The 53073-nt window shown below is 71.8% G+C and carries 74 protein-coding genes and 1 tRNA gene (1 of these 75 only partly in view); 54 read left to right on the top strand and 21 right to left on the bottom strand.

Translation table 11 applies throughout. The features are described 5' to 3' along the window. Positions 1–126, top strand: the final stretch of a protein-coding gene (locus HUT19_RS41590; protein WP_176188093.1) for a hypothetical protein. The gene continues 144 nt to the left of window position 1, outside the view; the window shows 126 of its 270 coding nt (coding positions 145–270); the start codon falls outside the window, past its left edge; its stop codon occupies positions 124–126. A gap of 56 nt (positions 127–182) precedes the next feature. Here the strand turns inward: HUT19_RS41590 and HUT19_RS41585 are convergent. The 4 genes from HUT19_RS41585 to HUT19_RS41570 all read right to left on the bottom strand — a co-directional run bounded on the left by HUT19_RS41585 (position 183) and on the right by HUT19_RS41570 (position 3587). Continuing rightward, a tRNA-Met gene (locus HUT19_RS41585) sits at positions 183–256 on the bottom strand. 253 nt (positions 257–509) lie between these two features. After that, positions 510–2018 carry a 3'-5' exonuclease gene (locus HUT19_RS41580; RefSeq protein WP_176188091.1) on the bottom strand — a complete coding sequence of 503 codons (1509 nt, stop codon included), beginning with the start codon at positions 2016–2018 and terminating at the stop codon, positions 510–512. Between the two features lie 88 nt (positions 2019–2106). After that, on the bottom strand, positions 2107–2565 hold the full coding sequence (locus tag HUT19_RS41575; protein ID WP_176188089.1) for a hypothetical protein: 459 nt from the start codon (positions 2563–2565) through the stop codon (positions 2107–2109). Beyond that, positions 2562–3587: a hypothetical protein gene (locus tag HUT19_RS41570; protein WP_176188087.1), complete on the bottom strand. Its 1026-nt coding sequence runs from the start codon at positions 3585–3587 to the stop codon at positions 2562–2564. Before HUT19_RS41570 ends, HUT19_RS41575 begins: the two co-directional genes overlap by 4 nt. Before the next feature lie 312 nt (positions 3588–3899). Here HUT19_RS41570 and HUT19_RS41565 point away from each other — a divergent pair, with 312 nt between their 5' ends. After that, positions 3900–4454 (top strand): DUF6207 family protein, encoded by a 555-nt coding sequence (locus HUT19_RS41565; protein ID WP_176188085.1) that lies wholly within the window; start codon positions 3900–3902, stop codon positions 4452–4454. 22 nt (positions 4455–4476) lie between these two features. Here the strand turns inward: HUT19_RS41565 and HUT19_RS41560 are convergent, their stop codons facing one another. Beyond that, positions 4477–5064, bottom strand: a complete 588-nt coding sequence (locus HUT19_RS41560; protein WP_176188083.1) for a hypothetical protein — start codon at positions 5062–5064, stop codon at positions 4477–4479. A 111-nt stretch (positions 5065–5175) separates the two neighbouring features. Between HUT19_RS41560 and HUT19_RS41555 the strand changes: the two genes are divergently transcribed. Then, the gene (locus tag HUT19_RS41555) at positions 5176–5430 is read left to right on the top strand and encodes a hypothetical protein (RefSeq protein WP_176188081.1); all 255 of its coding nucleotides are present in this window, start codon (positions 5176–5178) and stop codon (positions 5428–5430) included. Here the strand turns inward: HUT19_RS41555 and HUT19_RS41550 are convergent. The 13 genes from HUT19_RS41550 to HUT19_RS41490 form a co-directional block, all read right to left on the bottom strand. Beyond that, the gene (locus tag HUT19_RS41550; RefSeq protein ID WP_176188079.1) at positions 5405–6163 is read right to left on the bottom strand and encodes a hypothetical protein; all 759 of its coding nucleotides are present in this window, start codon (positions 6161–6163) and stop codon (positions 5405–5407) included. The two genes, HUT19_RS41555 and HUT19_RS41550, sit on opposite strands and share 26 nt — an antisense overlap. After that, positions 6160–6753 (bottom strand): hypothetical protein, encoded by a 594-nt coding sequence (locus tag HUT19_RS41545; RefSeq protein ID WP_176188077.1) that lies wholly within the window; start codon positions 6751–6753, stop codon positions 6160–6162. Before HUT19_RS41545 ends, HUT19_RS41550 begins: the two co-directional genes overlap by 4 nt. A 130-nt stretch (positions 6754–6883) precedes the next feature. Further along, entirely contained in the window at positions 6884–8152 is a 1269-nt protein-coding gene (locus tag HUT19_RS41540) for a hypothetical protein (RefSeq protein WP_176188075.1), read from the bottom strand. Between the two features lie 211 nt (positions 8153–8363). Continuing rightward, complete coding sequence (locus HUT19_RS41535; protein WP_176188073.1) at positions 8364–8570, bottom strand: DUF6011 domain-containing protein; 207 nt, start codon at positions 8568–8570, stop codon at positions 8364–8366. After that, a complete protein-coding gene (locus HUT19_RS41530) occupies positions 8567–9097 on the bottom strand; it encodes an AAA family ATPase (RefSeq protein ID WP_176188071.1) in 531 nt (176 codons plus the stop codon). Before HUT19_RS41530 ends, HUT19_RS41535 begins: the two co-directional genes overlap by 4 nt. Beyond that, positions 9094–9828, bottom strand: a complete 735-nt coding sequence (locus HUT19_RS41525) for a hypothetical protein (protein ID WP_176188069.1) — start codon at positions 9826–9828, stop codon at positions 9094–9096. The genes HUT19_RS41530 and HUT19_RS41525 overlap by 4 nt, the downstream gene beginning before the upstream one ends. A gap of 2 nt (positions 9829–9830) precedes the next feature. Further along, positions 9831–10646 (bottom strand): hypothetical protein, encoded by an 816-nt coding sequence (locus HUT19_RS41520; protein WP_176188067.1) that lies wholly within the window; start codon positions 10644–10646, stop codon positions 9831–9833. Between the two features lie 2 nt (positions 10647–10648). Next, positions 10649–11269 carry a hypothetical protein gene (locus HUT19_RS41515; RefSeq protein WP_176188065.1) on the bottom strand — a complete coding sequence of 207 codons (621 nt, stop codon included), beginning with the start codon at positions 11267–11269 and terminating at the stop codon, positions 10649–10651. Positions 11270–11340: 71 nt separating this feature from the next. Then, positions 11341–12132, bottom strand: coding sequence for a hypothetical protein (locus tag HUT19_RS41510; protein WP_176188063.1), 792 nt, complete (start codon positions 12130–12132; stop codon positions 11341–11343). Continuing rightward, positions 12129–12521: a hypothetical protein gene (locus tag HUT19_RS41505; RefSeq protein ID WP_176188061.1), complete on the bottom strand. Its 393-nt coding sequence runs from the start codon at positions 12519–12521 to the stop codon at positions 12129–12131. The genes HUT19_RS41510 and HUT19_RS41505 overlap by 4 nt, the downstream gene beginning before the upstream one ends. After that, entirely contained in the window at positions 12518–12985 is a 468-nt protein-coding gene (locus HUT19_RS41500) for a DUF4326 domain-containing protein (protein WP_176188058.1), read from the bottom strand. The genes HUT19_RS41505 and HUT19_RS41500 overlap by 4 nt, the downstream gene beginning before the upstream one ends. A gap of 122 nt (positions 12986–13107) precedes the next feature. After that, positions 13108–13356 (bottom strand): hypothetical protein, encoded by a 249-nt coding sequence (locus HUT19_RS41495; RefSeq protein ID WP_176188056.1) that lies wholly within the window; start codon positions 13354–13356, stop codon positions 13108–13110. Next, on the bottom strand, positions 13353–13724 hold the full coding sequence (locus HUT19_RS41490) for a hypothetical protein (RefSeq protein ID WP_176188054.1): 372 nt from the start codon (positions 13722–13724) through the stop codon (positions 13353–13355). The genes HUT19_RS41495 and HUT19_RS41490 overlap by 4 nt, the downstream gene beginning before the upstream one ends. A 189-nt stretch (positions 13725–13913) precedes the next feature. Between HUT19_RS41490 and HUT19_RS41485 the strand changes: the two genes are divergently transcribed. The 44 genes from HUT19_RS41485 (at position 13914) to HUT19_RS41270 (ending at position 46096) form a co-directional block, all read left to right on the top strand. Further along, the gene (locus HUT19_RS41485; protein ID WP_176188052.1) at positions 13914–14519 is read left to right on the top strand and encodes a hypothetical protein; all 606 of its coding nucleotides are present in this window, start codon (positions 13914–13916) and stop codon (positions 14517–14519) included. Between the two features lie 86 nt (positions 14520–14605). Continuing rightward, a complete protein-coding gene (locus HUT19_RS41480; RefSeq protein WP_176188050.1) occupies positions 14606–15553 on the top strand; it encodes a hypothetical protein in 948 nt (315 codons plus the stop codon). Beyond that, positions 15553–16386 carry a hypothetical protein gene (locus HUT19_RS41475; RefSeq protein ID WP_176188048.1) on the top strand — a complete coding sequence of 278 codons (834 nt, stop codon included), beginning with the start codon at positions 15553–15555 and terminating at the stop codon, positions 16384–16386. The genes HUT19_RS41480 and HUT19_RS41475 overlap by 1 nt, the downstream gene beginning before the upstream one ends. Then, positions 16386–17651, top strand: a complete 1266-nt coding sequence (locus HUT19_RS41470; RefSeq protein WP_176188046.1) for a DNA cytosine methyltransferase — start codon at positions 16386–16388, stop codon at positions 17649–17651. The genes HUT19_RS41475 and HUT19_RS41470 overlap by 1 nt, the downstream gene beginning before the upstream one ends. A 57-nt stretch (positions 17652–17708) precedes the next feature. Further along, positions 17709–17921 carry a hypothetical protein gene (locus HUT19_RS41465; RefSeq protein ID WP_176188044.1) on the top strand — a complete coding sequence of 71 codons (213 nt, stop codon included), beginning with the start codon at positions 17709–17711 and terminating at the stop codon, positions 17919–17921. A gap of 8 nt (positions 17922–17929) precedes the next feature. Beyond that, a complete protein-coding gene (locus HUT19_RS41460; protein WP_176188042.1) occupies positions 17930–18520 on the top strand; it encodes a WhiB family transcriptional regulator in 591 nt (196 codons plus the stop codon). After that, a complete protein-coding gene (locus tag HUT19_RS41455) occupies positions 18517–18966 on the top strand; it encodes a hypothetical protein (RefSeq protein ID WP_176188040.1) in 450 nt (149 codons plus the stop codon). Before HUT19_RS41460 ends, HUT19_RS41455 begins: the two co-directional genes overlap by 4 nt. 824 nt (positions 18967–19790) lie before the next feature. After that, positions 19791–21101, top strand: a complete 1311-nt coding sequence (locus HUT19_RS41450; RefSeq protein ID WP_176188038.1) for a hypothetical protein — start codon at positions 19791–19793, stop codon at positions 21099–21101. Between the two features lie 349 nt (positions 21102–21450). Next, on the top strand, positions 21451–22224 hold the full coding sequence (locus HUT19_RS41445; protein ID WP_176188036.1) for a DciA family protein: 774 nt from the start codon (positions 21451–21453) through the stop codon (positions 22222–22224). A 433-nt stretch (positions 22225–22657) separates the two neighbouring features. Beyond that, on the top strand, positions 22658–23920 hold the full coding sequence (locus tag HUT19_RS41440; protein WP_176188034.1) for a ParB/RepB/Spo0J family partition protein: 1263 nt from the start codon (positions 22658–22660) through the stop codon (positions 23918–23920). 337 nt (positions 23921–24257) lie between these two features. Further along, positions 24258–25109, top strand: coding sequence for a ParA family protein (locus HUT19_RS41435; RefSeq protein WP_176188032.1), 852 nt, complete (start codon positions 24258–24260; stop codon positions 25107–25109). Between the two features lie 622 nt (positions 25110–25731). Continuing rightward, on the top strand, positions 25732–26046 hold the full coding sequence (locus tag HUT19_RS41430) for a hypothetical protein (RefSeq protein WP_176188030.1): 315 nt from the start codon (positions 25732–25734) through the stop codon (positions 26044–26046). A gap of 188 nt (positions 26047–26234) precedes the next feature. Beyond that, entirely contained in the window at positions 26235–26807 is a 573-nt protein-coding gene (locus tag HUT19_RS41425; protein WP_176188028.1) for a hypothetical protein, read from the top strand. Between the two features lie 54 nt (positions 26808–26861). Next, positions 26862–27110 (top strand): hypothetical protein, encoded by a 249-nt coding sequence (locus tag HUT19_RS41420; RefSeq protein ID WP_176188026.1) that lies wholly within the window; start codon positions 26862–26864, stop codon positions 27108–27110. Positions 27111–27300: 190 nt separating this feature from the next. Then, positions 27301–27684, top strand: coding sequence for a hypothetical protein (locus HUT19_RS41415; RefSeq protein ID WP_176188024.1), 384 nt, complete (start codon positions 27301–27303; stop codon positions 27682–27684). 169 nt (positions 27685–27853) lie between these two features. After that, positions 27854–28270, top strand: a complete 417-nt coding sequence (locus HUT19_RS41410; protein WP_176188022.1) for a hypothetical protein — start codon at positions 27854–27856, stop codon at positions 28268–28270. Between the two features lie 64 nt (positions 28271–28334). Next, positions 28335–28601: a hypothetical protein gene (locus HUT19_RS41405; protein ID WP_176188020.1), complete on the top strand. Its 267-nt coding sequence runs from the start codon at positions 28335–28337 to the stop codon at positions 28599–28601. Positions 28602–28622: 21 nt separating this feature from the next. Beyond that, on the top strand, positions 28623–28865 hold the full coding sequence (locus HUT19_RS41400; RefSeq protein WP_176188018.1) for a hypothetical protein: 243 nt from the start codon (positions 28623–28625) through the stop codon (positions 28863–28865). A 22-nt stretch (positions 28866–28887) separates the two neighbouring features. Continuing rightward, a complete protein-coding gene (locus HUT19_RS41395; RefSeq protein ID WP_176188016.1) occupies positions 28888–29208 on the top strand; it encodes a hypothetical protein in 321 nt (106 codons plus the stop codon). Next, a complete protein-coding gene (locus tag HUT19_RS41390; RefSeq protein ID WP_176188014.1) occupies positions 29205–29768 on the top strand; it encodes a hypothetical protein in 564 nt (187 codons plus the stop codon). The genes HUT19_RS41395 and HUT19_RS41390 overlap by 4 nt, the downstream gene beginning before the upstream one ends. Further along, positions 29765–30568, top strand: a complete 804-nt coding sequence (locus HUT19_RS41385) for a hypothetical protein (RefSeq protein WP_176188012.1) — start codon at positions 29765–29767, stop codon at positions 30566–30568. Before HUT19_RS41390 ends, HUT19_RS41385 begins: the two co-directional genes overlap by 4 nt. After that, positions 30565–30825 carry a hypothetical protein gene (locus HUT19_RS41380; RefSeq protein ID WP_176188010.1) on the top strand — a complete coding sequence of 87 codons (261 nt, stop codon included), beginning with the start codon at positions 30565–30567 and terminating at the stop codon, positions 30823–30825. Before HUT19_RS41385 ends, HUT19_RS41380 begins: the two co-directional genes overlap by 4 nt. Beyond that, positions 30822–31367 (top strand): hypothetical protein, encoded by a 546-nt coding sequence (locus HUT19_RS41375; RefSeq protein WP_176188008.1) that lies wholly within the window; start codon positions 30822–30824, stop codon positions 31365–31367. The genes HUT19_RS41380 and HUT19_RS41375 overlap by 4 nt, the downstream gene beginning before the upstream one ends. Continuing rightward, on the top strand, positions 31360–31842 hold the full coding sequence (locus tag HUT19_RS41370) for a hypothetical protein (protein ID WP_176188006.1): 483 nt from the start codon (positions 31360–31362) through the stop codon (positions 31840–31842). Before HUT19_RS41375 ends, HUT19_RS41370 begins: the two co-directional genes overlap by 8 nt. Further along, the gene (locus HUT19_RS41365; RefSeq protein ID WP_176188004.1) at positions 31820–33028 is read left to right on the top strand and encodes a DUF5131 family protein; all 1209 of its coding nucleotides are present in this window, start codon (positions 31820–31822) and stop codon (positions 33026–33028) included. Before HUT19_RS41370 ends, HUT19_RS41365 begins: the two co-directional genes overlap by 23 nt. Then, positions 33025–33471, top strand: a complete 447-nt coding sequence (locus HUT19_RS41360) for a hypothetical protein (RefSeq protein WP_176188002.1) — start codon at positions 33025–33027, stop codon at positions 33469–33471. The genes HUT19_RS41365 and HUT19_RS41360 overlap by 4 nt, the downstream gene beginning before the upstream one ends. Then, complete coding sequence (locus HUT19_RS41355; RefSeq protein WP_176188000.1) at positions 33468–34106, top strand: WhiB family transcriptional regulator; 639 nt, start codon at positions 33468–33470, stop codon at positions 34104–34106. The genes HUT19_RS41360 and HUT19_RS41355 overlap by 4 nt, the downstream gene beginning before the upstream one ends. After that, positions 34103–35038: a hypothetical protein gene (locus tag HUT19_RS41350; RefSeq protein WP_176187998.1), complete on the top strand. Its 936-nt coding sequence runs from the start codon at positions 34103–34105 to the stop codon at positions 35036–35038. The genes HUT19_RS41355 and HUT19_RS41350 overlap by 4 nt, the downstream gene beginning before the upstream one ends. A 195-nt stretch (positions 35039–35233) precedes the next feature. After that, positions 35234–35494: a hypothetical protein gene (locus tag HUT19_RS41345; RefSeq protein ID WP_176187996.1), complete on the top strand. Its 261-nt coding sequence runs from the start codon at positions 35234–35236 to the stop codon at positions 35492–35494. 92 nt (positions 35495–35586) lie between these two features. Then, on the top strand, positions 35587–35955 hold the full coding sequence (locus HUT19_RS41340; protein ID WP_176187994.1) for a hypothetical protein: 369 nt from the start codon (positions 35587–35589) through the stop codon (positions 35953–35955). A 76-nt stretch (positions 35956–36031) separates the two neighbouring features. Continuing rightward, positions 36032–36823: a hypothetical protein gene (locus HUT19_RS41335; protein WP_176187992.1), complete on the top strand. Its 792-nt coding sequence runs from the start codon at positions 36032–36034 to the stop codon at positions 36821–36823. 87 nt (positions 36824–36910) lie between these two features. After that, complete coding sequence (locus HUT19_RS41330) at positions 36911–37357, top strand: hypothetical protein (protein ID WP_176187990.1); 447 nt, start codon at positions 36911–36913, stop codon at positions 37355–37357. Then, positions 37354–37833, top strand: coding sequence for a hypothetical protein (locus HUT19_RS41325; protein WP_176187988.1), 480 nt, complete (start codon positions 37354–37356; stop codon positions 37831–37833). The genes HUT19_RS41330 and HUT19_RS41325 overlap by 4 nt, the downstream gene beginning before the upstream one ends. 49 nt (positions 37834–37882) lie before the next feature. Continuing rightward, complete coding sequence (locus HUT19_RS41320; RefSeq protein WP_176187986.1) at positions 37883–38779, top strand: hypothetical protein; 897 nt, start codon at positions 37883–37885, stop codon at positions 38777–38779. Positions 38780–38992: 213 nt separating this feature from the next. Next, positions 38993–39331 (top strand): hypothetical protein, encoded by a 339-nt coding sequence (locus HUT19_RS41315; RefSeq protein WP_176187984.1) that lies wholly within the window; start codon positions 38993–38995, stop codon positions 39329–39331. A gap of 14 nt (positions 39332–39345) precedes the next feature. Beyond that, a complete protein-coding gene (locus HUT19_RS41310) occupies positions 39346–40230 on the top strand; it encodes a hypothetical protein (RefSeq protein ID WP_176187982.1) in 885 nt (294 codons plus the stop codon). 2 nt (positions 40231–40232) lie between these two features. Further along, entirely contained in the window at positions 40233–40454 is a 222-nt protein-coding gene (locus HUT19_RS41305) for a hypothetical protein (protein WP_176187980.1), read from the top strand. Positions 40455–40496: 42 nt separating this feature from the next. Next, the gene (locus HUT19_RS41300; RefSeq protein WP_176187978.1) at positions 40497–41261 is read left to right on the top strand and encodes a hypothetical protein; all 765 of its coding nucleotides are present in this window, start codon (positions 40497–40499) and stop codon (positions 41259–41261) included. Beyond that, a complete protein-coding gene (locus HUT19_RS41295) occupies positions 41249–41815 on the top strand; it encodes a DUF1643 domain-containing protein (RefSeq protein WP_176187976.1) in 567 nt (188 codons plus the stop codon). The genes HUT19_RS41300 and HUT19_RS41295 overlap by 13 nt, the downstream gene beginning before the upstream one ends. A 25-nt stretch (positions 41816–41840) precedes the next feature. Then, positions 41841–42647 carry a hypothetical protein gene (locus tag HUT19_RS41290; RefSeq protein WP_176187974.1) on the top strand — a complete coding sequence of 269 codons (807 nt, stop codon included), beginning with the start codon at positions 41841–41843 and terminating at the stop codon, positions 42645–42647. Continuing rightward, a complete protein-coding gene (locus HUT19_RS41285) occupies positions 42644–43315 on the top strand; it encodes a nuclease-related domain-containing protein (RefSeq protein ID WP_176187972.1) in 672 nt (223 codons plus the stop codon). Before HUT19_RS41290 ends, HUT19_RS41285 begins: the two co-directional genes overlap by 4 nt. Continuing rightward, positions 43312–44046 (top strand): hypothetical protein, encoded by a 735-nt coding sequence (locus HUT19_RS41280; RefSeq protein ID WP_176187970.1) that lies wholly within the window; start codon positions 43312–43314, stop codon positions 44044–44046. The genes HUT19_RS41285 and HUT19_RS41280 overlap by 4 nt, the downstream gene beginning before the upstream one ends. Positions 44047–44175: 129 nt before the next feature. After that, positions 44176–45024 carry a hypothetical protein gene (locus HUT19_RS41275; RefSeq protein WP_176187968.1) on the top strand — a complete coding sequence of 283 codons (849 nt, stop codon included), beginning with the start codon at positions 44176–44178 and terminating at the stop codon, positions 45022–45024. A 43-nt stretch (positions 45025–45067) separates the two neighbouring features. After that, complete coding sequence (locus tag HUT19_RS41270; RefSeq protein WP_176187966.1) at positions 45068–46096, top strand: hypothetical protein; 1029 nt, start codon at positions 45068–45070, stop codon at positions 46094–46096. Positions 46097–46160: 64 nt separating this feature from the next. On the opposite strand, the gene HUT19_RS41265 is transcribed toward HUT19_RS41270, so the two are convergent. Then, positions 46161–46409, bottom strand: coding sequence for a hypothetical protein (locus tag HUT19_RS41265; RefSeq protein WP_176187964.1), 249 nt, complete (start codon positions 46407–46409; stop codon positions 46161–46163). 159 nt (positions 46410–46568) lie between these two features. On the opposite strand from HUT19_RS41265, the gene HUT19_RS41260 reads away from it, so the two are divergent. Beyond that, positions 46569–47114 (top strand): HAD domain-containing protein, encoded by a 546-nt coding sequence (locus HUT19_RS41260; protein ID WP_254886305.1) that lies wholly within the window; start codon positions 46569–46571, stop codon positions 47112–47114. A gap of 235 nt (positions 47115–47349) precedes the next feature. Next, positions 47350–48354, top strand: coding sequence for a hypothetical protein (locus HUT19_RS41255; RefSeq protein ID WP_176187962.1), 1005 nt, complete (start codon positions 47350–47352; stop codon positions 48352–48354). Positions 48355–48603: 249 nt separating this feature from the next. Here HUT19_RS41255 and HUT19_RS41250 read toward each other — a convergent pair whose 3' ends face one another. Then, on the bottom strand, positions 48604–48801 hold the full coding sequence (locus tag HUT19_RS41250) for a hypothetical protein (RefSeq protein ID WP_176187960.1): 198 nt from the start codon (positions 48799–48801) through the stop codon (positions 48604–48606). A gap of 69 nt (positions 48802–48870) precedes the next feature. Further along, entirely contained in the window at positions 48871–49455 is a 585-nt protein-coding gene (locus tag HUT19_RS41245; protein WP_176187958.1) for a MarR family transcriptional regulator, read from the bottom strand. A 231-nt stretch (positions 49456–49686) separates the two neighbouring features. On the opposite strand from HUT19_RS41245, the gene HUT19_RS41240 reads away from it, so the two are divergent. From HUT19_RS41240 to HUT19_RS41220, 5 genes are all read left to right on the top strand, one after another. Next, positions 49687–49908 carry a hypothetical protein gene (locus HUT19_RS41240; protein ID WP_176187956.1) on the top strand — a complete coding sequence of 74 codons (222 nt, stop codon included), beginning with the start codon at positions 49687–49689 and terminating at the stop codon, positions 49906–49908. Further along, positions 49905–50273, top strand: coding sequence for a hypothetical protein (locus HUT19_RS41235; RefSeq protein WP_176187954.1), 369 nt, complete (start codon positions 49905–49907; stop codon positions 50271–50273). Before HUT19_RS41240 ends, HUT19_RS41235 begins: the two co-directional genes overlap by 4 nt. Next, a complete protein-coding gene (locus HUT19_RS41230; protein WP_176187952.1) occupies positions 50270–50491 on the top strand; it encodes a hypothetical protein in 222 nt (73 codons plus the stop codon). Before HUT19_RS41235 ends, HUT19_RS41230 begins: the two co-directional genes overlap by 4 nt. Next, a complete protein-coding gene (locus HUT19_RS41225; protein WP_176187950.1) occupies positions 50488–51570 on the top strand; it encodes a phosphoadenosine phosphosulfate reductase in 1083 nt (360 codons plus the stop codon). Before HUT19_RS41230 ends, HUT19_RS41225 begins: the two co-directional genes overlap by 4 nt. Positions 51571–51733: 163 nt before the next feature. Continuing rightward, a complete protein-coding gene (locus HUT19_RS41220; protein WP_176187948.1) occupies positions 51734–52795 on the top strand; it encodes a hypothetical protein in 1062 nt (353 codons plus the stop codon). Positions 52796–53073 lie beyond the last annotated feature (278 nt).

Raw genomic sequence — 53073 nt, 5'->3', positions numbered from 1 at the left:
GTTGGTTCGGCGTGGGAGGACGGCGAGCCGGGGCTGTTGATCCTGCCGGGCGAAGTCGTGGAGTACGACGGCAGTGGGATGCGCATCGCGACCTCTGCATCCGCGACGGCCACGGTCAGCGCGTAGGAATCGCCACCTGACAACTCCGACCCCCCAACATGATGTTGGGGGGCCGGATCTCGTAGCGCGGGCCGGATTTGAACCAGCGACCTCTGGGTTATGAGCCCAGCGAGCTACCGAGCTGCTCCACCGCGCGTCGGTGTGTGCCCAGGCTACGCCACGCGGGGTGGGCGGGGCAGGGATTTACCGGCGGGTGCCAGAAAGAGGTACGCGCGAGGCCCCAGCAGGGGATTCGAACCCCTCGGTGACACCGGAGACCGCTGCAGTGGCGGCTGCCTCGGCAGACCCGCCCGGTCCCGCTCCCGTGGTGCGCAGAGCCTCGCGCCCGACCAGGTTCCCGTGTATCGCCCCGCTGGTGCAACGGGGTTGGGGTGTCGGTTCGGGAACGGCTACGCGGGCGCCGTCTCACTGGCCAGCTGTCCGGGCACGGTGGCGGCCAGGGCGGTTTGGGCGGGCGGCCCGGGCACCGGGTCGCCGGGCCCGGGCTGCTGCGGGGTGAAGGCGGTGCCGCGGCCCTTGGACATGCGCACCAGCACGTCGCGCGCGGCGGCACAGTCGCCAGCTGCCCGGTGACTTCCGCCCAGGCGCCGCCACCGGGAGGAGCCCAGCCATTGGGCGTACGCCTCCATCAGGCAGTACCAGTTCGCGTCGTCGGCGAGGTGGAGCGGTTTCTTGCCGGCGCGGCGGGTGTCGCCGACCACGACGGACGAGTCGAACTCGCTGTTGTAGGCACAGATGACGCGGTCCTTGGTGACCTTCCGCAGCCGGGGCAGTACCTTCTCCCACGGCCTGGCGTCGGCCACATCGTCATCGGAGATGCCATGCACCCAGTACGCACCGAGGCTGATCTTCTCGGTCGGGCGTACGAGCGTGTCCATGAGCTTTTTCCCGGTCGCCGCATCGATCACCGCGATCTCGACGGTCTGCCCGTAGAGCTTCGTGGTCTCTGTATCAAGGATTACAGCGACGTCGGGCTGCAGCAGTTCGCGGGCCTTGCGGGTGATGCGCCCCCATGTCGGGCAGAGGGTGATCTCGCCGGCGTAGGAGGCGGCTTGGGGGTCGTCGGCCAGCTCCTGGCGGACCTGGTCCTTGGTCGGGGCGCCGTCGATACGTGCCCAGTCCAGCTCCCAGGCCCCGGAATAGGGCGAGTTCCACGCCCAGACCTCGACGCCGTGCCGGTCGGCCAGGGCCTGCGCGAACCCCTTCACGACGGCAGCGCGGGTGGGGGCGAGCCGGGCGTACTCCCGCAAGGGGGAGGGCGTCCCCTTGGGCAGTCCCCGGGCCGATTCCCAGTCCACACCGGGCATCTCCCGTACGGCTCGTACATCGGCCAGCCTGAACAACGCGACCGTGACCGTGCGGTGCCGGCCGACCTCGCGCTCGTACGTGTCCGCGGGCCGTACCCACCCGGCGGCCTCTACGTACCGCCAGTCGGCCGGGTGCCGGATCTCCAGGACGTCGGCGGCGGCCTGGGCGGTGATGAACTGCTCGCCGTCGGCCTCGACGGGCAACCGGTCGATGTCGGCGGTCAGATAGCGGCCGTCCTTGCCGACGGTGACGCGGCCTTCGCTGCCCATGCGCTGGATGTCGCGCCAGTGCCAGCCGATCCGGGCGCTGGCCTCGTCCCGTGTGAGGGAGGCCGCCTGCCACTCGGTGCGGTCGGTGACGACCCGGCGGACGAGGTCGGCGTCGAGGGCGAGTGCATCGGCCACGGCGTAGATCGGGCGCCGCTTGAAGTAGTCGGCGACCTTCAGGTGGCCGCGCGCGACGAGCTCCTCGATGTCGGCGGATGTCACCTTCGCGTCGAGGCGCTCGGCCAGGAGTTCGGCGAGCCGCCATGCGCCGAGGGCTTCCGGCAGCGTCTCATCCGTAGCCGTCTCCAGCACGGTGTCCGTCATCGCGTTCCTTCCCCTACTCGTGGCCGAAGCTGGGCACGTTCAGCATGCCGGGCGCCACTGACAGTGGCGTGGTGATCGACAGTGGGCGTCAGGCGGGGATGCAGCCGACGCTGAGGTGCCAGTACTCGCCGTCGGGCCGGGCGAGGTGCCGGCCGATCGTCTGCAGGTCCGCCGACTCCAGGCCGGGGAGCAGCATCACGGAGATGCTGCCGCCGCTCAGCCGGGCGAAGGACGTCCAGTTCGTGATCCGGGGATCGGCCGGCAGCACGATCCGGGCGGCCCCCTCGTCGGACAGGAACGTGATGCTCACGCGGCCGTCGGGTTCCAGCGACCAGCGGGCCTGGGAGTCGGCAGCGCGGGCGGTCTCCTCCCGGGAGGCGAACCGGTGCCGGGCGGTGAAGTCGCGGACCTCAGCGTCGGTGACGTCGGCGTTCGGGATGAGGATCAGCGCGGGCAGGGTGCCGTCCATTGTCGGCAGTCCGGTGGGCACGGCCGTGGAGTCGGGCACGCCCTCGTACACGGACCCGTACAGCTCCCGCGCGGTCACCGGGCGCCCTCGCCGGTCGCCGCGGCCGGGACGAAGTCGACGGTCATGCGGGCACCGAACAGCACCTCGAGGCGGCCGGCGTCGAGCAGGATGCTCAGGTCGCCCGTGCTGGCCTCCAGCTGCTCGGTGGGCACCGTGTCGGCCGGGGCGGTCAGGACGATGGCGCTGCGGTGGTAGTGCGCGGCGGCAAGCCAGTCGGCGGAGGGCGTCCACGGGGCGGGCGGCTGGTACCAGCGGCCGGTGCCCTGCCGGGCGATGTGCAGCAGGCCGGTGTCGTCGGCGGCGATCGACCACTCCGGCAGCGCGCGGGCCTCCTCCCGGGAGAGGTCCAGCGCGGGCAGGCCGTCGCTGAGCCGGTCCGCGCGGAACCCGGCCGGGCCGTGGCGGTGCGGGCTGCCGGGCTGGAGGTAGAAGAGGGGCGGGCTGTTCTCCGGCTGGGTGAACACGTAGTAGTCCTCCACCGTGCGGGCGCCCCGCCGGCGCTGCTTGGGCGGCAGGGACGCCGTGTCCACAGGAAGGCCGCGCCGACGCCGCTCCAGGGAGAGCTGGGACCAGGCCCAGACGCGGGTCCGGCCACACTGCTCGTGCGTCCACACCGGCACCATTGTCTCCTTGGGGCGCGGCCGGCCGGGGACCGGGACCTCGATCAGCGCCAGGCCCAGGTGGACTTCCGGCTCCCGGGTGACGTCAATCCGCCGGTCGCACAGGTGGCACAGGATCGGGTCGGCGGCGCCGGGCTGGCCGCACTTCTCGCCGTGCTCGACGACCTCACGGACTTGCTCCGTACCGAGGAGTTCCTGCACCCCCCAGGCCACGAAGTAGCCGGTGGTTCCGGTCCGCGGTCGGTGCTCGTCGGCGTCGGCCGCCTCGTCGAAGCCCATCGGCTCCTGGTGGTCGTCCTCGCCGAGGCCGCCGCGCTCGTACTCGCGACGCACGTCCTTCAGCGCGGCCTCGTACGACTGGCCGGTCTCCTCCGCGCGTCGGCGGGCGGCGTTCTTCAACGCCTGGTTCTTGGCTCCCACTTGGTCCCCTCGCTGCGCGCACGGCCCCGTGACCCGGGCACGCCTGGCGTACAGGGCGAGCCTGGAAGCGGACACTGTCGATTCACTGCCGCAGATTCCCGCTGAGCGGGTTCGGGCTGTCGTCGCCATCCGGTCACGGGCCGGACTACTCGGGCCAGGGCCGTCCGCAGCCGGGCGACCAGACACCAGGGTAGTGGACAAGCCCCGCGCCGTGGCGGGCACTTCGGCCCTCGGCCCGTTCGCGTGCACTCGGCCGGGTGAACCCTGCCGGGTGACAGCAACCGCAGACCGTCGGTTGGGGTCTCGTACGGCATGGGAGACATCACCCCCTCGCTCGTGTCCGCGCCCGGGTTGGCCGTGGTCGACATCGTGGCCAGCGACGCAGCGACCTTGCAGACCATCGCCGAGCGGCTGACCGGAACGTGGGCGTCGACCGGTGTGCCCGTCGACCACGAGCCCGCAGGGCAGGGGGCCGTCCGCGGCCGACTGCACCTGGACGTGCGGCTGCCGCCGCCGGGCGTCGTACGGACGCTGCCAGCGGAGTGGGTACGCTTCCACGCCCCGCCGTGGGGAGGACGGCTCGGCCTCGAGAAGCCACTGTGCGTGCGGGCCCGGCAGGACGGCCGGGCCTGCACGCGGCAGGCTGCGGAGTGGCCAGAGGGCTTCGTCGAGGTCGACGACCCGGGGGCGTGCTGGTCTCACCTCGACGCCGCGGAGCGGGAATGGTGCCGGCGGGCCCGGGAGGCGTACCGGGAGGCGTTCTGGCGGCTGAAGCACACGCATTGGGAGACGGCGGGCCACGACCGCAACGGGCGGTGCGAGGGCTGCACGTGGCCGTCCGGGCAGCAGCCGGCCGCGGCCTTCTGACCCCGCTGCCTGGTGCCGGGCGCTATTCCTCTTCTGTGGCCCGTCGTTCTTCCTCGGCCATCCACTGCATATGGCCGTCGGCCTCCTTCCACGCCTTTGTCGCCTCGGGCAGCTTCTCCCCGCGCAGCGTCGCGCCGAGGCAGGCCATCGCGTCCTGGTGCGCCGCGTACGCCACCGCGCGTGAACTGCCGAGGCGGGTCTCGTACAGCAGTCGCGCGTCGTGGGATCCCCAGATCAGCAGATCCAGCGAAGCGGTGAGGCGCGTACGCAGAGCCTCGCTGCGGAACGCCATGACGGCGACCTCCGCCTTGCCGAGCTTCGAGAGGAGGTAATCCGACCAGTATTCGAAGTCCTCGGGCGCCGGCCCGGACCCGACATCGGTGTTCCGGTAGATCTGGCGCACCTCCAGCAGTGCGGCAGTGATGGTCGCCGCCGCCTCCTTCTCCTCGGCGCGCTTGCGGGCCTGCTTCGTGTCGGACAGAACGCGCCAGGCGACCATTGAGGTCAGGCTGCCGCCCAATACCGCTCCGACGCCGCCCAGGAGAGGTGCGAGCCAGACAGGGCTGGTGCTCGTGCTGGGCTGCTGAGCGGCGGCGATGAGCCAGTCCACCGGAAGGGACCTCCTCCTCGTGCTGGGCGCGGCCGTTTCACCGCGGCGATCATGCTACGCCGCAGATGACCGGCCGGAAGCGCCTCCCGCGGAGACCGCTAGTCTCCCTGCATGAGTGTCACCACCCAGGAGGTCACGGCCGCGGCTGCCGACATGCTGAAGTGCGGCGCCTGCGGCGCGAGCACCGCGAAGCCTGCGCCGGCGCAGTACCGCCCCTTGTGGGAGGCGGGATGGCGCTGGATCGGCACGCTGAATCTCTTCTCCTGTCCCGACTGCCCGCCCGTCGTCATTGACGAGCGGGGCAGGCACCGGCTCGGTCCGGGCGCCAACGGGGGCGAGACTACGAGGCCGCCCCTTCGCCAGTGACCCTGCTCTGCAGCTCGGCGGCGGCCTGGTCGAGTTCGGCGTGCAGTGTCGGCAGCAGGGTCAACGCGTCCGCCACGGCGTCGGCTCTCGCCGTCGGATTGGCCTGGACAGCACTGAACGCCTCCAGGGCCGTCATCGGAACGAGGCGGTGCGACCAGGCCAGGGATGCACGGGGCGGGGCATAGCGCTCGGTCAGCCGCTCGATCGGGCTCAGCTCGACGCCAGCACGTCGCAGGAAAGTGGCCAGGCCCTGTTCCTGGACGAGCTTGCAGATGTCGTAGTCCTGCGCCCAGTTACGGCCGCGGTCGCCGTTGGCCTCCGCAAGGATCGCAGTGACCATCGCCGTCTCGCGAGCGTCGCGCGGGTGCGGTTTGGAGACGGTGCGCCACAGTTCCGCGACGGCGCTGGGTGTGATGGACGGGCGGTCGCGGAAGTCGACCCCGGTGGCGGGGTCCATGGCCAGCCGGATGGCCCCGAGCGCGACGGTCTGCTGGGACAGTTCGCGCCGGTAGACCAGGCCATCGGTGGCCTCCCGGTCAGCCTTGCGGGCGGCGCGCCGTATCTGCTCGACGGTGGGGCCGTCGGTCCAGCGGTACGTCCACTCCCGGCGGGCGTCGTCGTATTCGGGCTCGATGTGCTCGCCTCGACTCCAGTCGAGCTGGTACTTCTCGCCCAGAGTGCCGGCGAGTCGACGCAGGCGACTGGAGCGGTTGGCGACGGGAGTCTTACTCACGCTGCCGCCGTCGAGTCATTGCCCAGACGGCGGTCGACTTCTTGCAGCAGGCCGCGCATGCCCAGCTCCTCGGCCTGCTGGCGGGCGCTGGCACGCAGTTGCTCGGCCTGACGTGCGATCGGCGCCGAGTGCTGCCCGGCGGCCGTCATCGCCTCGGCGAGCCTGGCAAGTTCAACGGCGGCCCGGACGGTCTGGTACACGACGAGGGCTTCCGCGGGCGGCTCGCCGCCTTGGTACGCCGGCGCCACGGCGAACCGGTCGAAGAACTCCTTCGGCGCCGTGGGCTCGCCGCGGAAGTACTGCGCCGCCCAGCGGAGCGCGTCGGACCAGACCGGGGCCTCCGGGTCGCTGCTGCTATCGAGGCGGGGGCCGAACCGGTCCTCAAGCGTGCGATGCGCTGCCTCAGTGGGCGGGCCGTCGCTATGCGCGGCCACGGACCACTTGAGCGCGTCGTGCCAGATCATGGCGTCGGGGTCGCGGCTGTAGCGGAGCGCGTCCGCGTACATGCTGAGCCGGATTCCGTTCCGCCGCGCCACGGCGCGGTCGAACTCGTCCTCGGCGTTGACCGGCGTGTAGATGTCGCGGCGCATGGCAGAAGCGTACGGGTGTCGAGTCATCGTGAAGTCCAAGTCGGCAAGTACAGCTCTCGGCGATGCACAAGCTGTACGGTCGGTGCGGGGCCGGGTGCTGCATCCCCCGTCGGCACCCGGCCCCGTGGGGTCAGGCGGGGGGCTGACCGCTGGGATCCAACTCCGGGTCGGCTCCCAGGGTGTACGTGTGGTACACGGCCGAGCCGACCAGGTCCCGGTACACCTCGCGCACGGCCTCGGCGGTGAACTGGCCACGCAGCGCGGCCAGCATGTCCAGGGACAGCGCGGCGTGCTCGTGTTCTTCGGGCAGGCCCGGCCAGTAGCGGTTGAGAGCGTCTCGTACTGCCCGGAAGGCGTCGGTGATGACGCGCTGGTCCTCGTCTTCGTCGAGTTCCCACGGTCGGCGGGCGGTCACCACGACCAAGGCGGCGACACGACGCCAGCCGGGCGGAGCGTCGTCGGGCCGGTCCGTGATGCCGGGAGGCAGGACGAACACGTCAGCGCGGGCCGGGTATTCGGCGCCGTCGCGGTCCAAGGTGTGCAGGGCGCGGGCGACCAGGGCGGCGAAGAGCTGCTCCATGGTGGAGTCGCCGACCAGGCCGGGGTCTGGCTCGCTGGGCATGGAGGCGTCCAGCAGGAACGCGGTCGAGGCGACGGTTTCCTCGGCCTCATCGAGGAGTTCCGCGGCGGCACGGGCCCGGTGCGCCCCCACCGGGTTGCTGCTGTGGCTGGTGGCCCAGCTGGCGTACGGCGCGACGTTGCGGCGGGTCCACGGGTCGGTGATGCCGTGCCAGCCGAGCCCGTCGACAAGCCCGCCGAGGACGTGCGCCAGGTTCTCGGCCACCTCGACGACGGTCTCCCCGGTCACCCAGCGGGTGAGGATCGGCGCGATGACTTCGAGGGAGGCCGGGTCGATGGACGTGGCGGGTACGCGGGGGCCGACGTCCAGGGTCATCTGCAGCACGATCACCGACTCGGTGGAGCCGGGGCGGCCAGCGACCAGGTCCTCCGGCCGGCCGGTGGCTTCCTCGGCGGCGGTCGCCGCAGCGTGCAGGGCGGCGATGAGGGTGGACAGCGCAGTCGGCCCCGCGTCCGTGAGCGCTTGGCGGATGCGCGGGAAGTCGTCGTCGGCGGGGACGTCGATGTGCCGGACGGGCCCGGCCTGCTCGGTGATCTCCTCGTACGTGCGGGACTCGCTCCAGTCGAGGCTGCGGGTGCCGTAGGCGTTGGCCTGCCCGGACTGCAGGTACCAACGTTCACCGTTGTCGTCGACCAGGCTGACGGGGTACGGGCTGTCCTGGCCGGTCGTGTCGACCTTGCGGACGGCTTTGGCGCGGCGGGCGCCGGTGCGTTCCATCTCTGCCTTGGCTGCCCGGTCGCGGGCGCGGTTCTTGGACATCAGGTCCATCACTCCATGCCGGTACGCCCCACGCGCGTACCGCTCATGAGCGGACGCTGGTCATCGCACGATGTGTCAGAGACAACCTGTCCGGATGCCGGGATCTGGCGTGGGCTCTCGATCCCATCACGGATGCCGACGGTCGTGCGCCGCCAGGAGCGACTATATGCCTCGGCCAGGATGAACGTGCCGTCCCTTAGTACGTGCCGCATCACGCGTCTGGGAGTTCGTCCTGCTCGACGTCGAAGCGGCCCGGGCTGGGGGCCGAGGTCAGGTCGTGCCGACACTTCTCGCCCCGGCCCCAGAGGCGGGACTTGCGGTTGGTGAGCGGGGTCTTGCAGTCGAGGCACTTCACGACGGGCCGGTCGCGGGTGACGGGGATGGGCAGGCTCGTCTGGTCGTCGCGCTGGGTGGTCATCGCGACAGCCGCCGCGGGGCGTGGATGGCGGCCCGGCACGCGTCGGTGAGCACGGCGTCGTCCAGCCGGATCACGGCCGCGTGGCCCTCGGCGTCGAGGGTGGGCAGGGCGGTGGTAATGGCCGTGTGCTGGCGGGTCACGTCGGCGGCCGGGACCTTCCGGCCTCGCGACTGCTGCCGGGCCAGACACTCCGTCAGCGGCACCATCAGCACAAGGAGGATCGTGGCGCGGCCGTGCGCGGTCGCGATCGCGTGGACGCGGGCGCGGCGCTCCGGCTGCGAGTGGGTTCCGTCCACGACCACCGGCGTCCCGGCCGCGCAGTGGGTCGCCAGTTCCGCCCATGCCGCCGTCAGTGCGTCCTCGGTCACCGCTTCGACGCCGGTGTCCCCGGGCATCCGCCGCTGATGGGCGTCGTAGCTGACGACGGCCGCGCCCAGCTCGCGCGCCAACTGCTCGGCGAGCGTGGACTTCCCCGCGCCGCTGGGAGCCATGAGCAGCACGCACGGGCCGGGCGCCGCGGGCGTCACGGGCTGTCCTCGGGGAGTTGGGGCTGCAGCTCGTCGTGGCCCTTCTCCTCCCACTGGCGCCGGTAGGCGGACACGTACTCGTCGCAGGTGCTGCGGGCGTGGAAGACGGCGGAGTCGGAACCGAGGTCGGGGCGCCAGAGGTTGGGGCCGGGGAACCGTACGGCCTTCATCCGGGCCGTGATGGCTTCGCCGCAGCCAAGGCAGTGGCCGGCCGGGATCGCCATGAGCCGGTCGGTGTTGGCCATCTCGAGGTCGACCATGGCCTCGGTGGTGACGTGGGTGCACGGCGGGATCTCGTTGCACAGACGGCAGACGCTGTAGTGCTCATCCAGGACGAAGAACGGGCGGCTGGCGCGTACGGCGTAGTGCTTCGGCTTCGCGGTGGGCTGGTCGGCGGGGCGTATGACGAGGACCAGGGGGCGGTGCTCCCAGGTGGCGCGCTCGGGCTGATCGCCCATCTCCCGGCCGGACACGACCTGCTCCGCCCACCACTGGGTGAACCGTGCCCACTCCTGCTGGAAGTGCTCCGGCCACAGATCCACCGGCCGCTCGTTCACCTCGACGACTTCGTACGCCTTCCGCTCCCCGAACACGATGATGGTGCCCGGCCGGATGCGGGTGGAGTGGTTGGTCTCCTTCAGGTACGGCATGACCCCGTCGCCGGGCAGGTATCCCCGCCTGTGCGGCTGTTGGGGGCGCCACTGGTGCAGGAAGCTCACGGGTATGCGCATGGTCAGGCGTCCTCCGGTTCGTCGCTGCTGATGACCAGCCGCAGTCGCGCCCGCGGGGGCACGGGTTCCTTCCCGGGGACGGGCCAGTCGTCGGCGCGGACGCCGTACACGGGCGGCTCCCAGCCCTCCCAGGTGTAGTGCCGGTACAGACGGACCCAGTCGGCCTCGTAGTAACAGGGCAGCAGGCCGCCGGCGTTCGGGATCGGCTCGGGCGCTCGCTCGTTCTGCTCCTGGACCTGGGCGCGGACGCGGGCGGCGTGGTCGCGGTGCCGCTGGCAGAACCAGTGCCACCGGTACCAGCCGGTCCCGGGCAGCTTCTCCAGGACGCGGTCCTTACCGGGTGCGCCGCAGACGTTCTCGGTGTTGCGGAAGTCCTCGGCGTCCCGCTTCTCCTGCTCGACCCTGGCGGGCAGGGACATCTGCTCGGCCCTGTAGAGGCGTTCCTTGTACGGGCGGACGCGGGGGCCGACGCAGGTCCGCTTGGACGCCTCGTAGCCGCCGGGGCGCTCGTCCGGGGGAACGTAGCGGGGCCGGTCGTGTTCGATGAGCGCGCGCAGCGGGTCGGTGTAGCGGTGCCGTTCGTCGCGGCCGAGGGCCTCGCGGATGTTCGCGAACTGCTCCTTCCCGTTGGCCGGCTTGGGCAGCATGGTGATGACGTACGCGAACGCGAGGAGGAGCCGGCGCGAGTCTGCGTCGGCCCGTTCGTCCTGGTAGATCTGGTGGGCGAGTTCAGCGAAGCCGCCGCCGTCCCGGCCGCCGGTCTTCGTCGACGGGTCCTTCTTCGGCGGCTCGTAGGGGATCAGGTTCAGCGCTCCCACGCTCAGCCCTCCTTGGATTCGAGCACCTGCACCATGGTCTCCCCGGTACCGGTGGTGAGGCGGTCAGCGAGGAGGGCTTCGCCGGCCTCGGTGAGGCGTACGAAGGTGGCGCCGGTGGCGTCGGACTCGCGGGTGGTGGTGGCCAGGTGGGAGAGGAACAGCGTCTGGAAGAGGTCCGGGTCGGCGAGGCCGGTGACGCTGGAGGCGCCCGGGCGGTGGGTGACCTGGCGGTCGGCGATGAGGCGCAGGGCCTGCCACTCCTCCTCGGTGGGCTCGTCCAGGCGCCGGACGTGGACGCCGACGGCGCCGGGGTTCGGGTTGTCGAGGATCTCGGCGGTGTAGCCCGCGTCCAGCAGGAGGGCCTGGATCTCGCGGTCCCGGTCGGCCTCGATGCGCTCGCTGGTCTCGGTGCCGTCGCCCTCGTCGTGGACGTAGTGCACCTGGACCAGGGCGCCGTGCTGCTGGGAGGCGAGGAAGCCGGAGCAGCGCGGGGATCGGGTGCCGGTGCGGCCGATCCCCACCTTCTTCCGGCGCTGGAGTCGGCCGCCGCTGGACTTGATCAGGAGGTTCCCGATCGTCTGGGCGCGAATGGACCGGTGGATCCGGGCCAGGGGTCGGGGCATGGTGCTCCTTGGTGCAGGCGGGGCCGCCGCCCTCGATGGCGGCGGCCTTGGTGGGAGGTCCGACGGGTTGATCAGGCAGCGACGGGGGTGGGGGTGTCGAGTTGGGTGCCGAGCAGCAGCGCGCGGATCGACTTCTCGTACTCGCCCGAGCAGATCCGGTCGTGGAGGAGCTGACCGGCGACCAGGCACCGGGCGCGCAGGCTGATCGCGGCGACGACGTCCGTGTCGGCGCCGGCGTCGGTCGCGGCCTTCTCCGCGGCGGCCGAGGCGAGCGTGTAGGCCGTCTTGAGGCCGGCCGCGCGTCGGGAGTACCGCGCCTTCCAGTGCGCCCAGTCGGTCACGGCCCGGGTGTCGTCCAGGCGCTCGTCCCAGGCGGCGTACTGGCGGCGGGCGCCGTCGGGGTCGGCGGCCCACGCTTCGGCCCACTGCCGGGCGAGGTCGGGCACCTGCGCGATGGTGTTGAGGACCTTTTCGCCGCGGTGCCCGAAGGCACGCCAGGCGTCGGTCTCCGCTACGACGTGGACCTGGTGGGACATCAGCCAGTACGGGTAGTGGCCCTCGCCCCAGTTGCCGGTCTCTCCGCGCGGCTGTACGACGAACAGCCGGATCGGCCAGCCCTCCTCGATGCGCTCCAGGATCTCGCCGGGCTTGGTGTACATGTGGAAGTACGAGAACGGGGCGTCGGTGTACCACTTCTTGCCGGGGCTGGGGTGGTCGATGGTCTGGCCGACGTGGTCGGCGAGGTTGACGGTCGTGACGGGCTCGCCGTGCTCGCGGGCGTACCGGGCGAGGTACTCGCAGCTGGGGTGGACCGTCCCGTCGGGGCGGGTGGCCATGTAGTGGGTGACCGGTCGTTTGCTCATAACTCCTCCGTGAACAGATCGAGTTGCTCGGTGTGGGTGGGAGTGGAGCTGGGCTCGGGCGGGGGCTGGTGGCAGCGGCAGTTGCACCGGACGCGGCAGCGCCGGTCGGCGAGGTAGACGGTGGCGGTACTGCCGAGAGGGAAGCTCCCGCGGCAGGGGAAGGGGCCGAAGCCCTGGCCGATGACGGTCTCGTGCTCGTAGCCGCCCCAGGCGATCCACTGTTCGTGGCCGCACTCGCCGTGCCGGTCGTACCGGCAGGCGTTGGAGGTGATCTGGCAGGGGCATTCGGTTTCCGCGGGCGGGATCTCCAGCGGGGCAAGGACGTGGTCGCGGATCCAGGCCGCGTCGGCCTCGGGCATGCTCGGCACGACCGCCGCGACGGCGGTCACGCAGCGTCCCGCAGGTGCTGCAGCGGGGTCTCGCCGCGCCGGGCCCTCGAGCGGTCGACGCGGCGCCGGGCGAGGGTGACGTACCGCGCGGTCTCGGCCGGGTCGGCGTTGGCCCACTGCATGAGCACGTCGGCGTGGCAGGCCAGGCCCAGTTCGCAGGGGCAGATGAGGTCCTTGCCGCGCAGCTCTTCCAGGCGGTCGAGGACGCGGTCGCGCTGCAGGTCGTACTCGGCGTCGTTGAAGTAGGTGCGGTCGCCGGCCAGCCACTTGCGGTACAGGTCGACGACGGCCTCGTGCGCTTTGGCGCGGTCGCCGCGCTCGGCCAGTTTCAGCGTGTAGGCCCAGTCGAGCGTGAAGGGGTTGCCGAAGTCCCGGGTGGTGCGGTCGACGATGACACCGTCGCCCTTGCGCCAGCCCTCGGTGCGCTCGCGTTTCCTCCTCACGGGCAGGGCGGGGGTGCTCAACTGGGTCTCCGTTTCTGCTGGGGCGGGTGGGGTGATTGCGCGGCAATCACGCCTGTGGGGATTTTGGGGCTGTGCTGTGAAATGAAGATCGGTTACGCTGGCCGCGCCGTACGCGGTGTGAACTACTGGGCCGCCGCCTCGTCTTGGGGCTGGCGGTCTTCGTCTTTGGGCTGGCAGGGCGGGGTCTTGTCGCCCTGGAGCGTGTTCCAGGACTTCTCGCCCAGCGTCCACTCGGTCCACCACTGGCGGCGGTAGGGGTGCGGGCGGCGGTCGGCGAGCATGCCGCAGTCCCCGCACCGCTTGCGGTAGTCGTTGATCTTGTCCCACCGGTGCCGCTTCGGTTTGGCCGTCTCCTGCTCGGTCTGGCTCATGCGGCCTGCCGGACGGTGATGCCGTAGCGCTCGGCTCGCTCGATACAGGTCGGGCAGGAGGGGGCGCGGCGGTCGGCCGGCCGGGTGGGCTCCAGCCCCCAGAACTTCGCCTGCGGCTTGCACAGGGCGTCGCCCCTCTTGCGTACCAGGCGCCCGGCGTTGAGATCCTGGTCCAGGCGCAGGTGGTAGTTGGCCTGGGAGCGGGCGCCCTCGTGCGGGTTGAAGGCGTAGGCGACGTGGGCGCTGGGCACGTCAGGATCAACGGGGACCAGTTCGACCGTCACGGCCGGCGGCGGCACTGGCTCCGGAGCGGGCGGATCGGTGGCGTGTTCCGCGATGAGGTTCGCGAAGAACTCGCTGAATGGCATGGTGGGCATTGGCGGATTCGGGCGGAGCGGCCCTGTCCTCCTTTCGTAGTCGACGTGCCGGACGACCACACCATACCCAAAACCCATTGCTTACGTATAGGGTTTTAGTTATCGTGGGGCCGCCGGGACGGTTGGTGCAGCACGCACCACCGGGACCTCCGGCACGGTTCTGCGAAAGTGAGGTCGTACATGTCGTACGCCGACGCGCCGGTCAGGGTCCGGCGCGGCCCGCCGTCGAGAGGATCAACCGCCGTGGCTGACGAGCAGCCCTCCGTCCCCGTGTTCCGCCTGACCGACAAGACGTCCTACGAGGTGATCGCCGAGGGCGGCGTCGCCAAGTTGAAGACCGACTTCGGGGTGCTCGAGGGCAGCGCCGATGCGTTCGGCGCGCTCGCCCGGGCCGCCGGCCGCGCGGTGTGGGCGGTGCGCGACGACTCGGGAGACCTGCCGTCCCGGCCGCTGTACATCCCGCAGGACGTGAAGGACGCGGCGGAGAAGAAGGCCAAGCGCGAACACCGCAGCCTCGCCGACGTGCTGCGCGGCGGGTTCACGAAGTACCTCGAGGGCGGCATCACGCCGGTCAAACCGGTGCGGGCACCGCGCCGGGCGGCGGGCGAGAAGCCGGTCAAGTCGCTGCCGAGCGCCAGCCTGCGCATGAGCGACGACGACTGGGCGCCGATCGAGGCCCGCTGCAAGGCCGACAAGGAGCGCCTGAAGTTCCTCGTCAATCCGTCCCGGGTGATCACCCAGTACCTGCGTGAGGACTACCTGGCCGGCGAGCTGGACCAGGAGTAAGACGCCGCGCGGGGGCGCCCTGCGGGCTGGAAGCCGACACCGGCCCGGCCCTCCGCGACAGAACAACCGCATAGGAGACCCACCTCATGGCGACCGCCGCCGAGGCCCCCGCATCCGCGGGCGGCCTGGTTCCGCACACCCAATTTCAGTTCGCGCAGGCCGCGAAGGAAGCCCGTCCCGTACGTGCGCTCCTCGACGGCCCGCCTGGTTCCAACCGGTTGATCTCCGCTCTGCGGATGGCCTCCGCCCTGGGCGACACCATCGCGGTCATCGACACCGAGCGTGGCAGGTCCCGGCAGTACGCCGACGAGGTCACGTTCGACGTCACGGAGATGACCTCGTTCGACCCGAAGGACCTCTGCCTGGCGCTGTACGCCGCAGCCTCATACGACGTGGTCGTGCTCGCCAGCTGGTCCGCGTTCTGGAGCGGCCCCGAGGGCGTCCGCGACCAGGTCGCCCAGCGCGGCGGCAAGGGCGGCAGGGATGCGGCCTGGGACGAAGTCCGGCCCGTGGAACGGCAGATGATCGAGGCGGTGCAGTGCTTCCCCGGCCACGTCATCGGCGTCCTGCGTAACCGCCTGGAAGCCGTTCTGGCCACCGACGCCGCCGGGCGCACGGTGCCCACCCGGGTGAGTATGCGCGCCGAGGCCCGCGACGGCCTCGAGTACGACGTCGACTTCGCGGCGTCCCTGCTGCCGACCCACGAGATGGTGGTCACCAAGTCCGCCGCGCCCGCCCTCGCCGACGAGGTCCTCACGGACGCCGTCGCCGTCGGGGCCGCGCTGAGGAAGTGGGCCGACGAAGGAGTCGACCGTGCTCCGCGCACCGACATGCTGCACCGCGCGTACGACGGCGAGGCCACGTACGAGTCGCTGTCCGAGCTGGCCCGCGAGATCCAGGAGTGCCGGGCGGCGGGCATGGCCGCCATCGACCACCAGGGGAAGCTGACGACCCTCGGCGACCTCGTCTCCTTCCGGCTCTCCCGGGCGTACGCCCGCAGCCAGCAGGCCAACGCCCAGCAGGGGGCGGCGTAGTGGCCGACCGCGAGCACGGTTACGCGAAGTACAAGCGCGAGGGGTGCCGGTGCCCGATCTGCCGCGCTGCCAACGCCGCGTACGTCGCCAACCGGCAGAAGCAGATCATCCTTCGGCGGTGGCAGCCGTATGTCGACGCCGAGCCTGTGCGTACCCACGTGCGGGGGCTCATGGAGGCCGGGATGCAGCGCCGTCACCTCGCCACGGCCGCCTGCATGTCGCACGGCGTCCTCGAGCGACTGCTGTACGGCCGGCCCTCACTGGGGAGGGCGCCCTCCCAGCAGATCCGCGCCCACCACGCCCGGGCGCTCCTGGTCCTGCGTGCCGACCCGGCGGCGCCGCCCTCCCGGATACCGATCGACGCCACCGGCTCATTACGGCGCGTGCGGGCGCTGGGGGCGATGGGCTTCCCCAACGCGGTGCTGGCCGGTGAGCTGGATATGCACCCGATGAACTTCCACACCATGCTCAGCCAGGCCACCGTCACCGTGGGCATGGCTCAGCGGGTGGCCGCCCTGTACGACCGGGCGTGGAACGCGGACCCGCGCGCCTTCGGCGCCACCGCCCGCGGCATCACCCGTACCCTGGCGCGCGCCGCGGCAGCCGGATGGCCCTCCCCCCTCGCCTGGGACGACGAGTCGATCGACGACCCGGCGGCAGTCCCCGACCTCGGAGCCCGCGCGACCCGGACGGCCGCGCTCGTCGAGGACATCTCCTGGCTGATGGAGACGTGCGGGTACACCCGGCAGCAGGCCGCCGAGCGGATCGGGGTCACGAAGGCCGCGGTCGACCAGGCGTTCGCGCGGGCCAACCGGCGAGCGGAGGCGGCCTGATGGCAGCGTTCGCCGTGACGTGGAGCGACCAGTTCGGCGGGGGCGGGGGTGTGCCCGGGGGCCTCGAGCAGGTGCCCGGCACGGTCGTCGTCCAGGCCGGCAACCACGCCGCACACTGCACGGCCACCTACAAGGCCAACCACCAGCATGTCCGGGTGCACCTGGCAGACCTCTCGCAGGTGGTGCCGTCGGCGTGGCCGCGGACCCACGCGCTGTGGTCGAGCCCGGAATGCACTCACCACACCGTCGCGCAGGGCCAGCCGCGGCTGCAGGGCGAGTTCGTCGACGGCCTGTTCTCCACGACCGGCGCCGACGAAACCGCCATCCGCTCGCGGGCCACCATGCACTGTGTCCCGAGGTTCGCTGAGTTCCACCAGTACCTGTTCATCGTCGTGGAGAACGTGGTCGAGGCTCGCTTGTGGGGGCCGAAGCACAACAAGGGCGCCGCCTTCAACGCGTGGCTCGCCCAGTTGCGTGCGTGGGGCTACCGCCACCGCATCGTCTACGCGAACTCTGCGCACGCCGCCGCCTACGGGCCGGCCGCGCACACCAGCCGGGACCGCATGTACGTCGTGCTGTGGCACGAGTCCGTCGGCCGCACGCCGAACTTCGACAAGTGGATGCGCCCGCTCGTGGTGTGCGCCCGGCACGGGAAGGTGCAGGCGCTGCAGAGCTGGAAGCTGACGGACTCCTGCTCGCCGCAGCGGCCGTGGGGCAAGTACATCTCCCAGTACACCTGGCGCTGCCCTCACAAGGCGTGCGCCACCGTGGACCTGGAGCCGTACGCGCTGCGCCCGATCGCCGAGGTCCTGGACTTCTCCAACCCCGGCCCGCTGATCGGCGACCGCTACCTCCGCCCGCACAACGCGAACACCTGGCGAAAGATCCAGGACGGGCACCTCAAGTACGGCGGCGCCCCGTTCATCGCCGAGCTGCGGGGTGGCGGCTCCACGCACCGGCCCACCAGCCGGCCCCTGTCAACGCTGACCGCAGGCGGCAACCACCACCTGTGGGTCAGCGGAACCGCTGCCGACGTCCGCGATCGGCACGCCCGGCTCGTGACGATCGACGAACGGAAGGTCGCCATGACCTTCCCCGCCGACTACGAGCTGATCGCCACCGCCGAGAAGAAGCAGGACCGCGACAAGCAGCTGATCTCGATGGTCGGCAATGCCGTCACCGGCAACATCGCCCGCGACCTGGGGGCGATGGCCTTCGAATTCATCACCGGCCAGGAACTCGAACCCCTCGGGCTGGCGGCATGACCGCCGCCCGCCGGGTCGCCCTGGCCCCGACCGCGCCGTGGACGGAGGTGAACTCCCATGCGCATCCGCTGCCTTGCCGCCGCGGCGCTCACCGGTGCTGCCGTCTTGTGGTGGCACCGCCGCCGGGTCGACCAGGCCCTGGCCGGCGAACGGCTGGAGCGGGTCCTCGAGCGTGCTGTGCACCGCCGGACCCGGTCCGAGCTGGCCGCGACGCTCGTCGTCGCCGAGGCCACCGACGTGATTATCCGGGCGCAGGCCCGCGAGGAGTGAGGATCGACATGCTCAGCCCCGACCAGAACGCCGCCCTCTCCGAACTCGAAGCCCACCCGAACTGGCCGCTGCGGTTGTGCGCGGTCACCGACGAACTCGGCGAGTTCGTCATCGACCCGGACCTCTTCTACACGCCCGGTGCCGCCAACGAGCGGGACGCCAAGAAGGTCTGCCTGAGCGGCTGCCCGGTCCTGGCGGCCTGCCGCGCCTACGCCCTCGGCGGCAGCGGATGGTGGGAGTCCGACGGCGTGTGGGGCGGGATGACCGCCGACGAACGCCGTGCGGAGCGCCGGGCACAGAAGAAGCGGCGCGCCCGGCTCGCCCGCCAGGGCGACAAGCGGCCCCAGCCGACGGAGAACTGGGAGCCCTCCCCGGCGCAGGCGTCACTGCTGCAGGCCCTGGCCGAGCAGCCGGACCTGCGGGCCGCGGCCGAGACGATGAAGCGGCCCTACCCCAACGTCCGCTGGGTGTACGCCCAGATGTGCGAGCAGCTCGGCTTCCACTCCGACGAGCTGACGGTGCCCGCGCTCCTCGAGGAGGCCGCCAAGCGAATCTCCGGCGAGCGGCCGTCCGGCCCCGAGCTGGAGGCCGCCGCGTGACGACGGCCCTCCTCCCCCTGCGCCCGGCGCCCGCGGACGACGAGCCGCGCACCGCCGCACCCGCTGTACCGGTGCGGCGCGGCCGGGGCCGGCCGCCGGCCCTGACCAACCCGGAGCAGATCGAGCAGCTGCTCACCGACATCAGCCGGGGTGCCACGGTGGCCGAGGCCGCAGCATCGGCCGGGCTGTCGAGGACCCCGGTGTACAACCTGCGCCAGCACGACTCGGTGTTCGCGGCAGCCCTGACGCTCGCTCAGAAAGCAGGCAAGCAGGCGCGGCGCGCGGCCGGGCCGGAGCTCCAGGTCGACCAGCACGGCACGGAGTCGAGCTACACCAAGCGCCGTTGCCCCTGCGAGCCCTGCCGGGCCGCCGGCACCCAGGCCCGCAACCGCCGTCGCGCCGCGACCGGCGACACCACCAACGCCCCTGCCGCTGCGGCAGCCTGACAGGAAGGAAAACGCCGTGAACACCTGCGAAAAGTCGATGCGACACGTCGGAGTGAAGGTGGTCGCAATCCACGCGGTCGCAGAGGTAGGCTCAGCCCTGGCCATATTTGGGGATCACGGATCCGGTGGCCGCACTAGTCCGAAAACGCTTATGGCCCCCGCCACCCCCGGAGTGGACGCCGGGGTAACGAGGGCCGAAAAAGCGCCGAGACCGTGTTGGGACGGCCGAGGCATGAGCCATCGTACCCGTGCATCCAGTGCACGGCACATGAGGACCCACCCGGGCAGCGCATACGCGCCACGCCCGAGGGCAGGTCTTGGCATGTCTCGGACTGTTCTTCTTCCTCGATTCCGCACCGGCGGCGCCGTCTTCGGCGTGATCTCGCAGCGGAAAAGGGATGGCCAGGTCCTCCCCCGAAGGGGGGCTGGCATGACGTAGGTCTGCCGCGGAGGTGATTGCCCCGCAATCACGGAACCCTCCGCCGGCCGCTGTTCGCCGACCAGTTGATTGCCCGTCAACCAGTCGAGCCACGCGCGGCCACTTCCAACGGTGGTCAGTTCAGGTGCCCGCCTGCACTTCCCACTAGGGCCCGATCGCCCGGTCGCTACTCGGCCGTTCGGGACTTCACCGCCCATCACAGGGGCGGGTTACTGCTCAAACACCCACCTTCAGAAGCACTTCCGAGAGGCCGTTTTCACGCCCCCTTCGTGCTTCGAAAGGCAAATGAGCCCCCAGGAGGGGTCTCGTTTTGCCGCCCTCCGGAGAGGACGACGAGCCCATAATGCAGCACAGCGCTGCCGTTTGTCAGCTCGACCCTGCCCAAATGGGGAGTGTCGAGCCCTTCACCACCCCTGCGGGCGACACATCTGCGCCCAAACCTGACCCCTCCACGCCGTCGGCCGAGGCCGCGCGCGACCGCTTCGAGTTGGTCCGCGGCAGCGCCCAGGACGTCATGCACACCGCCTCGCGCCGCTGCGAGCCGCGCGACTGGCTGGTCGCGCTGGACTGGCTGATCTTCGAAGCGAAGCTCCACCCGAAGGCCACCCTCACCACAATGCGCGTGGCGATGGACCTGGCCGCCCGCATGGACTACCGGCGGGGCATCGTCCTGTACGACCTCCTGGGCACCGCGGCCAAGCTGAAGGTGGACAAGTCCACGGTGAAGCGGCACGTGGCGTACCTCCGCGAACTCGGCGCCCTGGTCTGGCTCGAGCACGGTTCCAAGCGCAACCTGCGTCTGCCGGGCCGGAAGTACACCGCCACCGCCACGATCTACGGCGCGACCATCCCGCTCGCGTACGACGCCGCCAAGGGCCACCGGCTACGAGGCACCGGCTACGAGGCGACGGTCATCGGCTTCACGGAGGCCGGCCGGGAGCAGGCTGTGGCGAAGGCGAAGGAGTCGGCTGCGGGGCGCCTTGCGCCCCCTTCTCGTGGTGGTTCCGCCCACGTACCTGCTGATGTTGATGGTGGGAAAGAGAAAGCTACGCGCAGCGCGCGGGCCTCGAGGATCAAGCCGCCGAAGACGAGCACCCTGGGCCACAAGGTGACCGCTGCCCTGTTCCAGGCCGCCGACCGTCTCGCTCGCCGACTGCGCCCGCTGCACAACTGGACCCAGCGAGCCAAGATCAGCGAGTTGTCGTGGGTGCTGGTCGACAAGCTCGCCGAGGGATGCACCGAGCAGCAGGTCGACGTCTGGCTGCGGGACATCTCGCCCTCGGTCGTGGCCGGCCTGGACTGGCGGCCGACCCGGCCCCACACGTACATCGCTAGCTGGCTGCTGCGGGAGCGGGCCGTCCGCGAAGGCGATGCCCAGCTGCAGCAGGACTGGGCCAACGCGGTCGCGCCGAATCCCGACTTCGCCGCGGCGGTGCAGGAGACCCGCGAGCGGCAGGCCGAGGACGACGACTACCCGCAGTGTGCGGGCCTCGAGGACCTCGACGAAGAGACCCGTAAGCGAATGCGGGCCGAGGCGTGGGCCGCCTACAAGTACGACGGCGACCCCGGGCTGGTGCTGGCCACGTACGAGTTGGCCGGCCCGCAGGTCGCGGTCGCGCTGTACGGGCCGGAGCTGGTCGACCTGTGCCAGAAGCTCCACGCCAACGCCAACAACCCCCGCATCCGCCTGCACTGACAGCGCGTCAGGAGAGACTCCACATGTCCCGCCACCTCACGGCCAGCTCGATAACGGACCCTGATCTGGACGACCTTCTCGCCGAACTGGGCCGCCTGCGTGCCGCGCTCGCCCTGCACGTCCCCGTCGAAACCGAGGGGCGGACCGTGTGCTCGGCCTGCCGGAGCGAGTGGCGCTGCCCCACCGTGCTGGCCGCAGCCCCGCCGCCGGTGATTGCCGCGCAATCACCTCGAGCCCTGGAGGGCGACCCGGAGGCCGGGCCCGGAGTGATTGCGGGGCAATCACCCTCCCCCGCGTCGGCCGAGGTGATTGCGGGGCAATCACTCCCGGGGGCGCGATGACGACGGATGTGCCTCCCGCAAGCGGTGCCGACCTGGCACGCATTGCCCTGCGCCAGGCGAAGGAGGCGGCCCGTCGGCAGGGGAATCAGCAGGCGCCCAAGCCGAAGCGGACCATACGCCGGCGCCGCTACGACGGACGCGACCCGTTGTCCCTGGGCAGCATCTGGAAGCAGTGGCTCGTCGACAACGGCTGGGAAGAAGCCGCCGACGGCGGCAGCCTCCTCAACCAGTGGCCGTCGATCATCGGCGAGGACCGCGCAGCCCACTGGCACGCCGTGAAGTACGACGAGACGACGAAGACCCTGACCGTCGTGTGCGAGTCGGACTCCTGGGCACGGATGCTGTCACTGGTCTCCCGGCAGCTGTGCGACGACGTGAACCGTGCGCTGAAGCCGGGCACGCTCACCACCATCAAGGTCCGCAAGGGAGTCCACCGACCGGCGTCCGCACCGGAACCGTCCGCTGCCGAGCCCGCGCCTTCCCCGCCGACCCGCTCCCAGCCGCCCGGGACTCAACCGACGTCCGACTACGCCCAGGTCCGGGAGCGGCTGCGGGAAGAGAAGGCCCAGCGCGACGCGGCCCGCGGCACCCCGTACGTGCCGCTCACCCGGATGCGGATCCAGGCGGACCCGGACGACCACGTCGAGGCGCAGTACCTGCAGCAGAGCCTCGAGGAGGACAGGGCGCGCAAGGCCGACACCCACGCCCGGGCCCTGCGAGAGGCCCGGCGGCAGAAGGCCGCCGCAGCCCGTGCTTCCACACCCAGCGACCCCGCGCCTTGATGACGCGGGCCGAGAGAGAAGGACCCCGAGTGCAGAACGCGCCGTTGCATGACCCCCGCCGTCCCGGTGCAGTGATTGCCCCGCAATCACCCCGGCCGCGCGACACCTACCCCCGGCCGGCCATCCCGGAGCAGATATTCCAGGAGCCGGTCTACCTCGTCGCGGTGTCTGCGCCCCAACGCGCCGCTGCAGAGGGCATACTGAGCGCGGACGAGCCAGCCGAGGCCGCCGATCTCGCTCCGCAGTGATTGCCCCGCAATCACCTTGCGCCGTCCACGACTTCCCGCCGGACCCACCGCCGCAGGGTGCATTTCTGCTCATCTCGGACACAGTGCGCGCCCGTATCGGACGCCACCCCTCCGGCCGCCCCGTGCCGACGGATAAGCTCGCGGCTGAGACCCACTACATCAGCACCACCTCCCCCGGAGACCCGATGGCCGGAATGCCAAACAACGTCAGTCTCGGTACCCACCGAGCGGCAGCAGAACAACAGCGCCTGTTCAACAAGGGGACGTCTGAACTTCCCGTTGAGGACCTGCTGCCCAGCCCAGAGAACGGCCGCAAGCGGCTCCGTAACGTCGAGGGGCTTGCCGACTCCTACGACGAAGACGGAGTCGTCCAGGCGCTGACCGTCGTCACTGCCGAGGCGTACGTCAAGCACTATCCGAAGCACCGCGAGCACGTCGCGAAGTCCGGCAAGCCCTTCGTCGTTCTGCACGGCCACCGCCGACTGGCCGCCGCGAAACTGCGGGGGCTGGAGAAGGTGCCGGTCTTCATCCGCAAGACCGTGTCGGAGAACGGCTCGCTGCGGATCGCCGCGATGAAGGAGAACGAGCAGCGGCTGGGACTGGACCCCATTGAGCAGGGTGCCGACTACCAGGCTGCGCTCGACGAGCTGGGCATCTCTCAGCGGGAGCTCGCGAAGCGCCTCGGGAAGGGGACGTCGCAGACGGCCATCTCCCACAAGATCAAGCTCCTGAGCCTCATCGAGCCGCTGCAGCAGGCGGTCATCGACCACTGGTGCCGGCAGCGGGGCCTCGAGTTCGAGTTCGGCGGGGAACGGCTGCTGCCCATCAAGGAGGCCGCCACCGTTCTCGCCGGCCTGCGCGAGGACCTCCAGCAGGCGTACGTCGACGGCACGCTGTCCTTCGACGACGCCGAGGTCATCGTCAAGAGCAAGGTGCCGCTGGAGCAGCAGCAACTTCCGTCCGAGCAGACCAAGGAGCCGGAGTCCGGCACCAACCAGCAGGAGACCGGGGCCGGCGAGAGCGGCTCCGCGCAGCAGTCCCAGCCGGAGACCACTGGGGACGGCGGCACCGGCCAGCAGCAGGAGTCCGGCAACGGCGCTGAAGGCGGCGGGGAGAACAAGCCCGCGGGCACCGAGCAGAACACGTTCCCCTCCCAGCGGAACACCGAGACAGGGGAGGGCGAGCAGACCGGGGATTCCTCCGAGAAGCCCGAGACGGGAACCGGAGAGCCGCCACAGAACCTGCCGGATACCACCACCACCGGCTCCAACGGGGGTGCGCAGTCGTCCGCCGAAACGGAGAATCAGCAGCCTGCGGGGACGGTTGCCACGGTCTCGGACCGGGGCGTCATCGCCGTGACCACGGTGAAGGACATCTACACCGGTCTCAAGGAGCGCCTCTCCCCTGCCGAGTTCGAGGAGCTGCAGGAGCTCATCCTGAGCGACTGAAGCGCCGCCGCTTTCCACGAGTCGCCTCGTCGAGTGATTTCTCGGCGGGGCGACTGGCGTTTTTCCTGCCTGGCGCGATAACGTGCGCCCCAGCATTCCCCTTCCTACCGTGCCTGCCACGCTCTCACCGCGTCGGCCCCGCGCACGCGGGTGATTGCGGGGCAATCACTTCACTCCCCGATGTTCCGTCAGCGGACCTGACGGCTCAGGCGGACGACACGGCAGGAACTCGTACTCACTCAGCCCTTCACACGCCGGCACGATGCCTCCTGGTGCTCCGCCACTCCCCCGCCAGGATCCCGTGCGTGATTGCGGGGCAATCACTGTGGAGATCTCCATGACCGTCCAGGCAGAACGCGTTCCCCGGATCATCTCGATGACCAACCAGGTCGGGGGGTCCGGCAAGAGCACCTCAGGCGTGAACCTCGGCGCGCAGCTGGCCGAGTTCGGCTGGAAGGTTCTGGTCGTCGACGGCGATGACCAGTGCGACGCGTCGTACCAGCTCGGCTACGCCTTCCCCGACCAGCTCGAGGACCAGAAGACCATCTATGACTGCCTCACCGACAAGAGCGTGAAGCTCTCGGAGGCGATCGTGCCGGCCCTCGCCGGTCCGCTCGGCGGGCCCGACACGAAGGTCATCGACAACCTGTATCTGGTGCTCGGATCGCACGAGATGGAGAACGCCGAGCAGCATCTGACGACGGCCATGGCCCGCGAGCTGTGGCTGAAGAACCTGCTCGCCCCCATCAAGGGCGACTACGACGTCATCATCATCGACTGCCCCGGGAACCTCGGCCTGGTCGTGATCGGCGCCATCCTGGCCAGTGACGAGATCGTCGCATGCATCAAGCCCGGCCTGAAGGAACTCCGCGGCCTCACCCGCATCGAGCAGAAGATCGAGCTGGTGAAGGAGACCTGGGGCGAGTACGGAGCCCACGCCGAGTTGGTCGGCGTGCTCCTGGTGGACGTTCCCACCACCCGCTCCCAGGGAGCTGTCTGGGACGACGGCAAGAAGATGGTGGAGGAGGCATACGGGGACCTGGTCCTGCCGGGCATCCGCCGCTCGACGAAGATCCCGGAGTCATACGCCCACCAGAAGCCGCTGCTCTACTTCGACCGCGCCGGCGAGGCCACCGCCGACTACCTCTCGGTGGCCAAGGGCCTGGGATTCAAGCGGATCTCGAAGTAGGCGGGTGATTGCGGGGCAATCACCCACGGGGGGAGAGGGGCGAACGTCGCCTGCAGGACGAGGAAGTGATTGCCCCGCAATCACGCACGCGCCACGGCCCGGTCGTTTCGGCGGCCGGGCCGTGGCGCAGTCCGCGGCAAGGGCGGGGAGTTCGGTGATTGCGGGGCAATCACTCCGGCGGCCGGGGGAGAGGCCGGGCGGCGTGTTCGCCGTGTTTCCCCACTCTCAACCATCACAAAACCAAAGATCAGTGTTGGTTGGAACCAACGCGCGATACACTCCCCGTGTCACCGGGGGGTGTGCGCACCTCCCTGGTGGGTCTCTGGCGCCCCTTCGTACGGCGGTGCGTGTTCTTTGTCGGCAACATCGGACGCGGCAGCTCACGTACGTGGGGGCGCCCCCACATATCTGCCGGAGAGCGTCACGAGGTCCTTGCCCCGAACATCACTTTGTTGACAAGTTGACCCTGCCCCCTGGTGCATCCAGGTGGATCTTGACACTCTGGCTCGGCACGGAGGCCACCGGCGGCCGAACCGTGTGAACCCGAAGAAGCCTGCCGGAAGAAGGTGGAGTAATGGGCCCCAGCCTGGCCGCGCGAGACGAACCTGGCAAGGAGCACGGCGTGATCCGCCAGCCTTCCCCGGAGGCAGCCGTGATCCCGCTCCGGCCGGTGGCGAGCGCCGGTGGCGACGGTCGTCCCACCGACCTCCAGGTCGCCGCCTGGTGGGAGAAGATCTTCGGGGACATGGGTCGCACCCTGACCGACCCGGCCACGGCCGAGGCGCACCGCATCACGGCGGCTGGATTCGGCCTGCTGATAGACGGGGCCCGCGCCGCCGGCGTGTTGAGCGACTCGCAGGCGACCTATCTGTCGGGGCTCGCCGTTGAGGCGGTCCGTGCACCGGACTTCGTGGGGGACTCCCCGTCAGGTCGATGAGGCCACGTCTTGTCCCCGTTCTGTAACAGTGCAGGCCAGTGCTGAATACGCGCAGGTAATTTCTTACCGAACGCATGTGCCCGTGACATGATGGCTGCTTAGAGAACGCTTACAGATCATTGCGTAGCTCCGCCCTGCCGCGTCCCTCTGCACGCCCCGGGGCCGGGCGCTCCATGGGGGTGGGGAACATGATCGGGCCAGCGGCTGCGCGGCCGGAAACCGGGGTTCAGGAGCCAGCGGACCTTCTCGACGAACTGGACAGCGCCGACTGGAAGCGCGCGGGTTCGACCGCCGCCGGACCGAGTCTCGGCCGCTCAGCCACCCGGGTCCACAGCAACGCCCCAGCCAACACCCTGGTGTTGGACCACTTGGCCGCCTGTGACGGCGAGGTCGCCGACTTCATCGCAGCGGCCCGCCAAGCCCCCGCGCAGCCCGTCGATCCCGGACAGCCCAGCCGCGCCGCCGCGTACGAGCGGGCCCGGGTCCAGGCCGAAGACCTCGGCATCGACTGGCAGGAGTACCTGGTCGCGATGGAGTGGCGGCACGCCGTTTCCTCGGCGCTGCTGATGGGGGACACCGAGGTCATCCGGCGCGAGCCCTGCCCGGCCTGCCGCACCTGGGGGCTGATCTGGGTGGTCACGCACAAGGCCGCCATGTGCGTCAACCGTTACTGCGCCGATCGGGGGCAGCCGCGGATGTGGACGCTGGCCCAGCTCGCTGCCGAGCGCGCGAGCCGGCGCGTCCAGCGGATCGCCAGCTAGCACCCAGCCGATGCCCCTTACGCGGCCCGCCAGCCCGGGCGGGCCGCGGACTTGATGACGGGTTATGTAATGCAGTCCTCCCAGCCCCCCACCCCTCCGCCGGACGACCTCGTCGACTTCTTCACCGCAGCCGCGTTCTTCCAGCCGACCGGTCATCCCGTCTCGCACTCCACGCTCAGGCGCGACGCGGAGGCCGCCGGCGTGAGGATCTGGAAGCGAGGCCGCCGGCACCTCGTGTCCCTGTCCGACATGCTCGTCCTGCACGGCGAGCGCCAGGACGAGAACGCGGAGGCGGACAGCTAGCCGGTCCAACCCGCCCTCCTGGCCCGCTCCCTGACGTCTCGTAGGCTTGCCGCCGCCCGACCGCCCCCTCCGGAGTCCCGGAGGGGGTTTCTTCATGTCCACCCAATCCAAACCCCTTGCTTACGTATTGGGTTTCCCGTAGTGTCTGGAGCGCCGACAGAGAACACCCCCGCTACGGATCGAGGATTCGATGGCTGTCATAGCCCCCGACCGCACGATCGGGCTGCCCGCCGAGCGCAACCTGGCCGAGCTCAGCAAGGACGACCAGGACCTGCACTGGGCCCTGATGGCACTCCTCGGCTACGAGGGCGGCGCCGCCACCGTCGACGGCGGCCTCAGCGACAAGGTCGAGCGGCTGGCGATCGCGCAGCAGGCGGCACAGAACGCCCGGATCAGCCTCCCCGCGACGGCCGAGATCGCCGAGTGCAACGAATGCGGCCTGATCTTCAACGCGGACCACGCGAAGGAGGCCGAGGGCCTCACGCTCTGCGGCGAGCACGCCCACGCCTGGTCCCTGGCCAACGACGAGAACTACGGCCGCGACGACACCACCTTCGAGTCCCGCTGGGACTAGCGGCCCACCCAAACTCCGGCTCGGCCCCGCCCGGTTGAGCCTCCACCCCCCGGGGGGATCCCGGGGGCCGAGCCGGACCCTCCAGGCCGGACGCGCGGCGGCACCCACCCGCGCGTCCGGCCGCACCAACCGCGCACGTCCGCCCCACCACGGCTGGAGAGGCCCCGCCATGAAGACCGCCGACCACCTGCGCCGCGCCGTCGAACTGATCGAGAAGCACGGCCTGTACACCGGCGACGACAGCTACGTCGGCCCGGACGGCTCCCTCGACCTCTGCGCCGCGCTGTACCAGGGCGCCACCTGCGTCCTGCCGGAGGTCTTCCGCACCGACACCGTCGCCGCCACCGAGGCCATCAAGAGCAGCGCCTGGGCGATGGCCGCGATCCGCGCCGTGTACGACGCCCTCGGCCCCGAGGTGACCATGCCAGAGACGGACGGCCCCGACGAGGTCATCGACCGCGTCTCCCACTGGGCCGCGACCGCCCCGTTCCGGCAGGCGCAGCCGCCCACCCGCACCCAGGTGATGGGCCGCCTGCTGCGCACCGCCGAGGCCCTCGACCCGCAGGCCGCCACGGCCGCCGCCTGACCGGAGCCCGAGTCGGCGGCCGAGCGGCGGCCGACCCGAGCACCGGCGGACAGGAGACCCCGCCATGCTCACCGCCCGACGCACCACCCCCGGCACCTGCCGGACCGTCATGTCCCTGTACCTGGCTGCCCTCGACCACACCAAGCCCGTCGACCAGGCCACCGCGCTCCAGGCCGCCCGCCACACGGAGCTGCAGCTCGCCTCCCTCGACCGCGAGGTCGCCGCCGTGTACATCGCCGACGCCGCCTCGACCCTGCGCACCGACCCGGACCTGCACCGCGCGCGCCTCGCCTGGGCGCGCGGACTGGCCAACCACACCGTCCGCCCCTGAAGCCGACACAGGAGCCACGCCATGAGCACCCCGACCGTGAACACCACCACCGCCCCGGCCGCCGTCGACGCGCTGCCGCCGTACGTCTCGGGCCTGGAGGCCGGCCGCGACGACGCCGCGAACACCGCGGCGGACGTCGTCGCCGTCCGCCTGGCCTGGATCACGGAGTTCGCCGACGCCGAGTACGCCGACGGCTACCGCGCCGGCCTGGACTTCGACCGCCGTGTGGAGACCGCCTTCCGTACCCGCCGCGGCCGGGCCTGACCGCCGAGGAGATCACCGCCCCATGTACACGCGCCTGCTCCGCCGCCTGCAGCACCAACTGCAGCGCCTCGCCGACCGGCTGCTGATGCCGAAGCCGAGCCAGCCCGCCCCGGTCTACGTCCGCCTGCACGACGACACCGCCATCGACGCCGAGACGGTCCCGGACTGGGACGGCAACTACCTCGGCCGGCTGACTTTCGGCGGCGTCGTCCTCGAGGGCGACGCCACCGAACTCGCCCGCCTGGCCCAGGAACTGCACATCGCCTCCGAGGTGGCCGCCGCGGCCAAGGTCATCGACGCCGGCCGCTCCGGCACCCTGAGCCCGAGCGGGGGAGAGGGATGAACGGCACCATCTCCGTGACCGCGCTCGACCCCGACCGGGACGAGCACTACGAGGTCGACACCCGGCCCGGCCAGCACGGCATGTACCAGGGAGTCGTCACCGGTCCGTTCGGCGCCATCGAGGGCGACCCATACGCGCTTCAGGAGCTCGGCCTGGCGCTGCTGACCGCCGCCGCGAGCGCGGACTTCGCCGCCCGCCTGCGCGTGGACCAGGCCGGCCCGCTCAACCCGCTCGAGGCCCCCACGCCCGACCTGTCCGAGCAGAGCCCCGGCCAGGCCGCCGCATACGAGGCGTGGACCAACACCACGCTCGTCTGGGGCACGGCCGGCCACGACAACGTGCCCGTCGAGCCGGGCGACTGGACCGGCGACGAGGACGGCAACGCCATCGCGCTCGTCGACGACTTCACCGACCTGCACTTCACCGACGGCTGCCTGCACGCCCGCAGCCGCTGCCGCCACGACCACATCCACACCAAGCCCCTCAAGCACCCCGACGACCTGGCGGCGGTGCGCCGCGAGGCCGAGGAGTGCACCGGAGACGAGGACCTCACCGCATGACCGAGAACTCCCGGACCTACCCCGCCCGGCACGCCGCCTACCTCACCGAGGTCGACGCCCGGCAGGCCGCCGCCACCGACGGCGACTGGGGTGTCTACGACCAGGGCACGATGGTCGAGGTGGTCGCCGGCCTGCAGGAGACCGACACCGGCTACCGGTGCCGCCGTCAGATCGCCCGCCTCGACGAGGAACCGATCGACAACATCGACGACCATGACGACTGGACCGAGGAGCAGGACTACGCGCAGCTCCTGTCCGACGGCACGTTCATGGCGCACTCCCGCACCGACGTCCCCCGCCTGCTCGACATCGTCGCCGAGCAGCACCAGCGCGCCGAGACGGCCGAGCAGACGCTGGACGCCGTCGGCGAGGTGATCGCCCCGGCCGGGCAGCCGCGCCGGGTCCCCACCGACCCGGACGCCCCCCTCGCCGAGTCGATCGCCTGGCTCGCCGACCGCGCCGAGGAGCTGGACGCCCGGCTGCAGCTGGTGCGCGAGTTCCGGATCCCGGTGAAGAACCGGCTCGGCGGGTACGCCGAGGTGACCGTCGAGCGCGGCCCGGGCCCGTACGACGACCGCTGGGCCATCACCGACGGCGCCTTCACCGGCAAGCGGGCCTGGCACGACGGGGACTGGCACTACATCAGCGACCTCGGCGCCGCCGCGGCGTACGCGCACACCATGGACGCCGCGCTCACCCTCGGCGAAGAGGTCGCCGGCCTCGAGGGGATCCGCCTCGACAAGGAGATCGAGGCGCTGCAGAACAGCCAGAGCCCTCAGCGGCCGGGCGGTGAGCAGTGACCAGCGCGACCAGCACCGCCACTGGGAGCGATCACTGGGTGCGCTTCGACCCCCAGGGCTGCGCCCAGAGTTCCTCCTACGTCGACGAGATCGGCCCGCTCGCCGAGGACGCCCACAAGCAGTTCGTCCCCAAGGTCGCCGACCGGCGCCGGGAAGCGGCCGAAGGATGGACCATGGAGCGCCTGACGAAGCAGGAGTGGCGCGAGCGTGCCCTGCCCTGCTTCCAGGGCACGTGCACCCACGGGAAGCGATCGTGACGGCCGCGACCGTCGCCGTCACCCTGCCGTGCACGGACCGACTCGACGTGTGGGACGCCCTGTTCGAGGACGAGGGGTCCGAAGCCCAGGCCGCCGCCCGCCGTACGGCAGCCACGCTGTGCGCGGGCTGCCCTCAACCGTGCCCCGAGCAGGTCACCGAGGCCAGCGCCCCGCGGAAGGTGACCGAACTGGCGGAGGACTGGCTGCCCCCATCCCGCGAGGGCCGCAGCCTGTACACCGGCAAGGAGAAGTGGCACGGCACCACCGCCGGGGTCCCGACGCACGGCTGCTACTGCCACCGCTGCGTCACGGCGTACGACGCCCACCGCGATCGCCACGCGCAGCGCGCCAAGGGCCAAGCCCTGAGCGTCGGACGCTCCTACGTGCCGGTCGCCGACCGGGTGCGGGTCTGGGCGACCGAAGCGGTCGCGCTCGCCCACCTCGGCCTCACCCCGGCGCAGATCGGCACCCGGCTGTACGTCACCGAGGACACCGCCGAGCAGCTGCTCGCCTACGCAGCCAGGGAGTTCACCCATGCCTGAACTCGCCCCCGCCGTACGCGGCCTGACGGTAAAACAGCCCTGGCCCTGGGCGCTGCTGCAGCCAGGCGGCAAGAACATCGAGAACCGGACCTGGCCCATCCCGCCCGCCCTGCTCGGCGCCACGGTGCTGCTGCACGCCGGCCAGAAGGTCGACCGCGACGCCCTGAGCGATCCGCGGATCACCGCGCTTCCCGACGTACCCGACCTCGACGACTTCGTCACTGGCGCGATCGTCGCGTACGGACGGCTGGCCGAATGCCACGAGGAGAAGGGCGGCTGCTGCGCCCCCTGGGGTGACCCCACGGTCCTGGACCCGATCTTCCACTGGCAGATCGCCGACCTGCGCGCCATCGAGCCGATCCCCTACACCGGCTCGCTCAGCCTGTGGCACCCGCGGCCTGACCTCGACCTCTCGTTCCTGAGCCACACACTCCCCAAGGAGGAGGACAGCCGTGTCGACGAACACCGCCATTGAGTGGGCGAACAAGACGTGGGGCCCCATCATCGGCTGCACCCGAGTCTCGTCCGGCTGCGACGGCTGTTACGCGATCCGTACCGCGAACATCCGGACCTACAACCCCAACCCGAAGATCGCAGCGGCGTACGCCGGAACCGTCCACACGACCGATGGGCGCCTCGACTGGACCGGCCAGGTCAACCTGGTGGAGGACCGTCTCACCGATCCGCTGAGGTGGCGCAAGCCGCTGCGGGTGTTCGTCAACTCGCAGAGCGACCTGTTCCACGAGCAGGTTCCCGAGGAATTCATCGCCCGCATCTTCGCGGTCATCGCCGTGACGCCCCGGCACACGTACCAGGTCCTCACCAAGCGGCACGGCCGGATGCGGTCCCTGCTCGGCAAGCGCGAGTTCTGGCAGGAAGTCGGGCGGCACGCACGCCAGGACGCCTACCGGCACCGCGGCGCCGAGGAGTGGATCGAGGAAGGCGCCAGCGTCTGCGACCCCGCCACCTTCGACCAGCTCCGGCAGCTGCCCAACCTCTGGCTCGGCGTGTCCGTGGAAGATCAGAAGACGGCCGACATGCGGATCCCCGCCCTCCTCGAGACCCCGGCCGCCGTACGGTGGATAAGCGCCGAACCGCTGCTCGGCCCGATCGACCTCTGCGGCCCTGTGCACCCGGACGGCGGGCGCAGGAAGCTGACCTACTGGCTCGACGGACGCCCTGGCCTGGGCGAGGGGTACACCACGGGCACCGGCCTGGTGATGCACCCGCTCGTCACCGGCCCCCGGCTCGACTGGGTGGTCGCCGGCGGCGAGTCCGGCCCGGGTGCCCGCCCGGCGCACCCCGACTGGTTCCGCCTCCTGCGCGACCAGTGCGCCCACTCCGGGGTGCGCTACTGGTTCAAACAGTGGGGACAGTGGGGCCTCGAGGCGCCGCTGGACGGCGAGGGCCGGATCGTGCGCGGCGCCCGCGGCCAGGGCGTGACCCTCGCCAACGACGGCACGGTGTACGCCCCCGGCGACCTGGCCTACCCGGACGGCCCCCGCTACGGCGAAGCCATCCGGGCCGGGCACCAGCGGGCCAACCTCACCCAGCTCTACAGCGTCGGCAAGAAGGCGGCGGGCCACGAACTCGACGGCCGCGTCCACCAGGAGTTCCCCGAGGTGCGTCCGGCGGCTGCCCGAGCGGAGGCGGGCCGATGACCGTGACGGAACTGACTCCCGGTCCTGCGCGCACCTGGCGCATCGAACTGCCTACCGGGCTCACCCTGATGACCAGCAACGAGCGGCTGCACCACCTACAGCGCTCGGATCGGACCCGCGCCCTGCGGCAGGCCGCCCGCATCGCGGCCCAGGTCGCCCGTGTGCCGCACCTCGAGCGCGCCTACGTCACCTGCTACCTGCGGGCGAAGGACCGGCGTCGCCGCGACCCGGGCAACTGGTACCCCTCGGCGAAGGCCGCGCTCGACGGAGTCGTCGACGCCGGCGTGCTCACCGACGACGACGCCACCCGCGTCATCGGCCCCGACATGCGCCTCGGCGAGGTCCTCAAGACCGGCCCCCAACTCGTCCTCGTGGTCACGGACCTTACCCAGATGGCCCCCGACCACCTCACCCTTCTCGACCCCCTGGGAGCAGCAGCATGACCCCCGCCGCCGTCCTCACCGGCCGCCCCGCCGCGGCCAAGGGCAGCCACTGGGCGCAGCGCAGCGCCTGCCACACCACCAACGCCGACGACTTCTTCGAGCCCGGCCCGGCGGCGCAGGCCCGCGCCCGGGAGATCTGCCTGACCTGCCCGGTCCGCGTCGCGTGCCTCACCGACCGTGCCGCGGGCGGCATCGCCGAGACGGAGGGCATGGTCGGCGGCCTGGACGAGGCCCAGCGACGCGTGCTGAAGGTCGCCGAACTCATCGGTGAGCGCCCCGACTTGGAGCGCGCCGAGCAGCTCCTCTCGCCGAGCTGGCGCTACCGGCTGCACAAGCTGCGCAACGGCGGTCACGCGCCGCGGCGGATGGCGGAGATCCTCACCGGCGAGGGCCTGACGGTGGACGCGATCACGGTGCGGGTCGCGCTGTGGTGGGTCGGGGGCAGCGGCAAGGCCCTGGCCCGGCGCGCCTCCCGGGACCGGCGCCCGCTGTGGCAGCGGCTGCGCGACGACCACGCCGACGAGATCAGGCGCCTGCGCGGAAGCGGCGCCCGGCACATCGACGTCGCGGAGTACCTCGGCGTCCACGTCGGCACGTCCACGCGCGCGGTGCAGTCGCTGGAGGTGGCTGCGTGAGCACGGCGACCCCCACCCGCGGGCCGGCCGAGCGGGCGGCACACGCCCGCTGGGCCGCCCGGCGGCGGCGCCTGATCGCCTACGGGCAGTGGGACCCGTTCATGCCCGCCGAGCCGGTCCGCGCACACCTGCGGGCGCTGGCCGAACTGGGCATGCCGATCAAGGGAGTTGAACAGGCCCTGGGACTTCAGCCCCAGGCGCTGCGCCACGTGACGGCCGGTACCTACGGCTACGGGCCGGGGGAGAAGGTCACCCGGGAGATCGGTGAGGCGGTCCTGGGGTTCTGGCCGAAGCTGGAGGACTTCCCCGACAGCGCCACCGTCGACCCGACCGGGACACGGCGTCGTGTCGAGGCGCTCGCGGTCGGCGGATGGTCGCGGGCGATGCTGGCCGAGCGGGCCGGACGACCGTACTGCTCCTTCAGGAACTCGCTGAACTTCGCACGGACCTCGGTGCCGCTGGCGAAGACGGTGGTGCAGCTGTACGACGAGCTGTGGAACGAGCGTCCCGAGGACCACGGCATCCGGGCCTGGGTTGCCGAGCGGGTCCGCCGAACGGCACAGGCCGCTGGCTTTCACGGGCCGCTCGCGTGGGACGACGACCTCATCGACAACCCTTCCGCGCTGCCGCAGACCGATGCTCGGGTGTCGCTGCTCGGGCAGGGGGAGAACCTCGCGGACCGGTTCCTGCTGGGGGAGTCGGTCATCCTGGACGCGGCGTCCCGCAGGGAGGTCCTCGTCCACCTCATGGAGTGGACGGACCTGACGGTCGCGCAGGTGGCGGAGCGCCTCGAGGCGACGGAGGCCGCGGTCTCCCGAGCCTGGGAGCGGGCCAAGGCCAAGGAGCGGGAGGCAGGCCGCACCCCGCCGTGGCGGCGGGTGTACATCTCGCCGAGCGAACTCCTGCGGGACCAGGCGGCGAACGCCGCGTGAGGCGGCGACGGCCGTCTGTCGGGGCCCGCCCCGGTGGCCGGCCTCCCGCGCCAGCAAGCTTCTGACCAGGGCGGTCTCCCCGCGGAGGCCGCCTTTTTGCATGCCCCGAAACCCTTGAATCTATTGCTTACGTATTGGGTTTCGCGTAGTGTCTGGGGTGCCGACAAAGACACGCGAAACACCCAAGGAGCTGGCATGCAGCACGAGATGCGCCTGATCGACACCAACGGCTACACGGTCCCCGGCGCGGTCCGCTACGGCGTACCGACCGACCAGGTCGCCTCCGTAGAGGCCGAGCTGAAGGCCCTCGCCGAACCCGACGCCGACCAGGGCCGGGAGCTGCACCTCGCGCACGCGGCCAGCCTCACCGGGGTCAGCGCCTCCAACCAGCGCGCGGCGGCCAGCCAGGTCCGCGCCAACCGCTACGAGGTGCGGATCACCCCGCCGGTCGCCTGACCGGCCCGGCCGGGGCCCACGGGCCCCGGCCCCCGTACCGCCAGCCACGTCGGCACCCGCTTCACCTTCAACCCCGAGAGACGGAGACCCACATGACGGCACTGCGCACCGCCCGCGACGTCTACCCCAAGGGCACCTCGCGCCAGGTCTGCATCGCCCACAACCGCCTGATCAAGTCCATCGAGATGGCCATGGCCCTGTACGTCGAGTTCGGCGAGCAGGCCACCCCCGCCATGATCGAGCGGCTCACCGCCGAGGACTTCACGAGCGCCGCCCGCACCGCCGGGGTGAACCCGCCCAACAGCGACGACACCCGCGACCAGGTCCGCCTCCTGCTGAAGGTCTTCGTCGCCCTCGGCACCACGGACGGCCCCGCCGACGCCGAGGTCGTCAGGGCCCTCCTCAACGGCCCCGGTCGCGCCGAGGGCGGCCGGATCGCCCTCCTGGTCCCCATCAGCTGACGGGACGTCCGCCTTCCCCTGGGGCCGGGCCGCACCCGGCCCGGCCCCAGGCCGACCCGAAGGACCCTCTCTCCCGATGCCGACCGACCGGCTCCTGCTCACCCCTGACGCCCTCGAGCCCGGGATGCGCGTCGTCTACACCGACCACGCCGGGATCCCGCTGCAGCTCACCCTCGCCGAAGTCCTCCCCGGCAAGGACGTCTTCACCACCCGTGCCACCCGCTCCGTACCCGCGCTCGAGATCCCGCTCGACGACGTACGGGCCGGACGCCTCACCCGGCGCCCCACCCGCACCCACACGCCGCGCATCGCCTCCGCCGACCCGGACGACCCGGCCCAGCCCGGCACCTGGTTCGTCGCCTGGTGCGCGAAGTGCGGGTGGCAGACCGTCGCCCTGGCCGTCGAGGCCGCCGTGCGCTACCAGTTCCGCCGCTTCCACCCACCACACGTCCGAAAGGCTCCGCCCATGCCTCTGCCGACCGCTGCCACGCTGCTCACCGGCCTCGCCGCCAACGCGCTGCTGGACTTCGAAGCCGAAGTCGACCCCGCGACGCTCGAGGCGGTCACCACGCACGAGGGAGCCCGCATCACCTTCGCCTCAAGCGGCGACCCGGCCACCGACCGGGGCCTGGTCGAGCAGATCAACGGCGAGCTGTGCCTCAGCCGGGACCCCAGACTCGACAACCTGGCGGTGGTCGTCCGCCCCAGCGACGACGACGCCACCCTGGCCGCCGCCGCGAACTCCCTGCGCCACCTCGCCACCCTCCTGGACCGGGCCGCCGCGCCCACCGACCAGGACCCGCCCGCCCAGATGGACCGGGCCACCGCGCTGCGCTTCGCCGAGAACGTCCTCAGCAGCGTCGGCTGAACCACCCCGCCCGACCGCTCCGGCCCCGCTCACCCGGGCCGGAGCGGGCCTCGTCCTCAACTCCCCGCGCACGAAAGGGCCATCGCCGTGACCACCACCAGCACCGTGACCGAACTGCGCTGGAACAGGGACGTCTACCCGCCGGTCGGGACGGACGACACCAGCTGGATCCCCTGCACGACCAGCGACGGCCAGCCCGCCGCGCTCGCCCTGGACGACCAGGAGCGCGAGGCCCTCGGCAGGCAGCTCCTCCACCTCGACGACGTCGTCGACGAGCAGTTCTTCGAGCCCGAGCGCCTGTACGTCCGCAACGGCATCACCTTCCGCTGCGAGGGCATCGCCCTCTATCCGGGCACCACCGAGCCGCGCGCCTTCGGCTTCAAGCGCCACGGGCACCCGAACGCCGGATGGGCGCCGGCCACCTTCAGCGAGCGGGCCTGGCGCAGGGGCTGGGAGGACATCACCTGCCCGGAGCACGGCTACGAGTGCGCCCCGCACGCCCCGGTGGCCGACTGCCCCGCGCATCGCCGATGACGACCGCCCTCCTCGAGCGCGCCCCCGGCCCGGCACCACCCGCCCCGCCTGCCGAGACGTACGGCCACGAACAGGCCCTGGACGCGATGCTGTACGCCGCCCGCCGGATGGGCATCGCCGCCACCGACCGGCAGGTCGCCACCCTGCTCACCGTCGCCGAACGGCACCTGCTGCCCCCGGAGCCGGCCGACGACTTCCCGCACGGCACGATGCGCGGCTACCGCCGCCACCGCCGACGCCGGGAAGCGGCCTGCGAGTCGTGCCGGGAGGCGTGCCGCCTCGAGTCCGCCGCGCGCCGACAGCGCCGCCGTACGACGAAGCCGTGCGGCACCGAGGCCGCCTACCGCCGGCACCTCTACCACTGCGAAGAGCCGTGCCAGCCCTGCAAGGACGCCCACGCCGCCGACGTCCGCGAGTACCGCGAGCGGGCGGCAGGGCCTGACCAGCAGCCGCCACAGAAGGAGAGGACACGATGACACCCCAGCGACCGCCCGCCTTACCGGCCCGAGCCCCGGAGCGCACCCGGTGAGCGCCGCGGGCGGGCAGACCGCGCTGTCGGTCCCGGCGCAGCCCGGCCGGGGAGGCCGGCACGGCATCGCGGACGTCACCACCGAGGTGCTGACCCGGATGCTGCGCGACCACTTCATCAAGCCGGGGGAGGAGATACCGGGCGCCGTGTTCCTCACCGAGGTCACCGCCCCCGAGCGCACCGGCCGCCGGGCGGACGCGGTCCACATCGCCACGTGGGCGTCGCGGGGCGGCGGCGAGATCGACGTGTGCGAGGTCAAGACCCAACGCGCCGACTGGCTCCGGGAGTTGCGCGACCCGGGCAAGGCGGAGGCGTGGTGGCCGTACAGCTCGCGGTTCTGGCTCGTGGTGCCCAACACCACCGTCGCCCGGCCGGACGAGCTGCCCGAAGGGTGGGGGCTGATGGTGCCCAAGGCCCGCGGCCGGCGCTTCCAGGTCCTCGTCGAACCCGCCAAGCGCACCCCGGAGCTGACGACGGGTCTGCTGGTCACCCTGCTCACCAACACCGAGACCGTGCGGATGAACGCCCTGCGCCGCCAGCGCGACGAACTCGGCGACCGGCACCGCGCGGAGCTGCAGCGGGTGCGCGACGAGGGCGGCACGGCCCGCAACCCCCACGTCGAGGAGAAGCTCGCGCTCCTCAAGCGTCTGGAGCAGGCGCTGGGCGGGCGGCTCAGCGGCAGCGGCGGGTGGGGGCGGTACGTCTCCACCGACGAGGCGGCCGAGGCCCTGGCCGCGTTCGCGCAACCCCACATCGAGCAGCAGCGCGGTCGCGAGCGCACGGTGCGGCTCGCGTCGACTCTGGCCCACCATCGCAACGAACTGACCCGCATCGTGGGCGAGTTGGAGCAGGCGACGGCCCTGCCGAAGGCGGACGAGGGGCCTTCCGCGTAACGGCCGGCATCTCGAGCGGAACAGGCCGGGTCCCGGCATGGGGTCCGGTCGGGTTGCGCCCCTCAGCATTGAAACCCGTTGCTTACGTATTGGGTTTCAGCTAGTGTCTGTCCTGCGCGGCCCCACCAACTCCCCGGGGCCACGCACCGGCCGCGCTTCGCCACCCCCCCCAGGCGGGGCGCGGCCACCCCCTTCTCGGCCACGGAGGCTCCGATGACGTCGCAGGTCCGCCGCTTCACCGACTACTTCGTACCGCTGCTGATGGCGGTCGGCGGCCTGATCGTCGGACGTGTGGCCTTCGGCTACGCCGCGCAGCAGGGCGCGAACCTGTACTGGCAGGCCGGCCTGGCGGTCCTCGCCTACACCCTCACCGTGGCCCTGCTCGGCCGCGTCGGGAACGACGACCCGTACGAGGCGGTCGCCGACGCGACCCGCGCACTCGCCTACGTCATCCAGGCCGCGCTCGCCGGCGCCCTCGAACTGCTCTGCCTCGCCGTCCAGCTCCTGGCGTTCATCGGCGGCCACCTGGCCCCGGCTCCAGCAACGACATGAAAGGCCACGCACCCGTGACCACCCTGCCCCGCTACGCCCTGCGCCTGCCCGACGGCCGGTTCGCGTACTACCTGCCCGAGCCCGAGCGGCGCCCCGGACTGCGCAGCGGCATCTTCGCCGACGGCGAGCCGATGAACCGCCTGGTGCCGCTCGTCGACGCCAAGGGCGACTGGTACGTCACCGACCGGCACGCCCAGCGGATCACCGCCGTCTACCAGCCGAACCCCAAGACGCTCCGCTACAAGCTGAGCGACCCCACGGCGCTGTCGACGCGGTACCCGGCCGAGCTCAGCGTCGAGGACTTCAACGAGCGCGTCGGCGACCATGACGAGTACTGGGGCCTGTACGAGCGCGTCACCGAGGACCTCGAGCCCGTCGAACACGTCTACGAGGGGCCGTTCATGCTGCTCGAGGGCCGCCAGCCCCCGGCGCCGGACGAGCCGCAGTGGCGCGCTGCCCTTCCTGTCGAGCTGACCCAGCGTGCGGAGTACCGGCACCTCTTCCCTGGCCACATTCCGGGCCTGAAGCAGCACTTGGAGAAGCTCATCACGGCGATGCCGCGGGTGAAGTACTGCTTCGTCGACTACAAGGACAGGCCCGGGCTGCACATCACGGTCCGCGTTCCCTACGACCAGCCCAGGACCACCTTCGTCCGGAACACGGGGCGCAGGGGGCAGCCGCTGAAGTCCGGGCGCACCGTCCAGGTCACCGTCGACCGCAGCGTCGACCTTCCGGTGCCCGCCGCCGTGTACGGGGAGAACTACGACGCCGCGCTCGCCGAGTGGGAGCAGCAGGTCGAGTACTGGCTTGAGCAGGTGGCTGAGGCCAGCGTCGCCGCCTGCTCCGCCTGCGACGGCAAGGGCTACGTCCCGCACGGCGCCCTCGAGCACAGCAAGTAGCCGTGACCGCCGACGTGTACCTGGTCGTCCGGTGCGACGCGACGATCCCCGACGAGGAGGATCCCGCCGCACCGGACGCCCAGTGCGACAGCGAGGGCCACTGGCCCGTGTGGGTCGCCAACCACACCGAGCTGCGCCGCCTGCTGCGTACGGAAGGCGGGTGGCACCGCCCGAAGCCCGGCCGGGACATCTGCCCCGACTGCTGGACGGCCGGCCGCCGCTGAACAGCACCACTTCGCCCCAACCGACAAGGAGCCACCACCCTGATGACGAGCCGCTTCGTCTACCTCGACACGGAGTTCGACCCGCGCAACCCGGCGCTGTCCGGGCTGCTGGCGCTCGCCCTCACGGACAACGCCAGCCCGGCCGCCGACTACTACGCCGTCAACCTCGACGCCGACCTCGACGCCGTTGCAGACCACCCGTTCATCCCCGACCACGTCCTGCCGCATCTGCCGGTCAAGGTCACTCGCTGGACCGACGGAACGATCACCAGCGTCACCTGGGACAAGGACCACCCGGACTTCCAGTACGCGAGGTCGGCCGCGCAGATCGCCGAAGAGGTCGAGGCGTACTTCCCCGGCGAGACCGAGGCGCAGCTGCTCGCCAACTACGGCAAGGACGACCTCGCCTATCTGCACCGCCTCTTCGGCAACGACTGGAACACGATGGCGCCCGGCATCCCGCGCGTCCCGTACGACGATCTGGAGTCCCTGCGTCGGCGCCTGGGAGCACCGCAGCTGCTCTTCCAGACCACCGGCCAGCACCACGCTCTGGCCGACGCCCGCTACAACCGCAGGTACCACGACAAACTTCAGCGCTTCCAGCAGTCGCAGATGTCGCCTCCGCCGTCCGACGGCCACGCCGCTCTCTACGTCGACCAGGACGGCGACCCATGGGTGGAGTACCTGACCTCGCCCCGCAGCGACGCCGTCATCCAGCTGGTCATGGCCCGGGAGGAGGCCGTCGAGCGCCAGGAGCTGGAGGACCGGATCGGGCCGCTGCGGCACATCGGCTGGTGCCCGCAGTGACGGCCGCCGTGGCCGAGCCGCTCGCCGACCTGGTCGTCGACGAGGACCACGGCTTCGAGGACCGGCCGCTGGGCACGGCGGTCTTCACCGCCGACCGCTCCTACCGCTACCTGCTGACCCGGCTGTGGGACCCGGCTTTGCCGCTCGCCGTGTTTGTGATGCTCAACCCCTCGACGGCGGGCGCCCGGGACAACGACCCCACCATCACCCGCTGCATCTCCTTCGCGCGGCGTGAGAAGGCCGGCGGGCTGGCGGTGGTCAACCTGTTCGCCCGCTGCGCGACCGACCCGGCCGCGCTGAAGACGGACCCCGACCCGGTCGGCGCGCTGGCCGACTCCTTCATCGACCGCACCGTCGCCAGGTCGTCCCTCGTGATCGCCGCGTGGGGCGCGCACGGCGGCCTGCACGGCCGCGCCGACCAGGTCGCCGCCCGGCTGGGGCGGCGGGGCATCGCGCTGCGCTGCTTTGGCACCACGAAGGCCGGCCAGCCCCTGCACCCCTTGTACCTGCACGACAAGACACCGCTGGTGCCGTACGCACCGTCCGGCGCCTGACGACGAACGAGAGGACACCGCGACCGTGACCGACGCAACCGACCTGACGACCCACGAGACGGATGAGGAGGATGTCCCTTCCGTCGCGGAGACGCTCGAGGGCCTGGCCCGGATGTACCTGCGCGCCGGGGCGTCGCCGCTGCCCGTGAACCCGGCAACCTTCGGCTGGCAGTCCACCGCTGGCCAGCTCGCCGCGCTGTCGGCCCGGATGTTGCACTTCCTGCACGGCGTCGACCCGAAGTACGGGGCGGCGTTTGCCGGGTTCTACCACGGGCCGACCGGCGACGGGCCGCACCCGCTGGGGGTGGGCCTGCGGATCGAGCGGAACATCGCCCAGCCCGCCGGCGCCGACATCAACGCGTGGGTTGCCGACGCCAAGCAGGAAGCCGCGGCGGCGTTCGCGTACACGAGCCGACCGACCAGCATCGCCGACCTCGGCATCCTGCTCGGCGACGACGCACTCGCCCTCCTGATCAACGGACTCGGTGCCAGCTGGAAGGAGTGGGAGGAACACGGCAGCACCCGGCGCGTGTGCTTCCTGCCCGGCTGCACCCGCGAGGTCGACCTGGTGAAGGCGTGGTCGGGGGAGGACCGCGAGCAGTCGGAAGGCTGGAAGTCCGCCCCGGCTGTCGGCTTCGGCTGCCCCGACCATGCTTCTCGCCTGTGGGCCGGGGAGCACCAGCACCAGCCCGCCTGGACGAAGGAGAACATCGACTCCACGGCGCAGCTGACGTGCACCTGCGGCTGGGCCTCCGGCAAGGTCGCCTTCCGCGGCCACGGCATCACCCTGTACCAGGTGCACGCCCTCGAGGTCCTGGGGGCGAGCGGATGAGCGCCGGGAACTCCGCGCAGGCCCGCGCCGACGCGACGTTACAGGCGGCCCAGCCCACCGGTCTTTGGGCCCGCACCCGGGCCTACTTCGGCTTCGGCGCCGAGCCCTCCGCGGAGGCCGTGGAGGAAGCCGCGAACTGGGAGGCCGGCGCCGAGGGGGAGCGCCGGACCGCCGAACTGGTACGCGCCCTGGCACCGGAGGGCTGGTTCGGCCTGTTCGACCGGCACATCCCCGGCCTGGACGTCGCCAACGTGGACATCGCCCTGATCTCGCCGAGCGGCAAGGTGATCCCGGTCGACGCGAAGCTGTGGCACCGCCACGCCGTGGTGCACGCGGTCAAGGACCAGCTGGCCCACGGAGACAAGAAGTACCCGCGCGTCATCAGCAGCGTCCTGTTCGAGACGTCGCAGATCGACCAGTCCCTCCACAACGCGCTGGCCCGCCGCGGCACCGACCGCACCGTAGAGGTCACCCCGCTGATCGCCATGCACAACGCGCCCGTCTCCGGCGACGGCTTCACCGTCAAGGGGGTCCAAGTCGTCCCCGCCGACCGGCTGTTGAGCGTCCTGCGGGAGATGGCCGGCCCCCCCGACCCGGAGTGGGCCGCGTACGTGGCCGGCGTCCTCGAGCAGCTCCTGCCCCGCTACGTGGAAGGAGGCCGCCGGTGAGCACCACCATGCGGGCGCGCGCCGAGCGCGTCGTCAACACCGCCGTGTACGGCGTGGCCACCGGCGCGGCCGGGGCCCTGGTCGGCGCCTTCACCGGCGGCCTGGGCTGGGCGCTGCTGATCGGGGGCGCGGCCGGCGTCGCCGGGGGCAAGGTCGGCAGCGGCCGGCCGGACAGCGCCACCCGGGCCAACGCCCGGCTCACCAAGCTCACGTCGCAGGAACTCGCCCCGCTCACCCGGGAGGGCTGGTACCTGCTGCACGGCCGGGCCATCGGCCAGGACGAGGACCGCGTCTACCACCTGTGCGTTCCGCCGACCGCCCACCTGGTGGTGGTCGTCATGAACTGGGCCTGGCCCCAGGGCGCGACCATCTTCCTGGACGGCGCGGGCGAGCTGCACGCCGGAGGCGCGGACGCCAGCGTCGCGGTCGACTGGGTCCTGCACGCCGCCGACACCGTGGACAACGCGCTGAAGGACCGGCGCAAGGAGCTGGGCAGCACCGGCATCGCGCAGGTGCTGCCCGTGCACGACGCCACGGTCGACAACAACGGACACGTCCAGTTCCACCAGGACCACAACGACGAGGACCGCGAGATCAACATCGTGCAGGGCGAGGCGCTGCTCGACAAGATGCGCACCGTCACCAAGAGCCACAACGAGAGCCGTCGCACCCGGCGTGCCGCGCACAACATCTTCGTGTTCCTGGACAACGCCTTCCCTCTCGCATCCTGACCGGCTTGTGACCTGTGGGCCGCCCCGCTGTGGGGCGGCCCACAGCCATGCCAGGCCCGGCCGCAGGCCCTCGCCGCGGTCCCCGCTCCCGCTCGGCGCTCGCCGCGCTGACCTGTACTGGAGGCATTGATGAGTGGTTCCTCAACCAGCCCTGCACACCGGCTCGTTCGCCCTGTCCCGCGTCCCGTCGGCCGGCCCGCGCTGCGGTCGGTCCCGGCGCCGCCCGCCGGTGCGAGCGACGACCTGCAGGCGGAGGTGGCCGTGCTGACCGAGCTGCTCGAGGTGGCGGACCAGTCCCTGCGCCGGGCCGAGGAGGAGACCGCGTCGCTGACCGAGCAGCTGCAGGCCGTACAGGCTGAGCGGGACGCCGAACTGGAGGACCACCTGGGGACCTTGGGCGAACTCGAGCGGGCCCGCGCCGAGGGCGACGCGCTGCGGGAGGCGCTGCTGCGCCAGGGCCGCTACGAGGAGGTGGCCGCCGCGGCCGAGGCGCCGGCCGGACTACCGACGTCGTTCGCCGACCTGTGGGAGCGGCTCGGCACCCTCGTGCACGTGCGGGTGACGGCGGACCGGCGGATCGCGCTGGCGCTCGACGAGCAGGCCGAGGCCCGCACCTGGGCGGCCAAGGCGTGGAGCGGGCTGGCCGCGCTGGAGTCGTACGCCGCGCACCGCAAGGACGGCTTCACCGGAGGCTTCCACCAGTTCTGCAGGAACCCTCCGACCGGCGCCCGGGTCTACCCGGTGAGCCAGGTCGCCATGACCGAGACGTCCGCGACCATGGCGGCCTACGGCCAGGAGCGGATCTTCCCGGCGCTCGAGGGGACCGAGGCCGAGATGCAGGCCCACCTCAAGCTCGCCCCCCGCGGGAACGTCTGTCCCCGGGTGCACTTCCTGGACGACGTGGCCGGCAAGGGGGCGTCCGGCGTGGTGGTCGTCGGCTATGTGGGCCCGCACCTGCGCAACAAGCGCACCAGCTGAACGCCACCGCGCGAATAGAACAGAGTTTCGATACGGTGGAGAGGTGAGCACGCACGCGCCCCACAGCTACGAGGCCGCCGCCCGGCGGGCCACCGTGCTGCACCTGCGCGTCCCGCCCGGCACCCCCGAGCCCGCGTACCGGGCCGTGCTCGACGTCCTCGAGCCGCTCACCCCGATCGTCCAGGTCATCCCGCCCGGCGCCGCCCTCGCCGAGGTCGCCGGCGTGCTGCGCCTGCACCAGCGCACCCCGTACGAACTCGCCGAGATCATCCGCCTGCGCACCCTCGCCCTCACCGGCGTCGACGTCCACGTCGGCGTGGCCGCGAACTGGGCCCTGGCCGCGACCGCCTCCGCCCACCCCGTCCGCAACGGCATCCGGCTCGTCGCCGACGACCCGGCCGCGGTCGCCGACTTCCTGTACCCGCTGCCCATCGACGCCCTTTACGGCATCGGCCGGCGCCAGGCGGAGACGCTGCGCAGCTTCGGCGTCCACTACATCGGCACGCTCGCCGCCCTGCCCGTCGCCACCACCCAGCGCGTCCTCGGCGGCCGGGAGGGTCGCCTCCTGCACCAGCGTGCGCGGGGCCTGGACCACCGCCGCGTCACCCCGACCGCGCTGCCCCGCTCCACCGGCGAGAGCAGGCACTTCGACCGGGACGTCCTGGACGGCGACGTCATCCGCACCGCGATCCTCGACGCGGTCGTCGTCATCGGGGCGAGGCTGCGCGAACGCGACCAGGCCGCGACCGCCCTGCAGCTCCAGCTGCGCCTCGCCGACCGGTCCCTGCTCTCCCGCTCCCGGAAGCTGCCGGCCGCCACCGCGCACGACGCCGACCTGCGCGAGTGCGCATACCGGATCTTCAACGGCCTCAACCTCGAGCGGGCCCGGGTGCGCGCCGTGACGGTACGCGCCGAGCAGCTCCTGGACGCCGACCAGGTCGCCGAGCAGATCTCCCTGGACCCCACCGAGGAGAACGCCCGCCGCGTCGAGACGGCCGTCGACAAGGCCAACCGGCGCTTCGGCCGCGGCACCGTCCGCCCGGCCGCGCTCGCCGGGCGCCGCACCGCGTGACGGCCCCGGCGCCGGGAACGCCGCGGCCCCCGGGCCCTGGGCGGGCTCCGGGGGCGCTGTGCCGTCAGGCAGCGGCGGCGACCAGGTCGTCGAGCAGCCCGGTGAGGTGGGTGTAGTCGTCGCCGTACAGGGCTCTGTAGTGCAGGTGGAACTCCGACCGGGCGGAGCCCAGGGCGCCCTGGCTGCCGCTCTGGGCGGCGGTGACCACCGCGTCCATCAGGGCGGTGGCCTGGTCGTAGTCCTCGCCGTAGAAGGCGTCGTAGTGGCAAAGGATCTCGCCCTTGGCCCGGTCGAGAGCGGTCTCGGTCTGCATCGTCTTCTCCTCGGTGGGTGAGGTCTTCCCTACGCCCACAACAATACAACGGCACGTTGTAAAGTCAAGATCGATTAGGGCGTCAAAGGAGAGGACGGGCAGCCCATCGGGACGCTATGGTCCTGCGACCTGACCAGCCCAGACGGGGAGGAGAGCGCCGTGAAGCCGGTGGGATTCTTAGACGTGGACGGGCCGCTCAACCCATGGCGGGCGAAGCCGGAGAAGCGGCCCGCCGGGTACACCACCCACCGCATGAAGCCGCCCAGCCTGTACGCCCGGTACCCCGGCAAGCCGAGGGCGTACGTCAAGCCGCTGCGGGTCTGGCTCAACCCCGACCACGGGCCCGCCCTGCTCGACCTGGACGTGGACCTGGTCTGGGGCACGACCTGGATGGCGGAGGCCCGCGACTTCATCGCGCCCGTGCTCGGCCTGCCCGACCTGCCCTACGTCGACTTCGGCCCGGACCTGCTCAACGACCGCGCCGACGGCCTGCACTGGAAACTCCCGGCGCTCCTGGCGTACGCGGGCGAGCGGCCTTTCGTCTGGGTCGACGACGAGGTCTCGGACCGCGACCGCGCGTACGTCGCCGCGCACCACCCGGCCCCGGCGCTGCTGCACTGGGTCGACCCCCGCCGCGGGCTGCGCGACGACGACTTCGCCGCGATCGCCGCCTTCGCCGCGCACTGCGGGGCATCGGCGGCCTGACCCCCATGGGCCGGCCGGGACGAACGGGGCCCGGCCGGCATCGGCTTCACACGACGGGCGCGGCCGGGCCGCACGAGTCTCGCACGCCGGGGCACCGGCGGCGGCCCGGCCGGACGGCTGCGCCCAGTTCTCCCACGGCAGATCGCCACATCACACATATCGCTGGATGACCTCGGGCAATCCACGCGAATGTCACGGCACCCCGATGTTGCCGATCTTGAAAAGGGGGACGGCCGTGGCCGTCACGACTCCCACCGCCCGAGAGATACCCGAGGTCCGCGCCGACCTCGCCGCCTGGGCCGCCGACCGCGGCCGCGACGGCATGGCCAACTGGCTGTACTGCCTGGGCACGCCCGACGCCCGCACGGCGTACGACGACCTCCTGCCGCCCGGCGTCAGCACCACCCAGGCCCTGGCCGCCCGCACCGCCGCCGGACTGCGCACCGCCGAGCTCTACTACGTCACCAGCGACATGACGGCGCTCGCCCACCACGCCGCCCAGAGCCTCACCGACTTCGAGATGCGCCCGGAGGACCTGCCCTCCCCGGTCGGGATGCTCGCCTTCGAGGACCCGCCGATGCGCTACGCCGCGGCGGGCAACCAGCCCGTACGCCTGGTCACTTGGGGGCCCTGGCTCGGCCACCTGGCCATCGACTACTGGAGCGGCACCCGCGAGTACCTCGACCAGGTCGACGCCCACCTGGAGACGAACCCGCCGGACACGGACCTCGCCGAGACCCAGGCGTGGCTGCGGACGAGGTTCGCGCACGTGGCGCCCGGGCAGATGGCCGCGCTCCACCCGACCACCGGCTTCGTCTACCAGCGCACCACGCTGATCGAGCCGGGCCTTCCCGACCTCAGCGACACCCCGGAAGGCGACGTCGCCCTCCTGCGGCTGATCCAGGCCACCTGGCTGCTCATGGGCCAGAGCCTCGCGACAAGCGAACGTGTGGCCGCCGACCGGGCCTCCCGCCGCCGGATCCAGCGCATCGACCGCGACTACGGCACCGAGGTCCGCCTCATCCGGCTGCGCCGGGCCCGCACCGACCGGGGCGCCGACCCGGCCGAGCGGCCCGGCACCCGCGAGTACCAGCACCGCTGGGTCGTCAAGGGCCACTGGCGCGACCAGTGGTACCCCTCGCGCGGCACGCACAAGCCGATCTGGATCAGCCCGTACATCGCCGGACCCGAGGACGCCCCGCTGATCGGCGGGGAGAAGGTGTTCGTCCTGGCCCGGTGACACCCGCCGGGGCCCGCCGCAACGGCGCGCGGGCCCCGGCTCGTTGCTCCCCACACCAGGCCGGCCGCACGGCGTCGTACGCGGCCGGCGCATCTCCACCCGGCACTCCAGGACCTCGAACGGGCGCCGGGGACGGCCCCGCGTCGGCCCCGGAGCCGGTGAGGGCGCCCGCGGGCGCGGCGCGTGCAACGGACGCGACGACGGCCGGTCACCGCCCCGCTCCGGGGGTGACCGGCCGTGCCGGGATGGCTAGTTGGCCAGGGCCGCGCGCCAGGCCCGGTTCTCGGCGGCGCGCGCACGGCGCCGCTCCCAGCCCCGGAACTTGGCGCGCTGGCGGGGGTTGGTCAGGGCGCCGGGCTCGTAGTAGTAGCAGGTGCAGCCGCGTCCGGCGTAGCGGCACGCGTGCCCCGCGTGGCGGGGCGTGGACTTGGCGAGCATGCGGGCCATGAGGACCTCCTCGTCGTAGGGGGCCCGGGCGCCCGCCGTTGGTACGGCGGGCGCCCCGGGCGGCGGGCGCTACTTCAGCCGGTAGCGGCGCGGGCTGTCGCTGACCAGTTCGGCCTGCCCGTGGTCGGCGAGCTTGGCCAGGGCGTTGGCGACCGCTCCGGCGCTGCGGCCGAGGGCCTTGGCCAGGCCCGAGGGGCCGATCTCGTCGGCAGGGTGGGCCTCGAGGTACTCGTAGACCATCTGCCGCAGGTCGCCGCGTCCCAGGCGGCTGCCGTTGCGGGCCTTGGCCTTGGGGGCGGCCTCGGTCTTGGTCTCGGCGACCGGGGCCTCGGCGGGCTCGGGCGCGGTGTCGGCCGCGTCCTCGGCCGGGGTCTCCGGCTCGTCGGCGGCAGGTGCCTCGGGCTCGGCGTCGGCCGTGACCGGGTACCAGCGGTCCGCCGTACGCCGCCCGCCGCGTCCGCCGACGTTCTCGCCGTGCTCGCGGGTGGCCAGGTTCAGGCTCTCGAGGTGGGTGAGGGCCTTGCCCGCTGTCGAGCCGCCGATCCCGGCGTGCTCCGCGATCTCCCGGGCGGTGGCGCCGGGGTGCTCGGTCAGGGCGGCGAGCGCCTTGGCCTGCGCGGTGGTCAGCTCGGCCGGGGCCTGGGTGGTCGTCATGTCGTCCTCGTTTCTTCGGAGTTGGGCATTCGGGAGCTCCCCGGCCGGGGGCAGCTGGTGCTGCGGTGCCCGTGGCGCGTGCGCTTCGCGGTGTTCCCCGGGCACCTCCATGAACGCTCTGATCGCCCCCGAGAGTCAAGATCAAAAGCGCCTTGAAAGCTATTGCTTACGTATTGGGTTTCAAATACGGTGTGGACGACGCAGACACACCCGCCCGGAAGGGGCCCGGAGATGACGACCACCACCGACGGCGCGCTGGAGACCGGCGCTGAACGGATGGCCCGCGAGCGCCTGGAGGACCGGATCCGTTACGCGGTCGGCCAGCTCAAGCAGGGCAAGTACCTCTCCATCACCAACGGCCCGGACGGCGAGGTCGCCGGCACCTGCGGCCACGACCCCCGCGTCGGCCGCGACTGGCTGCTGCACATGGTCGAGCGGCGGGCCGCCCGGTGACCGCCGCCCTGACCCCCACCGACCGGCTGCGGGCCCTGCTCGCCGCCGAGTTCCCCGCCGACGCCGCACCTCTGGACACCGCCCTGCTGCTCCTCAGCGTGGCCACCGGGCAGGAGGAGGTACGCCTCTACACCCAGGTCGCCAGCGGCCAGCCCGGCCACGAGACGGCCGTCTACCGCTCCGAGGCCCCGCACAGCCCCTTCGCCCTCGACCTGATCGCGGCCCTGCACGCGCACCGCCTCCACAACTGGCGGCCCCTGCGCGACGCCTACATGCCCGGCGTGATCCACCTGGGCACCCGGCGCGCCACCGGCCAGATCGGATGGGCCCTCGACCTTCGCCGCCTCCGGGAGGACAGCGAGTGAACGCCCCGACCCCCGCCCCGCCGCCCGGGGTGAACGAGAAGAAGAGGCTCGTGGCCCGCGCCCTGCTCGCCCAGGCCGGCAACCTCGTCGAGTTCTGGGGCGAGATGGGCGACAGCGAGGTGGACGCCGAGTTCGCCCGCGCATGCCTGGCCCGCTGGATGAGGCCCCTGCCCGGCGGCGACTGGGACATCCGCCTCGGCGACCCGGACGCGGCATGACGGCCCAGCTGGACCTGTTCGCCGCCAGCTCCACCGGAATCGACCCGGTGGAGCTGGCGGCACAGCAGGACTTCCTCATCGTGAACCTCTCCGGCGGCAAGGACGGCCTGCGGGCCGCCGCGGTCACCAGGGACGCCGCGCGGCAGGCCGGTGTCGAGGACCGGATCTGGACCGTCCACGCCTCGCTCGGCCCGATGGAGTGGCCGGCCTGCACGGTCGACGGCGTGCGCTACCCGAGCGTCGGCGAACTGGCCGCCGAACACTCCCGGTTGCTCGGCGTCCCGCCCGAGCGCCACCTCGAGCTGCGCCGCCACCGTGACGCTGTCCCGTACGACCTGCTCACGTTCATCGCCGAACGAGGGGACTGGCCCTGGCTCGGCCGCGCCCGGTTCTGCACCGGGGACTGGAAGACCAAGCTCATCTTCGGCGCGTTCAGCCAGGCCGCCCGCGACTTCAAGAAGGCGCACGGCAGGCCGGCCAGGATGCTCAACGTCCTCGGGCTGCGCGCGGACGAGAGCCCGGACCGCCGCAAGCGGCCCGTGCTGCAGCGCACCACCGACAACTCCCACCGGATCGTCGACGAGTGGCTGCCCGCGCACGGCGACACCACCGCCTTCGTCAAGGAGTGGACCGACGCCGAGGGCTGGCCCCACCACTGGGCCTACGACTCGGCCCCCGGCGCCGGGGACTGGGCAGGCAGCACCCGCTGCTCCTGCTCGGCCTGCGTCTTCAGCAACCGCCGCGACCTGCTCCTCGCCGTCGCCCGCCGGCCCCGGCTGGCCGCCCTGTACGCCGAGGTCGAGCACTCCCGGGGCATCCCCTTCAACCCGTCGACCACCATCGTCTCCGTCATCGAGGAGGCCCGGCGGCCCGGCGCACCCGGCCCGGGCGTGGTCCTGGACGACGACACCGCCGACTTCGACGCCCTGGAGACGGCCGTGCGCGACGCGCTCACCCGGCCGCCCAAGCGCAAACCGCGCCCCCACCAGGGGCCGGGCACCCTGCCCGCGCTCGGCGCCGGGTGTGACGGCTGCTCCCTGGCCGACGGAATGCTGCCCGCCGACGGCGACGACGCCTGAACTCGCCTCCCTGTCCCGGGAGTTGCAGAAGTCTCGCCTGCAACCCAATCCATGAAACCTATTGCTTACGTATTGGGTTTTAGTAGTGTGGTGAGTGACCCACCCCAACCCTGCTCCCGTCCCAGCTCGCCGGGGACGGGAGCCCTGCCGCGAGGGAAGTCGTATGCCCAACCGCAAGGCCGTCATCAAGGTGCTCGCCCAGGATGTTCTGGGGGCGCAGCGCTGGAACGGGCTCCTGGCCGAGTGCGTCAGCATGCCCACCGAGAAGTACGAAGAGGTCGAGGCCGCCGCGGAGGCGATCCTCGAGCGCGTCGCGCGCGCCGTCAGCTGGCCCCGCCTGCTGAGGGAGGCGTCGTGGCGTCACCTGCACTTGCACCCCGATCAGGAGAACGACAAGGAGGGCTACGCGACCGGCGTGTGCAGCGAGTGCCTCGTCGAGGCCCTGCTCGCCGATGACACCGGTGCTCCTGACTGGGACAAGCACCCGACCTCGCCCCGGCGGCGGGAGCACTTCGACTGGCCGACGCCCGTAGCCGCGAACCTCAAGTACCGCCAGCGCGCCCACTGGCACCCCTACATGGAGTCGGAGACGAAGCCCGACGCGGCCCCGGCGGCCCGTCCGGCAGAGACCACCCCGGCCCCCGCCGTACCGGCGGAAGCCGCCGAAATCACTCTGCCCGCCGCCTCCGAGCGCCTCCTTCGCGAGATCGCCAAGTACGACACCGGGAAGGGCGTCCTCTTCCGGCACGCCGCCCGCGGCCGGTACCTGCACCCGAACACCTACAGCACCTTCAACGCCCGCACCTTCTACCCGCTCACCGGAAACAACCTCGTGACCGATGAGGGGAACGACTCAGCACCCGTCCGCATGACAGAGGCCGGGCGGAAGCTGCTGGCCGAGCTGGACGCCAGCGCCCAGCAGAAGAAGCCGCGCGCCGCGACCGACCCCGAGTCGCCGGCCGCGCAGCGCGCCCTGCGGGCCCTGGCCCAGCTGGAACAGCCGGTCACCCCACACCGTGGCGAGCGCAAGGGCATCTGGTCCCTGGGGGGACGGGATGGCTACTCCGCTCGGGAGACCACCTTCTACGCCCTGGAGAAGGCCGGCTATCTCCGCATCATCCAAGGCGCCCACCTCAGCCTGCGCATGGAAATCACCGAGTCCGGTCGCCAGCGTGAGCAGCAGGGCCAGGGCCCGAGTGCCGTAACTGCGGAGCAGAGCAGGTGACTGTCACCCCCGAGGCGGCCCTCGCCGCCTGCGCCCGCGCCGGCCGAGGCACACGCCCAGAGCGTCGAATGGCGCCCGGCCCTGCAGTACACGATCCGCTCCCTCATCGACCGGCTGGCCGAGGCCAAGCAGCTGCCCCCGCCCAAGCTCGAGCGCCCCCACGTCCAGGCGGCCGAGGACGCCCTGGACACACTCGGCCCGCTCGAGGGGCTGGCACGTGCTGGACATCGGCGAGGTCAACCAGCAGCTGCTGGAACTCACCGTCACACGGCACCCCG

The organism is Streptomyces sp. NA02950, assembly GCF_013364155.1.
In the GTDB taxonomy this organism is placed as follows: Bacteria; Actinomycetota; Actinomycetes; order Streptomycetales; family Streptomycetaceae; genus Streptomyces.
The sequence above is the reverse complement of the archived record's forward strand: the minus strand, read 5'-3'. Positions and strand labels throughout refer to the sequence as shown.

Coding starts and splice junctions, on each gene's coding strand:
- HUT19_RS41580 (WP_176188091.1), bottom strand. CDS start 2,018: ATGACGGACACCGTGCTGGAGACGGCTACGGATGAGACGCTGCCGGAA.
- HUT19_RS41565 (WP_176188085.1), top strand. CDS start 3,900: ATGGGAGACATCACCCCCTCGCTCGTGTCCGCGCCCGGGTTGGCCGTG.
- HUT19_RS41555 (WP_176188081.1), top strand. CDS start 5,176: ATGAGTGTCACCACCCAGGAGGTCACGGCCGCGGCTGCCGACATGCTG.
- HUT19_RS41545 (WP_176188077.1), bottom strand. CDS start 6,753: ATGCGCCGCGACATCTACACGCCGGTCAACGCCGAGGACGAGTTCGAC.
- HUT19_RS41540 (WP_176188075.1), bottom strand. CDS start 8,152: ATGTCCAAGAACCGCGCCCGCGACCGGGCAGCCAAGGCAGAGATGGAA.
- HUT19_RS41535 (WP_176188073.1), bottom strand. CDS start 8,570: ATGACCACCCAGCGCGACGACCAGACGAGCCTGCCCATCCCCGTCACC.
- HUT19_RS41525 (WP_176188069.1), bottom strand. CDS start 9,828: ATGCGCATACCCGTGAGCTTCCTGCACCAGTGGCGCCCCCAACAGCCG.
- HUT19_RS41515 (WP_176188065.1), bottom strand. CDS start 11,269: ATGCCCCGACCCCTGGCCCGGATCCACCGGTCCATTCGCGCCCAGACG.
- HUT19_RS41510 (WP_176188063.1), bottom strand. CDS start 12,132: ATGAGCAAACGACCGGTCACCCACTACATGGCCACCCGCCCCGACGGG.
- HUT19_RS41495 (WP_176188056.1), bottom strand. CDS start 13,356: ATGAGCCAGACCGAGCAGGAGACGGCCAAACCGAAGCGGCACCGGTGG.
- HUT19_RS41490 (WP_176188054.1), bottom strand. CDS start 13,724: ATGCCATTCAGCGAGTTCTTCGCGAACCTCATCGCGGAACACGCCACC.
- HUT19_RS41485 (WP_176188052.1), top strand. CDS start 13,914: ATGTCGTACGCCGACGCGCCGGTCAGGGTCCGGCGCGGCCCGCCGTCG.
- HUT19_RS41480 (WP_176188050.1), top strand. CDS start 14,606: ATGGCGACCGCCGCCGAGGCCCCCGCATCCGCGGGCGGCCTGGTTCCG.
- HUT19_RS41470 (WP_176188046.1), top strand. CDS start 16,386: ATGGCAGCGTTCGCCGTGACGTGGAGCGACCAGTTCGGCGGGGGCGGG.
- HUT19_RS41465 (WP_176188044.1), top strand. CDS start 17,709: ATGCGCATCCGCTGCCTTGCCGCCGCGGCGCTCACCGGTGCTGCCGTC.
- HUT19_RS41460 (WP_176188042.1), top strand. CDS start 17,930: ATGCTCAGCCCCGACCAGAACGCCGCCCTCTCCGAACTCGAAGCCCAC.
- HUT19_RS41450 (WP_176188038.1), top strand. CDS start 19,791: ATGGGGAGTGTCGAGCCCTTCACCACCCCTGCGGGCGACACATCTGCG.
- HUT19_RS41440 (WP_176188034.1), top strand. CDS start 22,658: ATGGCCGGAATGCCAAACAACGTCAGTCTCGGTACCCACCGAGCGGCA.
- HUT19_RS41435 (WP_176188032.1), top strand. CDS start 24,258: ATGACCGTCCAGGCAGAACGCGTTCCCCGGATCATCTCGATGACCAAC.
- HUT19_RS41425 (WP_176188028.1), top strand. CDS start 26,235: ATGATCGGGCCAGCGGCTGCGCGGCCGGAAACCGGGGTTCAGGAGCCA.
- HUT19_RS41420 (WP_176188026.1), top strand. CDS start 26,862: ATGACGGGTTATGTAATGCAGTCCTCCCAGCCCCCCACCCCTCCGCCG.
- HUT19_RS41415 (WP_176188024.1), top strand. CDS start 27,301: ATGGCTGTCATAGCCCCCGACCGCACGATCGGGCTGCCCGCCGAGCGC.
- HUT19_RS41410 (WP_176188022.1), top strand. CDS start 27,854: ATGAAGACCGCCGACCACCTGCGCCGCGCCGTCGAACTGATCGAGAAG.
- HUT19_RS41405 (WP_176188020.1), top strand. CDS start 28,335: ATGCTCACCGCCCGACGCACCACCCCCGGCACCTGCCGGACCGTCATG.
- HUT19_RS41400 (WP_176188018.1), top strand. CDS start 28,623: ATGAGCACCCCGACCGTGAACACCACCACCGCCCCGGCCGCCGTCGAC.
- HUT19_RS41395 (WP_176188016.1), top strand. CDS start 28,888: ATGTACACGCGCCTGCTCCGCCGCCTGCAGCACCAACTGCAGCGCCTC.
- HUT19_RS41390 (WP_176188014.1), top strand. CDS start 29,205: ATGAACGGCACCATCTCCGTGACCGCGCTCGACCCCGACCGGGACGAG.
- HUT19_RS41385 (WP_176188012.1), top strand. CDS start 29,765: ATGACCGAGAACTCCCGGACCTACCCCGCCCGGCACGCCGCCTACCTC.
- HUT19_RS41370 (WP_176188006.1), top strand. CDS start 31,360: ATGCCTGAACTCGCCCCCGCCGTACGCGGCCTGACGGTAAAACAGCCC.
- HUT19_RS41360 (WP_176188002.1), top strand. CDS start 33,025: ATGACCGTGACGGAACTGACTCCCGGTCCTGCGCGCACCTGGCGCATC.
- HUT19_RS41355 (WP_176188000.1), top strand. CDS start 33,468: ATGACCCCCGCCGCCGTCCTCACCGGCCGCCCCGCCGCGGCCAAGGGC.
- HUT19_RS41345 (WP_176187996.1), top strand. CDS start 35,234: ATGCAGCACGAGATGCGCCTGATCGACACCAACGGCTACACGGTCCCC.
- HUT19_RS41340 (WP_176187994.1), top strand. CDS start 35,587: ATGACGGCACTGCGCACCGCCCGCGACGTCTACCCCAAGGGCACCTCG.
- HUT19_RS41335 (WP_176187992.1), top strand. CDS start 36,032: ATGCCGACCGACCGGCTCCTGCTCACCCCTGACGCCCTCGAGCCCGGG.
- HUT19_RS41325 (WP_176187988.1), top strand. CDS start 37,354: ATGACGACCGCCCTCCTCGAGCGCGCCCCCGGCCCGGCACCACCCGCC.
- HUT19_RS41315 (WP_176187984.1), top strand. CDS start 38,993: ATGACGTCGCAGGTCCGCCGCTTCACCGACTACTTCGTACCGCTGCTG.
- HUT19_RS41300 (WP_176187978.1), top strand. CDS start 40,497: ATGACGAGCCGCTTCGTCTACCTCGACACGGAGTTCGACCCGCGCAAC.
- HUT19_RS41285 (WP_176187972.1), top strand. CDS start 42,644: ATGAGCGCCGGGAACTCCGCGCAGGCCCGCGCCGACGCGACGTTACAG.
- HUT19_RS41275 (WP_176187968.1), top strand. CDS start 44,176: ATGAGTGGTTCCTCAACCAGCCCTGCACACCGGCTCGTTCGCCCTGTC.
- HUT19_RS41265 (WP_176187964.1), bottom strand. CDS start 46,409: ATGCAGACCGAGACCGCTCTCGACCGGGCCAAGGGCGAGATCCTTTGC.
- HUT19_RS41250 (WP_176187960.1), bottom strand. CDS start 48,801: ATGGCCCGCATGCTCGCCAAGTCCACGCCCCGCCACGCGGGGCACGCG.
- HUT19_RS41245 (WP_176187958.1), bottom strand. CDS start 49,455: ATGACGACCACCCAGGCCCCGGCCGAGCTGACCACCGCGCAGGCCAAG.
- HUT19_RS41240 (WP_176187956.1), top strand. CDS start 49,687: ATGACGACCACCACCGACGGCGCGCTGGAGACCGGCGCTGAACGGATG.
- HUT19_RS41225 (WP_176187950.1), top strand. CDS start 50,488: ATGACGGCCCAGCTGGACCTGTTCGCCGCCAGCTCCACCGGAATCGAC.
- HUT19_RS41220 (WP_176187948.1), top strand. CDS start 51,734: ATGCCCAACCGCAAGGCCGTCATCAAGGTGCTCGCCCAGGATGTTCTG.